At 55.7% G+C, this 56,479-nt stretch carries 56 protein-coding genes, 1 tRNA gene, 1 other RNA gene and 1 pseudogene (2 of these 59 running past the window's edge); 27 read left to right on the forward strand and 32 right to left on the reverse strand.

The annotated features are described in order from the left end of the window. The 4 genes and pseudogenes from UR504_RS08595 to UR504_RS08610 all read left to right on the forward strand — a co-directional run. Positions 1-148, forward strand: a pseudogene (locus UR504_RS08595) (tyrosine-type recombinase/integrase) (its annotated part extends 176 nt beyond the left edge of the window); the annotation flags it as partial. Further along, positions 142-318, forward strand: a complete 177-nt coding sequence (locus UR504_RS08600) for a hypothetical protein (protein WP_274240722.1) — start codon at positions 142-144, stop codon at positions 316-318. The pseudogene UR504_RS08595 and the gene UR504_RS08600, both read left to right, overlap by 7 nt. Positions 319-468: 150 nt before the next feature. After that, positions 469-930, forward strand: coding sequence for a hypothetical protein (locus UR504_RS08605; protein ID WP_181899770.1), 462 nt, complete (start codon positions 469-471; stop codon positions 928-930). 10 nt (positions 931-940) lie between these two features. Further along, entirely contained in the window at positions 941-2,068 is a 1,128-nt protein-coding gene (locus UR504_RS08610; protein WP_115876223.1) for a PAAR domain-containing protein, read from the forward strand. Positions 2,069-2,880: 812 nt separating this feature from the next. Here the strand turns inward: UR504_RS08610 and UR504_RS08615 are convergent. Together UR504_RS08615 and actS are read right to left on the reverse strand one after the other, a co-directional pair. Then, positions 2,881-2,954: transfer RNA gene (locus UR504_RS08615), tRNA-Gly, on the reverse strand. 80 nt (positions 2,955-3,034) lie between these two features. After that, positions 3,035-3,778: an amidase activator ActS gene (gene actS / locus UR504_RS08620; protein WP_115876225.1), complete on the reverse strand. Its 744-nt coding sequence runs from the start codon at positions 3,776-3,778 to the stop codon at positions 3,035-3,037. 163 nt (positions 3,779-3,941) lie between these two features. Between actS and idi the strand changes: the two genes are divergently transcribed. Then, the gene (gene idi / locus UR504_RS08625; protein ID WP_133295107.1) at positions 3,942-4,484 is read left to right on the forward strand and encodes an isopentenyl-diphosphate Delta-isomerase; all 543 of its coding nucleotides are present in this window, start codon (positions 3,942-3,944) and stop codon (positions 4,482-4,484) included. A 38-nt stretch (positions 4,485-4,522) separates the two neighbouring features. Here idi and lysS read toward each other — a convergent pair whose 3' ends face one another. The 5 genes from lysS to xerD all read right to left on the reverse strand — a co-directional run bounded on the left by lysS (position 4,523) and on the right by xerD (position 10,616). Then, positions 4,523-6,040, reverse strand: coding sequence for a lysine--tRNA ligase (gene lysS, locus UR504_RS08630; RefSeq protein WP_021242046.1), 1,518 nt, complete (start codon positions 6,038-6,040; stop codon positions 4,523-4,525). A gap of 9 nt (positions 6,041-6,049) precedes the next feature. Further along, positions 6,050-7,148 (reverse strand): peptide chain release factor 2 gene (gene prfB, locus UR504_RS08635; protein ID WP_096151315.1). Its coding sequence is split into 2 segments (ribosomal slippage): positions 6,050-7,072 and positions 7,074-7,148, totalling 1,098 coding nucleotides; the frame shifts between segments, so codons are not numbered across the junction. 90 nt (positions 7,149-7,238) lie between these two features. Continuing rightward, complete coding sequence (recJ, locus tag UR504_RS08640) at positions 7,239-8,972, reverse strand: single-stranded-DNA-specific exonuclease RecJ (protein ID WP_248175088.1); 1,734 nt, start codon at positions 8,970-8,972, stop codon at positions 7,239-7,241. 5 nt (positions 8,973-8,977) lie between these two features. Then, on the reverse strand, positions 8,978-9,691 hold the full coding sequence (gene dsbC / locus UR504_RS08645) for a bifunctional protein-disulfide isomerase/oxidoreductase DsbC (RefSeq protein WP_111963201.1): 714 nt from the start codon (positions 9,689-9,691) through the stop codon (positions 8,978-8,980). 28 nt (positions 9,692-9,719) lie between these two features. Next, complete coding sequence (gene xerD / locus UR504_RS08650) at positions 9,720-10,616, reverse strand: site-specific tyrosine recombinase XerD (RefSeq protein ID WP_111963202.1); 897 nt, start codon at positions 10,614-10,616, stop codon at positions 9,720-9,722. A 101-nt stretch (positions 10,617-10,717) separates the two neighbouring features. On the opposite strand from xerD, the gene fldB reads away from it, so the two are divergent. Further along, positions 10,718-11,239, forward strand: a complete 522-nt coding sequence (gene fldB, locus UR504_RS08655) for a flavodoxin FldB (RefSeq protein ID WP_302237328.1) — start codon at positions 10,718-10,720, stop codon at positions 11,237-11,239. Between the two features lie 6 nt (positions 11,240-11,245). Here fldB and UR504_RS08660 read toward each other — a convergent pair whose 3' ends face one another. Both UR504_RS08660 and sdhE read right to left on the reverse strand, forming a co-directional pair. Continuing rightward, positions 11,246-11,656: a protein YgfX gene (locus tag UR504_RS08660; RefSeq protein ID WP_021242050.1), complete on the reverse strand. Its 411-nt coding sequence runs from the start codon at positions 11,654-11,656 to the stop codon at positions 11,246-11,248. Further along, the gene (sdhE, locus tag UR504_RS08665) at positions 11,637-11,903 is read right to left on the reverse strand and encodes an FAD assembly factor SdhE (protein WP_006178375.1); all 267 of its coding nucleotides are present in this window, start codon (positions 11,901-11,903) and stop codon (positions 11,637-11,639) included. The genes UR504_RS08660 and sdhE overlap by 20 nt, the downstream gene beginning before the upstream one ends. Before the next feature lie 294 nt (positions 11,904-12,197). On the opposite strand from sdhE, the gene ygfZ reads away from it, so the two are divergent. Beyond that, a complete protein-coding gene (ygfZ, locus tag UR504_RS08670) occupies positions 12,198-13,178 on the forward strand; it encodes a tRNA-modifying protein YgfZ (RefSeq protein WP_302237331.1) in 981 nt (326 codons plus the stop codon). A gap of 84 nt (positions 13,179-13,262) precedes the next feature. Here the strand turns inward: ygfZ and trhA are convergent, their stop codons facing one another. After that, positions 13,263-13,922: a PAQR family membrane homeostasis protein TrhA gene (gene trhA, locus UR504_RS08675; protein ID WP_127732244.1), complete on the reverse strand. Its 660-nt coding sequence runs from the start codon at positions 13,920-13,922 to the stop codon at positions 13,263-13,265. A gap of 165 nt (positions 13,923-14,087) precedes the next feature. Further along, the gene (gene yqfB / locus UR504_RS08680) at positions 14,088-14,399 is read right to left on the reverse strand and encodes a N(4)-acetylcytidine aminohydrolase (protein ID WP_302237337.1); all 312 of its coding nucleotides are present in this window, start codon (positions 14,397-14,399) and stop codon (positions 14,088-14,090) included. Positions 14,400-14,450: 51 nt separating this feature from the next. Here yqfB and UR504_RS08685 point away from each other — a divergent pair, with 51 nt between their 5' ends. Together UR504_RS08685 and bglA are read left to right on the forward strand one after the other, a co-directional pair. Next, positions 14,451-15,182 carry a MurR/RpiR family transcriptional regulator gene (locus tag UR504_RS08685; protein WP_032660101.1) on the forward strand — a complete coding sequence of 244 codons (732 nt, stop codon included), beginning with the start codon at positions 14,451-14,453 and terminating at the stop codon, positions 15,180-15,182. A 116-nt stretch (positions 15,183-15,298) separates the two neighbouring features. Beyond that, positions 15,299-16,732 carry a 6-phospho-beta-glucosidase BglA gene (bglA, locus tag UR504_RS08690; protein ID WP_115876233.1) on the forward strand — a complete coding sequence of 478 codons (1,434 nt, stop codon included), beginning with the start codon at positions 15,299-15,301 and terminating at the stop codon, positions 16,730-16,732. 60 nt (positions 16,733-16,792) lie between these two features. On the opposite strand, the gene UR504_RS08695 is transcribed toward bglA, so the two are convergent. From UR504_RS08695 to UR504_RS08730, 8 genes are all read right to left on the reverse strand, one after another. Then, positions 16,793-17,536 (reverse strand): SDR family oxidoreductase, encoded by a 744-nt coding sequence (locus tag UR504_RS08695; RefSeq protein WP_302237343.1) that lies wholly within the window; start codon positions 17,534-17,536, stop codon positions 16,793-16,795. 70 nt (positions 17,537-17,606) lie between these two features. Further along, positions 17,607-20,480: an aminomethyl-transferring glycine dehydrogenase gene (gene gcvP, locus UR504_RS08700; protein WP_302237346.1), complete on the reverse strand. Its 2,874-nt coding sequence runs from the start codon at positions 20,478-20,480 to the stop codon at positions 17,607-17,609. Between the two features lie 126 nt (positions 20,481-20,606). Then, a complete protein-coding gene (gene gcvH, locus UR504_RS08705) occupies positions 20,607-20,996 on the reverse strand; it encodes a glycine cleavage system protein GcvH (protein ID WP_008499718.1) in 390 nt (129 codons plus the stop codon). 23 nt (positions 20,997-21,019) lie between these two features. Then, positions 21,020-22,114: a glycine cleavage system aminomethyltransferase GcvT gene (gene gcvT / locus UR504_RS08710; protein WP_302237351.1), complete on the reverse strand. Its 1,095-nt coding sequence runs from the start codon at positions 22,112-22,114 to the stop codon at positions 21,020-21,022. A 397-nt stretch (positions 22,115-22,511) separates the two neighbouring features. Then, positions 22,512-23,714 carry an FAD-dependent 2-octaprenylphenol hydroxylase gene (gene ubiI, locus UR504_RS08715; protein ID WP_302237354.1) on the reverse strand — a complete coding sequence of 401 codons (1,203 nt, stop codon included), beginning with the start codon at positions 23,712-23,714 and terminating at the stop codon, positions 22,512-22,514. A 12-nt stretch (positions 23,715-23,726) separates the two neighbouring features. Next, complete coding sequence (ubiH, locus tag UR504_RS08720; RefSeq protein ID WP_320739614.1) at positions 23,727-24,905, reverse strand: 2-octaprenyl-6-methoxyphenyl hydroxylase; 1,179 nt, start codon at positions 24,903-24,905, stop codon at positions 23,727-23,729. Next, positions 24,902-26,215, reverse strand: a complete 1,314-nt coding sequence (gene pepP / locus UR504_RS08725) for a Xaa-Pro aminopeptidase (RefSeq protein WP_302237569.1) — start codon at positions 26,213-26,215, stop codon at positions 24,902-24,904. Before pepP ends, ubiH begins: the two co-directional genes overlap by 4 nt. Before the next feature lie 31 nt (positions 26,216-26,246). Then, positions 26,247-26,825, reverse strand: coding sequence for a YecA family protein (locus UR504_RS08730; RefSeq protein WP_029739212.1), 579 nt, complete (start codon positions 26,823-26,825; stop codon positions 26,247-26,249). Positions 26,826-26,993: 168 nt separating this feature from the next. Here UR504_RS08730 and zapA point away from each other — a divergent pair, with 168 nt between their 5' ends. From zapA to UR504_RS08745, 3 genes are all read left to right on the forward strand, one after another. Then, the gene (gene zapA / locus UR504_RS08735; protein ID WP_006811891.1) at positions 26,994-27,323 is read left to right on the forward strand and encodes a cell division protein ZapA; all 330 of its coding nucleotides are present in this window, start codon (positions 26,994-26,996) and stop codon (positions 27,321-27,323) included. A 41-nt stretch (positions 27,324-27,364) separates the two neighbouring features. Then, a non-coding RNA gene (gene ssrS, locus UR504_RS08740) (6S RNA) lies at positions 27,365-27,548 on the forward strand. A 24-nt stretch (positions 27,549-27,572) separates the two neighbouring features. Further along, positions 27,573-28,169 carry a 5-formyltetrahydrofolate cyclo-ligase gene (locus UR504_RS08745; protein ID WP_127732256.1) on the forward strand — a complete coding sequence of 199 codons (597 nt, stop codon included), beginning with the start codon at positions 27,573-27,575 and terminating at the stop codon, positions 28,167-28,169. 96 nt (positions 28,170-28,265) lie between these two features. Here the strand turns inward: UR504_RS08745 and serA are convergent, their stop codons facing one another. Together serA and rpiA are read right to left on the reverse strand one after the other, a co-directional pair. Continuing rightward, on the reverse strand, positions 28,266-29,498 hold the full coding sequence (gene serA, locus UR504_RS08750) for a phosphoglycerate dehydrogenase (protein ID WP_111963213.1): 1,233 nt from the start codon (positions 29,496-29,498) through the stop codon (positions 28,266-28,268). Between the two features lie 266 nt (positions 29,499-29,764). Then, positions 29,765-30,424, reverse strand: coding sequence for a ribose-5-phosphate isomerase RpiA (gene rpiA / locus UR504_RS08755; RefSeq protein WP_302237365.1), 660 nt, complete (start codon positions 30,422-30,424; stop codon positions 29,765-29,767). A 127-nt stretch (positions 30,425-30,551) separates the two neighbouring features. On the opposite strand from rpiA, the gene argP reads away from it, so the two are divergent. Continuing rightward, positions 30,552-31,445 (forward strand): DNA-binding transcriptional regulator ArgP, encoded by an 894-nt coding sequence (argP, locus tag UR504_RS08760; protein ID WP_008499727.1) that lies wholly within the window; start codon positions 30,552-30,554, stop codon positions 31,443-31,445. A gap of 48 nt (positions 31,446-31,493) precedes the next feature. Here the strand turns inward: argP and UR504_RS08765 are convergent, their stop codons facing one another. From UR504_RS08765 to tkt, 7 genes are all read right to left on the reverse strand, one after another. Beyond that, positions 31,494-32,234 carry an oxidative stress defense protein gene (locus UR504_RS08765; RefSeq protein ID WP_029739214.1) on the reverse strand — a complete coding sequence of 247 codons (741 nt, stop codon included), beginning with the start codon at positions 32,232-32,234 and terminating at the stop codon, positions 31,494-31,496. 91 nt (positions 32,235-32,325) lie between these two features. After that, the gene (gene argO, locus UR504_RS08770; protein WP_127732260.1) at positions 32,326-32,961 is read right to left on the reverse strand and encodes an arginine exporter ArgO; all 636 of its coding nucleotides are present in this window, start codon (positions 32,959-32,961) and stop codon (positions 32,326-32,328) included. A 145-nt stretch (positions 32,962-33,106) separates the two neighbouring features. Next, on the reverse strand, positions 33,107-33,961 hold the full coding sequence (locus UR504_RS08775) for a small-conductance mechanosensitive channel MscS (protein WP_111963216.1): 855 nt from the start codon (positions 33,959-33,961) through the stop codon (positions 33,107-33,109). A gap of 186 nt (positions 33,962-34,147) precedes the next feature. Then, positions 34,148-35,227 carry a class II fructose-bisphosphate aldolase gene (gene fbaA, locus UR504_RS08780; protein ID WP_008499731.1) on the reverse strand — a complete coding sequence of 360 codons (1,080 nt, stop codon included), beginning with the start codon at positions 35,225-35,227 and terminating at the stop codon, positions 34,148-34,150. A 92-nt stretch (positions 35,228-35,319) separates the two neighbouring features. Next, complete coding sequence (gene pgk / locus UR504_RS08785; RefSeq protein WP_023309116.1) at positions 35,320-36,483, reverse strand: phosphoglycerate kinase; 1,164 nt, start codon at positions 36,481-36,483, stop codon at positions 35,320-35,322. 49 nt (positions 36,484-36,532) lie between these two features. Then, the gene (gene epd / locus UR504_RS08790) at positions 36,533-37,552 is read right to left on the reverse strand and encodes an erythrose-4-phosphate dehydrogenase (protein ID WP_115876238.1); all 1,020 of its coding nucleotides are present in this window, start codon (positions 37,550-37,552) and stop codon (positions 36,533-36,535) included. 325 nt (positions 37,553-37,877) lie between these two features. Next, positions 37,878-39,869, reverse strand: a complete 1,992-nt coding sequence (tkt, locus tag UR504_RS08795) for a transketolase (protein WP_045355615.1) — start codon at positions 39,867-39,869, stop codon at positions 37,878-37,880. 272 nt (positions 39,870-40,141) lie between these two features. On the opposite strand from tkt, the gene UR504_RS08800 reads away from it, so the two are divergent. Next, positions 40,142-40,900 (forward strand): M48 family metallopeptidase, encoded by a 759-nt coding sequence (locus UR504_RS08800; RefSeq protein ID WP_021242066.1) that lies wholly within the window; start codon positions 40,142-40,144, stop codon positions 40,898-40,900. 210 nt (positions 40,901-41,110) lie between these two features. Further along, positions 41,111-42,379: an OprD family outer membrane porin gene (locus UR504_RS08805; RefSeq protein WP_302237374.1), complete on the forward strand. Its 1,269-nt coding sequence runs from the start codon at positions 41,111-41,113 to the stop codon at positions 42,377-42,379. A gap of 52 nt (positions 42,380-42,431) precedes the next feature. Here the strand turns inward: UR504_RS08805 and speB are convergent, their stop codons facing one another. From speB to yqgB, 3 genes are all read right to left on the reverse strand, one after another. Further along, entirely contained in the window at positions 42,432-43,352 is a 921-nt protein-coding gene (speB, locus tag UR504_RS08810) for an agmatinase (RefSeq protein ID WP_008499737.1), read from the reverse strand. 230 nt (positions 43,353-43,582) lie between these two features. Then, positions 43,583-45,559: a biosynthetic arginine decarboxylase gene (gene speA, locus UR504_RS08815; protein WP_008499744.1), complete on the reverse strand. Its 1,977-nt coding sequence runs from the start codon at positions 45,557-45,559 to the stop codon at positions 43,583-43,585. Between the two features lie 8 nt (positions 45,560-45,567). Then, on the reverse strand, positions 45,568-45,699 hold the full coding sequence (yqgB, locus tag UR504_RS08820; RefSeq protein ID WP_127312443.1) for an acid stress response protein YqgB: 132 nt from the start codon (positions 45,697-45,699) through the stop codon (positions 45,568-45,570). Positions 45,700-46,362: 663 nt separating this feature from the next. Between yqgB and metK the strand changes: the two genes are divergently transcribed. The 8 genes from metK to ruvX all read left to right on the forward strand — a co-directional run bounded on the left by metK (position 46,363) and on the right by ruvX (position 53,433). After that, a complete protein-coding gene (metK, locus tag UR504_RS08830) occupies positions 46,363-47,517 on the forward strand; it encodes a methionine adenosyltransferase (protein ID WP_014885184.1) in 1,155 nt (384 codons plus the stop codon). 346 nt (positions 47,518-47,863) lie between these two features. Next, a complete protein-coding gene (gene galP / locus UR504_RS08835) occupies positions 47,864-49,261 on the forward strand; it encodes a galactose/proton symporter (RefSeq protein WP_111963220.1) in 1,398 nt (465 codons plus the stop codon). Between the two features lie 58 nt (positions 49,262-49,319). Next, positions 49,320-49,817: a SprT family zinc-dependent metalloprotease gene (locus UR504_RS08840; RefSeq protein WP_115876241.1), complete on the forward strand. Its 498-nt coding sequence runs from the start codon at positions 49,320-49,322 to the stop codon at positions 49,815-49,817. A gap of 94 nt (positions 49,818-49,911) precedes the next feature. Beyond that, positions 49,912-50,619: a deoxyribonuclease I gene (gene endA / locus UR504_RS08845; RefSeq protein ID WP_115876242.1), complete on the forward strand. Its 708-nt coding sequence runs from the start codon at positions 49,912-49,914 to the stop codon at positions 50,617-50,619. A gap of 51 nt (positions 50,620-50,670) precedes the next feature. After that, positions 50,671-51,402 carry a 16S rRNA (uracil(1498)-N(3))-methyltransferase gene (rsmE, locus tag UR504_RS08850; protein ID WP_127732265.1) on the forward strand — a complete coding sequence of 244 codons (732 nt, stop codon included), beginning with the start codon at positions 50,671-50,673 and terminating at the stop codon, positions 51,400-51,402. Positions 51,403-51,421: 19 nt separating this feature from the next. Then, entirely contained in the window at positions 51,422-52,369 is a 948-nt protein-coding gene (gshB, locus tag UR504_RS08855; protein ID WP_047173570.1) for a glutathione synthase, read from the forward strand. An 87-nt stretch (positions 52,370-52,456) separates the two neighbouring features. After that, entirely contained in the window at positions 52,457-53,017 is a 561-nt protein-coding gene (locus tag UR504_RS08860) for a YqgE/AlgH family protein (RefSeq protein ID WP_020883695.1), read from the forward strand. Beyond that, entirely contained in the window at positions 53,017-53,433 is a 417-nt protein-coding gene (gene ruvX, locus UR504_RS08865) for a Holliday junction resolvase RuvX (protein WP_127732267.1), read from the forward strand. The genes UR504_RS08860 and ruvX overlap by 1 nt, the downstream gene beginning before the upstream one ends. A gap of 9 nt (positions 53,434-53,442) precedes the next feature. Here the strand turns inward: ruvX and UR504_RS08870 are convergent, their stop codons facing one another. Continuing rightward, on the reverse strand, positions 53,443-54,423 hold the full coding sequence (locus tag UR504_RS08870) for a type IV pilus twitching motility protein PilT (protein WP_302237389.1): 981 nt from the start codon (positions 54,421-54,423) through the stop codon (positions 53,443-53,445). Between the two features lie 17 nt (positions 54,424-54,440). On the opposite strand from UR504_RS08870, the gene UR504_RS08875 reads away from it, so the two are divergent. The 4 genes in view from UR504_RS08875 to UR504_RS08890 are tightly spaced (at most 21 nt apart) and all read left to right on the forward strand, a layout consistent with a single transcriptional unit that may run on beyond the window. Further along, positions 54,441-55,142, forward strand: a complete 702-nt coding sequence (locus UR504_RS08875) for a YggS family pyridoxal phosphate-dependent enzyme (RefSeq protein WP_302237391.1) — start codon at positions 54,441-54,443, stop codon at positions 55,140-55,142. A gap of 21 nt (positions 55,143-55,163) precedes the next feature. Continuing rightward, positions 55,164-55,730, forward strand: coding sequence for a YggT family protein (locus UR504_RS08880; RefSeq protein ID WP_111963226.1), 567 nt, complete (start codon positions 55,164-55,166; stop codon positions 55,728-55,730). After that, positions 55,727-56,023, forward strand: a complete 297-nt coding sequence (yggU, locus tag UR504_RS08885; protein ID WP_023309131.1) for a DUF167 family protein YggU — start codon at positions 55,727-55,729, stop codon at positions 56,021-56,023. The genes UR504_RS08880 and yggU overlap by 4 nt, the downstream gene beginning before the upstream one ends. 3 nt (positions 56,024-56,026) lie before the next feature. Further along, positions 56,027-56,479: the 5' portion of an XTP/dITP diphosphatase gene (locus UR504_RS08890; protein ID WP_136195092.1), read on the forward strand. 141 nt of this gene lie beyond the right edge of the window; 453 of the gene's 594 nt are visible here — the first part of the coding sequence; its start codon is at positions 56,027-56,029; its stop codon lies off the right edge, out of view.

Below are 56,479 nucleotides of genomic sequence, written 5' to 3' on the forward strand. Positions count from 1 at the left end.
GGGGCGAATCCTATTCGAAAATGGAGTGGCTATTGAAACTATCGCCCATTTCCTGGGACAGACAGATCCGCGCTCAACCATGTATTACATCGGGTACGGTCAGGACGTGCAGGACGATTTAACAGAGGAGTTTTCTTTAGAATGGTGATCGATATGAAACACTTGATTGTGCTGATAGTGGCGCTATTACCAGCCCTGGCGAATGCCGGACAGATAACCCTGATTCTCAGTGATGAAGAGGAGACAGGCAACGCGAAGATTTGCGTATACAGTAACGCCAATTATACGGAGATAGTGACGATCAGACCGTCGCAGTAATGCCGCTACACAATGACCTTTGAGGAGGAGTAACCCCCTTTACTGGTTGCTACGAAACATAATTTCGCTTAAGTCTAACACTTGTTGCTCATGTGGTCATTGCTTGTAAAATAGCCACTGAAATTATTTCCATAGCAAGTAGAGGGACTTATGAAGCAATACACCAATGAACTCACCGCCGAAATGCTGGCAGCATTTGACCAGTCACCATTCACAGCTGAACAGCTCGCGGAAATGAACGAAGAAGCCCGTAATCTGATCGCTGAAAGAAACGCCTACAACCTCGCTCACCCAGTTACAGCCGCTTATCTGATTGCTACAGAGGGTAGCTTAACCCGCAACGGGGGAGCGGTTATTAGTGAATACAACGGGCAGCAGATCGAAATTGAAGACGGAACACGCCTAAATGTATCTCTTGTGGGTGATGAAGTTCGTTATCCAGATGGAACCACCGCGAAAATCAGCACTGAAGTAGGCTATACCTCTGGTAACTCCGCCGCTCTTGTCGGTAGCTTACTCGACAACGGCGACGAAATTATCAGTAGCCCACAGAATGCCGGAAGAAGAGTAGTCCGAGCAGGGGAATCGTTGCCAGAAAACTTTCTGAAATAAGGTGGTCACTATGGCATCGGTTAACAGGGGTTGCACGGTTCACGGTAAGAACGTTGGTCTGCACGGAGATAAAACCTCTACAGGCGCACAATGTATTGCCGCCCGCCCCGGTATGTCTGTTATGGGCTTGTGGAAACTCTACATCGGCGATAAGACCACTCCTTGCCCGAAATGCGGGAAAGTGGGGGTAATTGTGAGCGGAGATCCTCGCTGCTCCAATAGCGCCGCAGTCGCCGTGGATGGTGCGGAAATCCTCTGCGGTTGTCCACAGGGTACTAATTTTCTTATCGCGCCTGGCACAGTTGAGGTTAATATCCCTTCCTGGGCTATAGCGCCTGGAGAGCCAGTGCAGCACGCACAGGTAGCGAAGAAGCAAAACAGCTTTGCTGGCACCTGCAAGCCAGAAGATAACCAGCTATTGAACGGCGTTTACATCTGGACAGAAATCACCGATGCAGGACACGCTTTCGTTTCGGTGCATGAAAATAACTCGATCTACGTTTACACCTACGGGCGCTTTGGTCGAAGAGGACCAGCTAACTTTACAGGCGATGGAATACTTAACTTCTTTACCGGTGACGATGCTCGTAGCTACTACCGTGAAGAACTTTACAAAGTTAATGCTCGGGTATTCAAAATTGATGATGCATCCATAGTGGAGACACGTTCATTGTTTGAAAACCTTTGGAACTCAGGAGCAAAGCCAATCCCTACTGAGAAAATGGGTGAAAGAACCAAACGCAGGGGAAGAGTAATTGACGTCTATGATCTTACTGGTAGCAACTGTACAACTCACACTGTTCAGGTAATTCGTAAATCTGGCTCAAACATTTTCGAAACAAGCTACACATCGACTACAACGCAATTACCGATTGAAGGCGTGGAAGATTTTGCAGTGCCTTTATCTCTGCAAAATTATCTTATGCGCAAGAGCAGCAGCCTAAACTCAATGCAAGTAACTGAAGTTACCAATGAATTTAAAGAGCAGTATCCAAACATAGATAATTACACTCTTGGTGAAGAAAATGCTATGGAGAAAAACCTTGCTGCGGGAGCCTCTACATTAGGTTCGGCTTCTGGTTATTCTGGCGGTACGGTTGGTGGATTCTTGGGTGGTTCATATGACCTTGACGAGTAGAACAAAATGTTTCATCCGATGGGGGAGCATAATCACGATCTCTTTCCTCTACATAGCATCCATTTTGGTCAATGTATTAGATTATGGGATAACGAGAAAATACACTGACATACTCAATGAAAAAACGATCACTATTGAAGCCTGTAATGCTGTGGTGGCTGATTTTGAACAGTATTACGACAGACTAATTGATGTTTCTCTCTTCGGTTACATCATTTCTACCGTGTTGATCCTGATCATCTTCAAGAAAGTGAGATGACCGTCAAAGGCTGGAGAAATCCAGCCTTTCCCCTTCTCCCTGATTTTAGACAATACAAGCCTAATGCCCGTTGGTGGTAAGACAACGCGCGGAGCCGTCAGGCGACAACATCAGGGTATGTCAGACAGTGAAGTTTATCAGGATGACCATGTACCCGAAGGAGCGAGGCCGAACCGCTGGCAGAGCTTGCATGTGGTGTGCAAGTACCGTGACCACCATAAAACCTGTTTATTCCCTGCAACGTCATCGCGACGTGTAGCATGTGGGAGCATCGGCAAAAAATGCGCTTCACTGTAAGGTTATGAGAATCAATGCCCGGATCAGGCTTTGCCTTCACGTTGTGCTATCGCGGTGTGAGGTTGGAACTGCCGCCGCCGAATAGTTATACTCTCATTTCCATAGTAACTATCCGTGACAACTAACAGTGTAATCCCCGTTGGTACTTCGTCGTTCAATGGTAGAACGATCACAGACAACTTATGTTATGTAAGTTGTTGATAGCGAAACACATTAAGCCAGTAGCTGGCGGTGTTTTGCAACAAGGGGAGAGATCTGGAGCGGGCGAAGGGAATCGAACCCTCGTATAGAGCTTGGGAAGCTCTCGTTCTACCATTGAACTACGCCCGCTTTGAGGTGCGTATGGCATTATAGACCTTACGCACCTTCATACAAGCCTCTTCACAACTAAACGGCGATTAAATAATCACTTAGCACTTCGGCTTACTGCCGGGCGCAGGCAGATAGCGCTGCGGATCGATGGCCGTCGCCTTATAGCGGATCTGGAAATGCAGCTTCACTGAATCCGTACCGGTGCTGCCCATGGTGGCAATCTTCTGCCCTGCTTTGACGTTCTGCCCGTTGTTGACCAGCATCGTGTCGTTGTGCGCATAGGCCGTGATGTAGTCTTCGCCATGCTTAATCATGATCAGGTTACCGTAGCCGCGCAGCTGGTTACCGACGTAAACCACCTTCCCGGCCCCGGAGGCATAAACCGGCGTACCGCGCGCAGCGGCAATATCAATACCCTTGTTGCCACCTTCCGAGAGTGAGTAAGGGGCGACCACTTTACCGCTGGCAGGCCAAATCCAGCAGCGCTGTCCAACCGGCGGCCATGATGATTGCGGCACCTGATAGGACGGCGTCACTTTGGCGGTTTTGCCTTTCGAAGAGGATTTTTTGCCCGAGGACGATCCGCCGCTAACCTTCAGCTGCTGCCCCACCTCGATGGTGTAAGGTGGCGAGAGGTTATTCAGCCGCGCCAGATCCTTCACGCTGGTCCCCGTTGCGCGCGAAATCCGGTACAGGGTGTCCCCGCGCTTAACGGTGTAGACCGAACCGGAATAGCTTCCCGTATCCGAAGATTTGCTCCCTGAACAGCCCGCCAGTAATAGCGTCAGCGTCAGGCAAAAAATTGCGGTAATGGGGTTTCTCGTCAGGCTTCCTGCAAACAAAACAGATCCTCGGTCAGCGTGAATGGCGCACTATGATAACAGCCAAAACGAATAAGGGTCATGCCCTTTTCCGCTCTACGAGCCAAACCGTTCGTATAAGAATGCAGTATAATGCTTCGGCTGATGGTGCTGAACCACTCGGCATTTTGGCACTGGAGCATCAATGAGTATTCAAGAACACGTTATTTTGGTAAACGACCAGGGAATGGTGATTGGCACTCAGGAAAAATATGCCGCGCACACGTTACATACCCCGCTGCATCTGGCGTTCTCTTCCTGGCTTTTTAACGCAAAAGGGGAATGTCTGATCACCCGACGCGCCTTAAGCAAAAAAGCCTGGCCCGGCGTCTGGACCAACTCCGTTTGCGGCCACCCGCAGTCGGGCGAAGAGACAGTCCAGGCGATAATCCGCCGCTGCCGCTTTGAAGTGGGCGCTGAACTGACCGATATCACCGCCGTCGCCCCTGAATTTCGCTATCGGGAAACCGACCCGTCCGGGATCGTGGAAAATGAAATTTGCCCGGTATTCGCCGCCCGCATCACCAATGACGTGACGATAAACGAAGATGAAGTGATGGACTATCAGTGGGTTGAGCTGGAGGCGTTATTCCGCGCGCTGGACGCGACGCCCTGGGCCTTTAGCCCGTGGATGGTCATGGAAGCGACGACCGCCCGCGAAGAACTTAAAGCCTTCGCGGCGCAATAAAAAAGCCCCTTTCGGGGCTTTTTTTACATCTTAACGTCTTACTTCACCGGGCGCATCGCCGGGAACAGGATCACGTCGCGGATGGTGTGGCTGTTGGTGAACAGCATAACCATACGGTCGATACCAATGCCCAGACCCGCCGTTGGTGGCAGACCGTGTTCCAGCGCGGTCACGTAGTCTTCGTCGAAGAACATCGCTTCGTCGTCGCCTGCCGCTTTCGCGTCAACCTGGTCCTGGAAACGCTGAGCCTGGTCTTCCGCATCGTTCAGCTCGCTGAAGCCGTTACCGATTTCACGGCCGCCGATGAAGAATTCAAAGCGGTCAGTGATTTCCGGGTTCTGGTCATTACGACGCGCCAGCGGAGAGACTTCCGCCGGGTATTCGGTGATGAAGGTCGGCTGAATCAGGTGCGCTTCGGCCACCTCTTCGAAGATCTCGGTCACGATACGGCCCAGACCCCAGCTCTTCTCAACCTTGATACCGATGCTTTCGGCGATCGCTTTCGCAGAGTCGAAGTTATCCAGATCCGCCATGTTGGTTTCCGGACGGTATTTCTTGATCGCTTCGCGCATGGTCAGTTTTTCGAACGGCTTGCCGAAGTCGAAGACTTCTTCACCGTAAGGGACCTGCGTGGTGCCCAGAATATCCTGCGCCAGGGTACGGAACAGGGATTCGGTCAGCTCGATCAGATCTTTGTAATCCGCATACGCCATATAGAGTTCCATCATGGTGAACTCTGGGTTATGACGAACGGAGATACCTTCGTTACGGAAGTTACGGTTGATCTCGAACACGCGGTCAAAACCACCAACCACCAGACGCTTCAGGTACAGTTCCGGCGCGATACGCAGGTACATGTCCAGGTCCAGGGCGTTGTGATGGGTGATGAACGGACGCGCAGACGCGCCGCCAGGGATCACCTGCATCATCGGGGTTTCCACTTCCATAAAGTCGCGGTTGACCATGAACTGGCGGATACCGGCCATGATCTGGGAGCGAATTTTAAAGGTCTTGCGGGATTCATCGTTAGAGATGAGATCCAGGTAGCGCTGACGATAGCGCGCTTCCTGATCCTGCAGGCCGTGGAATTTGTCCGGCAGCGGGCGCAGGGCTTTGGTCAGCAGACGCAGCTCGGTGCAGTGGATAGAAAGTTCACCGGTCTTGGTTTTGAACAGTTTACCTTTCGCGCCCAGGATATCGCCCAGGTCCCACTTCTTGAACTGCTCGTTGTAGATGCCTTCCGGAAGATCGTCACGGGAAACGTACAGCTGAATGCGGCCGCCAACGTCCTGCAGGGTCACGAAGGAGGCTTTACCCATGATACGACGGGTCATCATGCGGCCTGCAACGGCCACTTCAACGTTCAGCGCTTCCAGCTCTTCGTTCTCTTTCGCGTCGAAGTCAGCGTGCAGTTGGTCTGAGGTGTGGTCACGACGAAAATCGTTCGGGAACGGCACGCCCTGCTCGCGCAGCGCTGCCAGCTTCTCGCGGCGGGTTTTCAGTTCGTTGTTAAGATCGACTACCGCGTCAGCGCCCTGTGCTTGTTGTTCAGACATGTTGGTTCCTCATAACCCTGCTTTCAAACTTGCTTCGATAAATTGGTCCAGGCTGCCGTCCAGCACCGCCTGCGTGTTACGGGTTTCAACCCCGGTACGCAGGTCTTTGATGCGGGAGTCATCAAGGACGTAAGAACGGATCTGGCTGCCCCAGCCGATGTCAGACTTGTTGTCTTCCATCGCCTGTTTCTCAGCATTTTTCTTCTGCATCTCCAGCTCATAAAGCTTCGCTTTCATCTGCTTCATGGCCTGGTCTTTGTTCTTATGCTGGGAACGGTCGTTCTGGCATTGCGTGACCAGCCCGGTTGGAATGTGGGTAATACGCACCGCCGATTCCGTACGGTTAACGTGCTGACCGCCCGCGCCGGATGCGCGGTAAACGTCGATACGCAGGTCCGCCGGGTTAATTTCGATATCAATATCTTCGTCAACTTCCGGGTAAACGAACGCGGAGCTGAAGGAGGTATGACGGCGGCCGCCGGAGTCGAACGGGCTCTTACGTACCAGGCGGTGAACGCCGGTTTCGGTACGCAGCCAGCCGTAGGCGTAATCGCCAATGATCTTGATGGTGACGGATTTCAGACCCGCTACTTCACCTTCAGACTCTTCGATAATTTCGGTTTTGAAGCCGCGCGCTTCTGCCCAACGCAGGTACATACGCGTCAGCATGCTGGCCCAGTCCTGCGCTTCGGTACCGCCGGAACCTGCCTGAATATCGAGATAGCAGTCAGCGCTGTCGTATTCGCCGGAGAACATGCGACGGAATTCAAGCTGCGCCAGCTTCTCTTCCAGCACGTCGAGTTCTGCCACGGCTTCGTTAAAGGTTTCTTCGTCGTCAGCTTCGACGGCCAGCTCCAGCAAACCGGAAACATCTTCCAGCCCCTGGGCCATTTGATCCAGCGTATCTACGATAGCTTCGAGAGAGGAACGCTCTTTACCCAGCGCTTGGGCGCGCTCAGGTTCGTTCCAGACGTCCGGCTGTTCCAGCTCGGCGTTTACTTCTTCAAGACGCTCTTTCTTGGCATCGTAGTCAAAGATACCCCCTAAGAACGTCAGAGCGCTCCGTGAGGTCCTGAATACGGTTTTTTACCGGATTAATTTCAAACATGGTCTGTTTTCTTTTATGGACTTGTCAAAATGCGGTGATAAGAGCGGGATTGTACCGAATCCACGCCCTTTTTTATAGAGATTACTGCCGCTAAATTGGCCAGATATTGTCGATGATGATCTGAAGGGTGCGGTTACCGCGAAACTCGTTGATGTCCAGTTTGTACGCCAGCTCGACCTCGCGCACGCCGTTGTCCGGCCAGATGGAGGTATCGACGTTAAAAGCAATGCCGTCCAGAAGCGGTCCACCGCCCACGGGCTCGACCATCACTTTCAGATGACGTTCGCCGACAATGCGCTGCTGCAGCAGGCGGAATCGCCCGTCAAACAGCGGTTCCGGGAACATCTGCCCCCACGGGCCGGCATCGCGCAGCATTTGCGCCACGTCCATCGTCATCTCAAGCGGTGAAAGCTCGCCATCGGACACCACTTCCCCCTGCAGCAGGGCCGGGTCAATCCAGTCGGTGACCAGCTCGCCGAACAGGCGCTGGAACTCGTCGAATTTCGCCTCTTCCAGCGACAGTCCAGCCGCCATCGCATGGCCGCCGAACTTGATCATCAGACCCGGGTACAGTGTATCGAGACGCTCCAGAGCATCACGCATGTGCAACCCCTGAATTGAGCGGCCAGAGCCTTTCAGCGTGCCGTCGCCCGCGGGTGCGAACGCGATCACCGGGCGGTGGAAGCGCTCTTTGATGCGCGACGCCAGAATGCCGACCACGCCCTGATGCCACTCGGGATGGTACATCGCCAGGCCGCCCGGCAGCGTATCGCCGCTGCGCTCCAGTTTTTCACACAGGGTCAGCGCTTCGGCCTGCATCCCCTGCTCAATCTCTTTACGTGTCTGGTTCAGGGCGTCCAGCTCGTTGGCCAGCACGCGCGCTTCACCGATGTTGTCGCACAGCAGCAGCGCCACGCCGACGGACATATCGTCCAGCCTCCCGGCCGCGTTCAGGCGCGGCCCAAGGGCAAAGCCCAAATCGCTTGCCGCCAGCTTGAGCGGGTCGCGGTTGGCAATTTCCAGCAGCGCCTTGATCCCCGGACGGCACTTGCCCGCCCGGATGCGGCTTAGGCCCTGCCAGGTCAGGATACGGTTATTGGTATCGAGCGGGACCACGTCGGCGACGGTACCCAGCGCCACCAGATCGAGATATTCGGCCAGGTTTGGCACGGCAATACCGCGGGATTCGAACCAGCCCTTATCGCGCAGCAGGGTCCGTAACGCCAGCATCAGATAAAACGCCACGCCCACGCCTGCGAGGGATTTCGATGGGAAATCGCAGTCGCGCAGATTGGGGTTAATAATCGCTTCCGCTGCGGGCAGCGTTTCTCCCGGCAGGTGGTGATCGGTGACCAGCACCGGGATCCCCAACGCGTGGGCATGATCGACTCCCGCATGGGAAGAGATCCCGTTATCGACGGTCATGATCATCTGCGCACCCCGGGCGTGGGCCTGATCGACCACTTCCGGGCTGAGTCCGTAGCCGTCTTCAAAACGGTTCGGCACCAGATACGTGACGTTATCGCAGCCCAGCGCGCGCAGGCTGAGCACGCTCAGCGCGGTGCTGGTTGCGCCGTCGGCGTCGAAGTCCCCTACCACCACAATCCGCGTTCCTTCACGAAGGGCGTTGTAGAGCATCTCAGTGGCTTTTTCGATACCGCTCAGCTGCTGCCAGGGCAGCATCCCTTTCACGCTGCGTTCAAGATCCTCAGCGCTACGCACGCCGCGACTGGCGTAGAGGCGCTTAAGCAGCGCCGGGAGATCGTCCGGCAAATCAACCGGTTCAACCGCCTCGCGGCGGCGCAATTTTATCGGGGCTTTCACGCGGATTATTTACCACCAAACTGTTTCTGGTGCGCGTCGAGGAACTCTTTCATCTCTTTCGGTCCCTGATAGCCCGGAACGACATAGCCATTACTCAGGACAATCGCTGGCGTCCCGCTCACGCCAAACTGCACGCCCAGCGCGTAGTGGTTAGCAATGTCGATATCGCAGGAGGCTGGCTTAACCTCTTTTCCGCTCATCGCATCATCAAAGGCTTTGTTGCGGTCTTTCGCACACCAGATGGCCTTCATATCCTGCTCTGGCTGGCTCTGCACACCCGCGCGCGGGAAAGCAAGATAGCGCACGGTAATGCCCAGCGCGTTGTAGTCTTTCATCTCTTCATGCAGCTTGTGGCAGTAGCCGCAGGTGATGTCGGTGAAGACGGTAATGACGTGTTTTTCCTGCGCCGCCTTATAGACGATCATCTCTTTTTCGAGCGCGTTCAGGTTTTTCATCAGCAGCTGGTTGGTCACGTTGACCGGCTGCGCGCCGCTCACGTCGTACATTGGCCCCTGAATAATGTGTTTGCCGTCTTCAGTGACGTACAGCACGCCGCTGTTGGTCAGTACTGTTTTCATGCCAGCGACCGGCGCAGGCTGAATATCGCTTCCGGTGACGCCGAGCTTAGCCAGCGACTGCTTGATGGCGGCGTCGTCCGCATGGGCGAAACCGGTAAAGGAGGCTGCCAGCAGGGTGAACAGCGCGAAAGTCTTTTTCATATGTGATCCTGTTACAATTCGTCGGCACTCACGCTCGAGGGTGGTGCTGTTGGTGTAGCTGCCGCAGGCGTTCCGTCGCGACATGGGTGTAAATTTGCGTCGTGGAAAGATCGCTGTGTCCCAGCAGCATCTGCACCACGCGTAAATCAGCGCCGTGGTTGAGCAGATGCGTCGCGAAGGCGTGACGCAATACGTGCGGCGAAAGCTTTTCACTGTCAATACCCGCCAGTGTGGCGTAATGCTTGATGCGATGCCAGAACGTTTGTCGCGTCATCTGCTGTGCGCGCTGGCTCGGAAACAGGACATCGATAGACACGCCGTTGAGCAACCACGGACGGCCATGCTCCAGATACGTTTCCAGCCAGTAAACCGCCTCTTCGCCCAGCGGAACCAGCCTTTCCTTATTGCCTTTACCGATGACGCGCACCACGCCCTGACGCAGGCTGATGTCGCTCATCGTCAGGCCAACCAGCTCCGAAACGCGCAGGCCGGTAGCATACAATAGCTCAAGCATGGCTTTATCGCGTAACTCCAGCGGCAGGTCAACTGCCGGTGACTGTAATAATCTCTCAACTTGTGCTTCGCTGAGATCTTTCGGCAGCCGCTGCGGGAGCTTAGGGGATGCCAGCAGCGCGCTGGGATCGTCCTGGCGAATCTTCTCACGGTAGAGATGCTGGAAAAGCCGACGCATGGCGCTGAGCAAACGCGCGGAGCTGGTGGCTTTGTACCCCCCTTCTACACGTTCACCGAGCAGCGCCTGCAGGTCGTCGCTTTGCGCGCTCGCCAGCGAGAGCTGCCGACGGGCCAGCCACTCCACCAGCATGGTAAGATCGCGCCGGTAGGCGCTGAGCGTATTCTCGGCCAGGTTTTTTTCCAGCCACAGTGCGTCGAGAAACTGTTCAACGAGTGCGAGATCCTTTTCCACATCAGCCCCTTTGATTCTGCAGTCAGGCCATTATGCCTGATTGTGACCGGTTTCTGGTACACTACGCGCAAAGTCAACGCAAGAATTGAGATAGTTACGCGATGAATATTGGTCTGTTCTATGGTTCCAGCACCTGCTACACCGAAATGGCGGCAGAGAAAATTCGCGACATCATTGGCCCGGAACTGGTGACGTTGCATAACCTGAAAGATGACGCGGTCGCGCTGATGGAACAGTACGATGTACTGATCCTCGGCATCCCAACCTGGGATTTTGGTGAGATACAAGAAGACTGGGAAGCCATCTGGGATCAACTTGATTCAGTCAATCTCGACGGCAAAATCATTGCCATGTACGGCATGGGAGATCAGCTGGGTTACGGGGAGTGGTTCCTGGACGCGCTTGGCATGCTGCACGACAAACTGGCGCCGAAAGGGGTGTCGTTCATCGGCTACTGGCCAACCGAAGGTTACGAGTTCACCAGTAAAAAGCCGATTATTGCCGACGGCGAGCTGTTTGTTGGGCTCGCGCTGGATGAAACCAACCAGTACGATCTCAGCGATGAGCGCCTGCAAACCTGGTGCGAGCAGATTTTGGGCGAAATGGCTGATAAGTTTAGCTAACGCGTATTATCCCTGCGTCGTCTGTTGCAATAGCATCCGGCGCAGATCTCGCCACTCGGCAGCATCCATACTGTCAGCCGCCAGCCAAAGATGCTGGCAACGCCCGCCGTCCACCTTGCGTAACCGTAACATCATGCCGCAGTTGAGCATCCAGGGCATACCGAGGATATCCCACTCTTTACCCTGCCAGCGCAGGCGGGAATCCATCAGTAATTTGATCTCTCCCTGACGGGCATTAATTCGACGCTGGCTGCGTACGCTGTCAAAAACGACAAACGAGAGTAACAGCAGCCACAGCGGAGTATAGCTTAGCGGCCACGGCATCAGTAACACAAAGGCCGCAACCAGGCCGTGGAGCAATAAAGACATCCACTGCGAGCGCCACGAGACGCGAAGATCAGATTGCCACAGGACCACGTTCCCGATTCCGTGTTTGAATTAATTGCACCATCCGTTGCAACTCGGTATCGGCGGGTTTGCCGTGGTTCATCAGCCAGTTGAATAAATCCGGATCGTCAGATTCAAGCAGGCGAACAAACAGACGCTTATCATCGTCGCTTAAGGTGTCATACTCATATTCGAAGAAAGGCATGATGGAAATATCAAGTTCACGCATTCCGCGACGGCACGCCCAGTGAATACGGGCCTTGTTGTTAATATCCATGTTCAGTTTCCTGCATTACGTTTGGCACAGTCGGTGCCCCGTTCAGTGTTCTTTATTTCTCTACGGGGACACCAGCTAGTGTAACGTGTTTTTGACCGTTTCATTACTGGAATATTGCGATCGACGAGCAGGCTTCCAGAATAATCCCTACAAAGACAGCGGATTACATTATTTTGCGTAGCGTTACGCATAACCGGTTTAGGGCACAAAAGGCCTGTTGAAAGCGCTTGCATTGCCTGCAGGCTCTTTTACCATTAGGCATTATCAAAGCGTTAAGCAATTCAGGATATCGTTATGGCATTTACACCATTTTCTCCTCGCCAGCCCGCCGCCTCTGCGCGTCTGCCGCTGACGCTTATTTCTCTTGATGACTGGGCGCTGGCGACGCTCACCGGTGCCGACGCCGAAAAATATCTGCAGGGCCAGGTGACCGCCGACGTCAGTCAGATGACCGAACACCAGCACCTGCTGGCCGCCCATTGCGACCCAAAAGGCAAAATGTGGAGCAACCTGCGTCTGTTCCGCCGTCAGGACGGTTTTGCCTTTATTGAGCGCCGCAGCCTGCGTGACGCCCAGCTCAAAGAGCTGAAAAAATACGCGGTCTTCTCCAAAGTCACTATCGCCCCGGACGACGAACATGTCCTGCTGGGTGTGGCAGGCTTCCAGGCGCGTGCGGCGCTGAAAAATCTGTTCAGCGAACTGCCGGATGCCGAAAAGCAGCTCGTCAGCGAAGGTGACACCTCCATCCTGTGGTTTGAACACCCGGCAGAGCGTTTTCTGTTAGTCACGGATGCCGAAACCGCCGAGCGCATCACCGAGGCGCTGCGCGGCGAAGCGCAGCTTAACAACAGTCAGCAGTGGCTGGCGCTGAACATCGAAGCGGGTCTGCCGATCATTGACGCCGCAAACAGCGCGCAGTTTATTCCTCAGGCAACCAACCTGCAGGCACTGGGCGGCATCAGCTTTAAAAAAGGCTGCTACACCGGCCAGGAGATGGTCGCACGTGCGAAATTCCGCGGGGCAAACAAACGCGCGCTATGGACACTCGCGGGCCATGCCAGCCGCGTACCTGAAGCAGGGGAAGATTTAGAGCTGAAGATGGGTGAAAACTGGCGCCGTACCGGCACCGTATTAGCCGCCGTACAGCTGGATGATGGACGTCTTCTGGTGCAGGCCGTTATGAACAACGACATGGAAGCCGACAGCGTGTTCCGCGTGCGTGACGATGCAAATACGCTGAGTATTGAGCCGCTGCCGTATTCTCTGGAAGAGTGATGCTGTATCGCCCGGTTGCGCTACGCTTACCGGGCCTGCTTATCCCGTAGGCCGGGTAAGGCGAAGCCGCCACCCGACAAAAAACTACGCCTGCCCCACGTACAAATAGATCGCCAAAAAGTGGCATACGCTGCCGCCGAGCACAAAGCCGTGCCAGATGGCATGGTTGTAAGGAATGCGCTTGCAGACGTAGAAAATCACGCCGAGCGAGTATACCACGCCGCCTAAGGCCAGAAGCGTCACGCCCCCTATCGACAGTTTGATTGCCAGTTGATACACCACAATTAGCGACAGCCAGCCCATGGTCAGATAGGTTACCAGCGACAACACCTTAAAGCGGTGCGCGATGGTCAGCTTAAACAGGATCCCCAGCAGTGCCAGGCTCCAGATAACAATCATCAGGCCACGCGACAGCGGCGAGTTGAGCCCCACCAGCAAAAACGGCGTGTAGGTGCCTGCAATAAGAAGATAGATAGCGCAGTGGTCAAATTTCTTGAGCCATATCTTGGCCCGCTGATGCGGGATAGCGTGATAAAGCGTCGACGCCAGAAACAGCAGGATCATACTCCCGCCATACAGGCTGTAGCTGGTAATGGCCATCGCGCTGGCATTAGCATCCACCGCCTGCACCAGCAATAAGACTAAACCGACAATCCCAAACACCAGGCCAATGCCGTGGCTGATGCTGTTGGCTACTTCCTCAGCCAGCGAATATCCCTGTGCGATTAATGGTCTGCTCACCATACAAAACTCCGGGAAAACAAAAGATGATTATTCATCGCATCACTATGCTAACTGAGAATGATTCCAGTGAACACATGTTAGCTAAAATAAAGTTAAACATAACGTTTCTAAATTACAATCAGACAGTTACAGTTTAATTTCAGCGAACGTGCGTTTCGATTTAAATTATAGACGTTTAAAATCAATCACATAAAACTGGTTCTGCCTGGGGTAGATCTCTGCGATCACGCTTTTCAGCGTATCCAGGGTCATATTCTCCTGTTCAGCATGTTTTTGCGTCAATGTGTCGAACGTAACGATTGACGTCCCTGTTACTTCGATGGTGCAAAAATAACCATCATCCTCATAACGCCCCACCCGCAGGATATCGCCGGTTTTGAAATGGGATTCACTTTGATCCCGGATAGTGATGGTTTTACGCCCGGCCAGAATGTCGTCCTGAAAGCGCTGAAAAAAAGTGATGTCGTTTGGCTGCATGTTATTATTCCCTGAAGAAAAGTCTGATGAGTGAGTGTAGCCATTGTGAGCATGTTCTCCCATTCCGCCATTGCCAGTCTCAATAACCTGGAGATGATGGTCTACAACTATGTCATAAAAAATCGTGACAAAGTGATGTACATGACCATTCGCGAGCTGGCGGATGCTGCAGACGTCTCGACGACCACAATCCTGCGCTTTTGCCGCAAGCTTAACTGCGAAGGGTATTCTGAATTCCGCGTGCGCTTTAAGCTGTACCTTGAGCAGAACGAGCCCCAGCAGGCGAACTTCGGCGCCAGCGAAATAATCAGCTTTTTTAAAAGCGTGAATAATGAAGAGTTCGACGCGTTATTGGATAAGGCGGTCGATATTATTTTATCTTCCGAGCGAATTATATTTGTCGGTGCCGGGACATCAGGTTCGCTGGCAAAATATGGCGCACGTTTCTTTTCTAATATTGGGAAATTCAGTAACCATATTGATGACCCTTATTTCCCGGTCACGAATGACATGGCAAAAAATGCGCTTGCGATTGTGCTCTCCGTCTCGGGCGAGACCGAGGAGATCCTGCGCTTCGCCAGCCAGTTCAGCCTGCATCACTGTAAGGTGCTCTCCATTACCAGCCACGAGCACTCGCGCCTGGCAAAACTGGCGGACTTTAATCTCTCCTGGCACGTTCCTCAGACTCGAATTGCAGGCGTCTACGATATAACCACGCAAATTCCCGTCATCTATATTCTGGAATCTCTCGGCCGTAAGCTGGCGAAGAAACTTACAGAATAAAACACCCTGTTTTTTTGATGTGACAAATCACATTTACCGTAAATTGTTATATCGTGACATTTAATTTCGCTTTGCTAGACTCGATGCCAATAAGTCATTTATTGAGAATAGCAGCGATGAAAAAATTGACCTTACCAAAAGATTTTTTATGGGGTGGCGCGGTTGCCGCTCATCAGGTTGAAGGCGGCTGGAACAAAGGCGGCAAAGGGCCAAGCATTTGCGACGTATTGACCGGCGGCGCACACGGCGTACCGCGCGAAATCACGCAGGAGGTGGTACCGGGGAAATACTACCCCAACCATGAAGCTATCGATTTCCACGGCCACTACAAAGAAGACATCAAGCTGTTTGCCGAGATGGGCTTCAAGTGTTTCCGTACCTCCATCGCCTGGACGCGCATCTTCCCGAAAGGTGATGAAACGCAGCCAAACGAAGAGGGGCTGAAGTTTTACGACGACATGTTCGATGAGCTGCTGAAGTACAACATCGAACCGGTGATCACCCTCTCCCACTTCGAAATGCCGCTGCACCTGGTGCAGGAATACGGTAGCTGGACCAACCGTAAAGTGGTTGATTTCTTTGTGCGCTTCGCGGAAGTGGTTTTTGAGCGCTACAAAAACAAGGTCAAATACTGGATGACCTTCAACGAAATCAATAACCAGCGCAACTGGCGCGCACCGCTGTTCGGCTACTGCTGCTCCGGTGTGGTCTACACCGAACACGAAAATCCCGAAGAGACCATGTATCAGGTGCTTCACCACCAGTTTGTGGCCAGCGCCCTGGCGGTGAAAGCCGCGCGCCGCATCAATCCGGAGATGAAAGTCGGCTGCATGCTGGCCATGGTGGCGCTCTATCCATTCTCCTGCAAGCCGGAAGACGTGATGTTCGCCCAGGAATCGATGCGCGAGCGCTACGTCTTTACCGACGTCCAGCTGCGGGGTTACTACCCGTCTTACGTCCTGAACGAGTGGGAGCGCCGCGGGTTCTCCATCAAAATGGAGGCAGGCGACGAGCAGATCCTGCGTGAAGGTACCTGCGACTACCTGGGCTTCAGCTACTACATGACCAACGCGGTGAAAGCGGAAGGCGGCACCGGGGACGCGATTTCCGGTTTCGAAGGCAGCGTGCCGAACCCGCACGTTAAGGCTTCCGACTGGGGCTGGCAGATTGACCCTGTAGGGTTACGCTATTCCCTGTGCGAACTGTACGAGCGTTACCAGAAACCGCTGTTTATCGTTGAAAACGGCTTCGGCGCCTACGACAAGGTTGAAGAAGACGGCAGCATCAACGATGACTATCGTATCGACTATCTGCGTGCCCACGTGGAGGAGATGATCAAAGCCGTCACTCACGATGGCGTGGATCTGATGGGCTATACGCCATGGGGCTGTATCGACTGCGTGTCGTTCACCACCGGCCAGTACAGCAAACGCTACGGCTTTATCTACGTGAATAAACACGACGACGGTACGGGCGACATGTCGCGTTCACGCAAGAAAAGCTTCGAGTGGTATAAGGGCGTAATTGCCAGCAACGGCGAGAAACTTTAACGCCGGGCGCCGTTACGCTTGATCCCCTCTCCCCTTTGGGGAGAGGGTTAGGTTAGGGGTTTACTTCCCACCCGCCAGCTCAATAAAGCTCCCCGTCACGTAAGACGCCTTCTCGCTCAGCAGCCAGACAATCGCCTGGGCGACCTCTTCCGGCTGGCCGCCGCGCTGGATCGGCAGCAACGATTTCACGCGATCCACTCGCCCCGGCTCTCCGCCGGAAGCATGGATATCGGTATAGATCAGACCCGGACGGACGCAGTTGACGCGAATGCCCTGCGCCGCTACCTCCAGCGATAAACCCGTTGTCAGCGAATCCACCGCCCCCTTGGACGCGGCATAATCCACATATTCACCCGGCGCGCCCAGACGCGACGCTGCAGAAGAGACATTCACTATCGCCCCCCCCTTGCCGCCATGCCTGAAGGACATTCGTTTTACCGCTTCCCGGCAGCAGAGGAAGTAGCCCGTGACGTTGGTCGCCAGGACGCGGTTAATGCGCTCAGCGGAGAGATTCTCGATGGTGGATTGCTCAAACAGAATTCCCGCATTATTGACCAGCGCGGTAAGCGGCTCGCCTTCGCGATCGATGCTGTCAAACATCGCCAGCACCTGAGCTTCATCACTGATATCTGCGCGGACGGCAAAGGCTTTACCGCCAGCTTCAACGATCTGGTTTATCACGTCCGTCGCGGCTTTAATGTTGTGATGATAGTTCACCGCCACGGTGTAGTCTTCGCGTGCCAGCTGCAGCGCGGTGGCTTTCCCAATGCCCCGACTGGCGCCGGTCACAAGTGCAATGCCCATTTTCTTCTCCCAATAAAAAAGCCGGGTGGCGCCTTCGCCTTACCCGGCCTGGATTACTGCACCAGCGCGATTACTGGTATTCGCTCATCGGTACGCAGGAGCAGAACAGGTTACGGTCGCCGTAGACGTCATCGAGACGCTTCACGGTCGGCCAGTATTTGTTCGCCACACCTGCCGGGAAGACCGCCAGCTCGCGGGAGTAACCGTGGTTCCACTCAGCCACCATCTCGTGCTGGGTGTGCGGAGCGTTGACCAGCGGGTTATCTTCCAGCGTCCACTCGCCGTCCTGCACGCGGTCGATCTCCATGCGGATGGCCAGCATCGCGTCGATAAAGCGGTCCAGCTCTGCTTTGCTTTCAGACTCCGTTGGCTCAACCATCAGCGTACCCGCAACCGGGAACGACATGGTTGGCGCGTGGAAGCCGTAGTCGATCAGACGCTTGGCGATATCCAGCTCGCTAATGCCGGTCTGCTCTTTCAGCGGACGAATATCGAGGATGCACTCGTGCGCCACGCGACCGTCGCGGCCGGTATAGAGCACCGGGAAGGCAGACTTCAGGCGCGTCGCAATATAGTTAGCGTTCAGAATGGCCACCTGGCTCGCCTGCTTCAGCCCTTCCGCGCCCATCATGCGGATATACATCCAGCTGATTGGCAGGATAGAGGCGCTACCGAACGGTGCCGCAGAGACCGCGCCCTGACGGGTCAGCATGCCTTCGATCTGAACTACGCTGTGGCCTGGGACAAACGGCGCCAGGTGCGCTTTCACGCCGATAGGACCCATGCCCGGGCCGCCACCGCCGTGCGGGATGCAGAAGGTTTTGTGCAGGTTCAGGTGCGACACGTCCGCGCCGATAAAGCCCGGAGAGGTAATGCCCACCTGCGCGTTCATGTTTGCGCCATCGAGATAAACCTGACCGCCGAACTGGTGCACCACTTCGCACACTTCACGGATAGTCTCTTCGTACACGCCGTGGGTGGACGGATAGGTCACCATGATGCAGGAGAGCTTGTCGCCCGCCTGCTCGGCTTTCGCGCGCAGGTCGACCAGATCGATGTTGCCGTTCTTATCGCACGCCACCACAACCACTTCCATACCCGCCATCTGGGCAGAGGCCGGGTTGGTACCGTGGGCGGAGCTTGGGATCAGGCAGATATCGCGGTGACCTTCGTTGCGGCTTTCGTGATAGTGACGGATTGCCAGCAGGCCCGCATATTCACCCTGCGCGCCGGAGTTCGGCTGCATGCAGAGCGCGTCATAACCGGTCAGCTTCACCAGCCAGTCGGAAAGCTGGTTAATCATCACGTGATAACCATCCGCCTGCTCCGGCGGGCAGAACGGGTGCAGCTCGGAGAATTCAGGCCAGGTGATCGGGATCATCTCTGCTGCAGCATTCAGCTTCATGGTGCAGGATCCCAGCGGGATCATCGCCTGGTTCAGCGCCAGATCCTTGCGCTCCAGAGAGTGCATGTAACGCATCATCTCGGTTTCGCTGTGGTAGCGATTGAAGACCGGATGCGTCAGGATCGCATCATTACGCAGCATGCTGTCCTGAATGGAGCGGCTGTCGAGCGCGACCTCTTTGTCGAGCGCGTCAATGTCCAGACCGTGCGCGTCACCCAGCAGCACGCTGAACAGGTTCAGGATATCGTCGCGGGTGGTGCTTTCATCGAGCGTAATGCCGACGGCGTTGTGGATGTCGCTGCGCAGGTTGATCTCTGCCGCGTTCGCGCGGGCCAGCACGGCCGCTTTGTCAGCCACGTCCACGCACAGGGTGTCGAAGTAGTGGGTATGGCGCAGCTTAAGACCTTTTTGCTGCAGGCCGCAGGCCAGGATATCGGCCAGGCGGTGAATGCGGCTGGCAATGCGTTTCAGGCCAGCCGGGCCGTGGAACACGGCGTACAGGCTGGCGATGTTAGCCAGCAGCACCTGTGAGGTACAGATGTTGGAGTTCGCTTTCTCGCGGCGGATATGCTGCTCGCGGGTCTGCATCGCCATGCGCAGCGCGGTATTACCGGCAGCGTCTTTGGAGACGCCGATAATACGGCCAGGCATGGAACGTTTGAATTCATCTTTCGCGCCGAAGAACGCCGCGTGCGGGCCGCCGTAGCCCATCGGTACGCCGAAGCGTTGCGCAGAGCCGAAGACGATATCCGCGCCCTGTTTGCCCGGTGCCGTCAGCAGCACCAGCGCCATAAAATCGGCGGCAACGCTAACAACCACCTTGCGGGATTTCAGCTCGGCAATCAGCGCGCCGTAGTCGTGAACTTCACCGGTAGTGCCCACCTGCTGCAGCAGAACGCCGAAGACGTCCTGGTGATCCAGCACTTTGTCAGCGTCGTCGACGATCACGTCAAAGCCGAAGGTCTCTGCGCGAGTGCGCACCACGTCCAGCGTCTGCGGATGCACGTCCGCCGCGACGAAGAAGCGGTTGGCATTTTTCAGCTTGCTCACGCGCTTAGCCATCGCCATCGCTTCGGCGGCGGCGGTCGCTTCGTCCAGCAGAGAAGCAGAGGCGATATCCATGCCGGTAAGGTCCAGCGTCACCTGCTGGAAGTTCAGCAGTGCTTCCAGGCGGCCCTGGGAGACTTCTGGCTGATAGGGGGTGTAAGCGGTGTACCAGCCCGGGTTTTCCAGCATGTTGCGCAGGATCACCGGCGGCAACTGCACGTTGGTGTAGCCCATGCCAATGTAAGACTTATAGCGCTTGTTCAGGCCGGCGATGGCCTTCAGCTCCGCCAGCGCGGCGAATTCCGTGGTGGCTTCCCCCACCTGAGGCGGCGTGGCAAGCTGGATGTCTTTTGGCACAATCTGGCCGATCAGTGCGTTTAATGAATCCGCGCCAACCGTCTTCAGCATCTCCTGCTGTTGCTGAGCATCCGGCCCAATGTGACGTTCGATGAAGGCGCCACGGTTTTCAAGCTGGCTTAAAGTCTGTGTCATGAGCGATGGTTCCTGAAACGTGCAGTGAATGTGTTTTCTCCCTCTCCCTGAGGGAGAGGGCTGGGGTGAGGGTGTCGTCTGTTCCCCTCACCCTACTCTCTCCCCAAAGGGGAGAGGGATAATGGCTTACTCGTCTTCTAACAGTGCTTCGTACGCGGTCGCATCCAGCAGTGCGGCAACCTGGGATTCGTCGCTGGCTTTGATCTTGAAGATCCAGCCGCCTTCATAAGGCTCGCTGTTGACCAGCTCTGGCGAATCGCTCAGCGCGTCGTTGACGGCAACAATCTCACCGCTTACCGGCGCGTAGATATCGGATGCCGCTTTTACGGACTCCGCCACGGCGCAGTCGTCGCCCGCGCTAACGGTCGTGCCCACGTCAGGCAGGTCAACAAACACCATGTCGCCCAGCAGCTCTTGCGCGTGCTCGGTGATCCCTACGGTGTAAGTGCCGTCCGCCTCTTTGCGCAGCCACTCGTGTTCTTTGCTGTATTTCAGTTCTGCTGGCACATTGCTCATTGAAGTTCTCCTGATAAAAATGATTAGGCGACCGGCTTACCGGCGCGAACAAAAATCGGTTTGGTCACGTTGACCGGCATTTCGCGGTTGCGGATTTGCACCACCGCCGTTTCGCCAATGCCCGCCGGCACGCGTGCCAGTGCAATACTGTAGCCCAGCGTCGGGGAGAAGGTACCGCTGGTGATCACGCCTTCGCGAGGATTGCCGTCAGCATCGGTAAAGCGCACCGGCAGTTCACCGCGCAGCACGCCCTTCTCGGTCATCACCAGACCCACCAGCTGTTCAGTACCCTTCTCGCGCTGCATCTCCAGCGCTTCACGGCCAATAAACTCACGGTCAGCCGGTTCCCAGGCGATGGTCCAGCCCATGTTGGCGGCCAGCGGAGAGACGCCTTCATCCATCTCCTGACCGTAGAGGTTCATCCCTGCTTCCAGACGCAGCGTATCGCGCGCGCCCAGACCCGCAGGCTTCACGCCCGCTTCCACCAGCGCACGCCAGAAATCAGCGGCCTTCTCGTTCGGCATCGCAATTTCATATCCCGCTTCACCGGTGTAGCCGGTGGTGGCGATAAACAGATCGCCCGCCTGCACGCCGAAGAACGGCTTCATGCCAGCGGTGGCTTTGCGCTGCTCGTCGTTAAACAGAGAGGCGGCTTTCGCCTGCGCGTTCGGCCCCTGCACGGCGATCAGCGACAGATCGTCACGGACGGTGATGTCGATGGAATAAGGTTCGGCGTGTTGGGTGATCCAGGAGAGGTCTTTTTCGCGGGTGGCGGAGTTTACAACGAGGCGGAAGAAATCTTCAGTGAAGTAATAAACGATAAGGTCATCAATCACGCCGCCCGAGGCATTCAGCATGCCGGTATAGAGCGCTTTGCCCGGCGTCTTCAGTTTGGCGACGTCGTTTGCCAGCAGATAACGCAAAAACTCCCGGGTGCGGCTACCGCGCAGATCGACAATCGTCATATGGGACACGTCGAACATACCGGCATCGGTGCGCACCGCGTGGTGCTCATCAATCTGAGAGCCGTAGTGCAGCGGCATCATCCAGCCATGGAAGTCCACCATGCGGGCGCCGCATAACACGTGTTGTTCGTACAAAGGAGTCTGTTGAGCCATCTTGTCCTCGTTGAAAAATTCACCGTGAAACCCGGTATCGGCCCCGCGTTCGGGCACCGACGCAAACGTTCTCTTTTACCTGAACTTACCACCGAAACCGGCGGTTAACCATAAGGCAAAATGGGTCATCACATTAGCTTATGACCAAAAAACGCTAAAAAGCCTACAGAGTTATTCACTGGAAAAATGCGATTAACCCCGCACAAAATTAACAATGCTCTAACAGGATTTAGCACATGGTGATATTTCGTGCGGAAAATCGGGCCGAATTTCCGTAACGAGAAAAATGCGACATTAGATTATCTAATGCGAAAAATGACGTGAAATTAGAATATTTCAAACGAGGGAATTTCCCCGGCGCAGAGGCCGGGAAAAGAAAGTGTGACAGGGGTCTAAATTAACGCAGCCAGTCCGGCAGGTCGTTAAGACCCATCGCCTGACGGAGGAGTTGGGGCTTAACGCCCGGAAGGGTGTCAGCAAGCTTGAGGCCAATATCGCGCAGCAGTTTTTTCGCCGGATTCGCTCCGGCAAACAGCTCGCGGAAGCCCTGCATGCCCGCCAGCATCATCGCCGCGCTGTGCTTGCGGCTGCGCTCGTAGCGGCGCAGGTACAGATGCTGACCAATATCTTTCCCTTCGCGATGCAGGCGACGCAGCTCCTCAACCAGCTCCGCCGCGTCCATAAAGCCGAGGTTAACACCCTGTCCTGCCAGGGGATGAATGGTATGCGCCGCATCCCCCACCAGCGCCAGACGGTGCGCCGCAAACTGACGCGCGTAGCGGCCGGTTAACGGGAATACCTGACGTTCGCTTTCAAGCGTGCACAGGCCAAGGCGGTTATCAAAGGCCACGCACAGCGCCTGGTTAAAGGCCTCCGGCGTCGCCTCATGCATCTGCCGGGCTTTCTCCGGCACCAGAGACCAGACAATCGAGCACAGGTGCGGGTCGCTAAGCGGCAGGAACGCCAGAATGCCGTCGTTGTGGAAAATCTGGCGCGCCACGCCGCCGTGCGGCTCTTCGGTACGGATCGTCGCGACCAGCGCGTGATGACGATAGTCCCAGAAGGTCAGCGGGATGTCGGCTTTATTCCGCAGCCAGGAGTTCGCACCGTCAGCACCGACTACCAGACGCGCGGTCAGCATGTCGCCGCTCTGCAGGGTGATAAACGCCTCGTTTTCGCCCCATGCCACCTGCTGGATCTGCGCAGGCGCAATCAGCGTCACGTCGCTGCACTGCTGTGCTTTCTGCCACAGCGCGTGGTGGATCACCGCGTTTTCAACGATGTGCCCCAGATGGCTATAGCCCATGCTTTCATCATCAAAAGCAATATGACCAAAGCTGTCTTTATCCCACACTTCCATGCCGTGATAGCAGCTGGCGCGGTGCGCCACAATATCTGCCCAGACGCCAAGGTGCGTCAGCAGCTTTTCGCTGGCCGCATTGATCGCCGAGACGCGGAGTTCCGGCGGCGCATCCGGTGCAACGGGCTGGGGCTGCTTTTGCTCCAGCACCGCCACGCGCAGGCCGCTGCCCTGCAATCCACAGGCCAATGCCAGTCCAACCATTCCGCCGCCAACGATGGCGACATCAACATTTTGCACGATGATAACTCCTTAACGTGCGACCCAACCCAGGGTCCGCTGCGCCAGCACGTCACGTGCCGGAATGAATAGTTCCATCGCCATCAGCCCGAGGTTGCGGCCCGCAACCAGCGGTGCCCAGCGATTGGCAAAGAGATGGACTAAGCCGTCGGTAACGCCGATTGTCGCCTCTTTATCCGCCTGACGGCGCTTCTGGTAATGACTCAGCACCGAATACGCCCCGCAGTCTTTTTGCTCGCCCCACGCCTGCGCCAGTGATTCGGCCAGGCTCATGACGTCGCGTAAGCCCAGGTTAAAGCCTTGCCCCGCGATGGGGTGCAGCGTCTGTGCGGCATTACCGACAAGCGCCAGACGATGGGAGACAGACTGAGACGCCGTGGTCAGCGAAAGCGGGTAGACCGTCCGCTTGCCTGCGTGGGTAATACGCCCCAGCCGCCAGCCAAAGGCTTTCTGCAGCTCGGTACAAAAACGTTCGTCGGACCAGGCCTTAACCTCTTCGGCCTTATCCTGAGGATGACACCACACCAGGGAACAGCGCCCGTCCGACATCGGCAGCATCGCCAGCGGACCATGCTGCGTAAAGCGTTCAAACGCCCTGCCGTGGTGTTCAGCTGCGGTAGAGACGTTTGCAATGACTGCCACCTGGCCGTAAGGCTGCTGGCGCCACTCCACGCCACACTGGCTGCCGAGAGACGAGCGCGAACCGTCCGCGGCGACCAGAAGCTGGCCTTCAAGAACGGTGCCGTTTTCCAGCGTCACGCTAACCGACGCCTCACTACGGCTCACGCTGGCCACGCGCGCCGGACAATGCAGCGTGACGCCCGGCGCGTCCTGGAGCAGGCGGAACAGTCGCAATCCGACGTCGTGCAGCTCAACGACCTGACCCAGGGCATCAATCCGGTAGTCCTGCGCGTCCAGCGTGACAAAGCCAGCATGGCCGCGATCGCTGACGTGCACGGTACCGATCGCCGTGGCGCGGTCGGCTATCGCCTGCCAGATACCAATGCGCGAAAGCTGCTGGCAGGTGCCCTGCGCCAGCGCAATGGCGCGCGCATCAAAACCGGGGTGGTTTGACGCCTCTGGCGCAACGGCTTCCACCAGGTGCACCGGAAGCTGGCCCTGCGTCAAATGCGAAATGGCCAGCGCCAGCGTGGCCCCGGTCATGCCGCCGCCAACGATAATCACGCTCATGCGCGTGCCGCTGCCATCAGCGCCTCGATATCGTCAGCGTTTTTCACGACGCTGGCGGTCAGGTTTTCGTTACCGGTTTCGGTAATCACGATGTCATCTTCAATACGAATGCCAATCCCGCGGTACTCTTCAGGCACGTCGGCATCCGGCGCGATATACAGGCCCGGCTCCACGGTTAACACCATGCCCGGCTCCAGCACGCGCGAACGGTCGGTGCCGTACGCGCCAACGTCATGCACGTCCAGCCCCAGCCAGTGGCTCAGGCCGTGCATGAAATACGGTCGATGCGCGTTTTCAGCAATCAGGGTGTCTACATCCCCTTTCAGGATCCCAAGCCTGACCAGACCGGTAATCATGATGCGCACCACTTCGCCGGTCACTTCCTGCATGGAGGTACCGGGACGATACAGCCTGAGCGCCGCCTCAAGAGACTCGAGAACGATGTCGTAAATGGCGCGCTGTGCCGGTGAGAACTTACCGTTCACCGGGAAGGTACGGGTGATGTCCCCCGCATAGCCCTGATATTCGCAACCGGCGTCAATCAGCACCAGATCGCCGTCGCGCAGCACGCTTTCGTTCTCGGTGTAGTGCAGAATGCAGCCGTTTTCCCCGCCGCCGACAATTGTGTTGTAAGAGGGATAGCGCGCGCCGTGGCGGTTAAATTCGTGGTGAATTTCGCCTTCCAGCTGGTATTCGAACATCCCGGGACGGCATTTCTCCATCGCGCGGGTGTGCGCCAGGGCGCTGATTTCACCCGCACGGCGCATCACGTTAAGCTCCTCTTCAGACTTGAACAGGCGCATCTCATGCACCACCGGACGCCAGTCCGTCAGCGTGGCCGGTGCGGACAGGTTCTGGCGCGAGCCTTTGCGCAGCTTATCCAGCGCGGTGAAAACAATCTCATCTGCGTACGCATATTCGCCCTGCGCGTGATAGAGCACGTCGAGGCCGTTAAGCAGCTGATAGAGCTGCTGGTTGATTTCGCTAAACGCCAGCGCGCGGTCAACGCCCAGCTTCGCCGGTGCGGCCTCTTGCCCCAGGCGGCGGCCAAACCAGATTTCAGCAGTTAAGTCTCGTACGCGGTTGAAAATCACGCTGTGGTTGTGGGTGTCATTGCTCTTAATCAGCACCAGCACCGCTTCCGGCTCGTTAAAGCCGGTGAAGTACCAGAAATCGCTGCTCTGGCGATAGGGATATTCGCTGTCGGCGCTGCGCGTCACTTCGGGCGCAGCAAAAATTAGCGCGGCGCTCCCCGGCTGCATTTTCGCCAGCAGCGCCTGACGGCGGCGCGAATACTCTTGACTCGAGATAACCATGACACCCTCCTGTGCGTTATTTTTCTTAATGTAAGGTTGGCTTGCGGACTTCCGGCGCGGTCGGCTGTGAGCGCGTAAAGTTGTCGTGGCACAGCAGTGCCGCCACGCGCACGTACTCGATGATCTCTTCGAGAGACATTTCCAGCTCTTCCTGGTCTTCGTCTTCATCGTAGCCGAGCTGAGCGATATTACGCAGATCGTCGATCGCCTCACCCGCTTCGCCGGTCACTTTATCCAGTTTAGGCTGCGTCACGCCCAGCCCCAGCAGATAGTGGTTTACCCAGCCGGCCAGCGCATCGGCGCGATCGAACACGCTAACGTCGTCGCCTTCAGGCAGATAAAGCTGAAAAAGGAAGCCATCGTCTTCCAGAGAATCGCTGGTGGCGGCGTGCATTTTACGCAGCGCTTCCGCCAGCTCGTGACCAAACGCCAGCCCTTCATTCGTGAGGTCGTGGATCAGCGGCTGCCATGAGCTGTCGCTGTTTCCGCCGCACAGCATGCCACTGATCAGACCGTGCATTTCGGCAGGGGTTAAACCGACTCCCTGCTGGTTCAGTAACTGGTTTAAATCCTTGTAACCAGGCATTTCGTTCTGTATAGACATGAGCATTCGTCGTCAAAGGGGGTAAGTTTCATGATATGCTACCACTTTGGACCCTGGTGATACCAGAAAAGGGCTTGTATCTTCACATCAGGGTAGCTATAGTGTCGCCCCTTCGCAGCCCCCGGGGCCGTAAGCGAAGGCAGCGCAGTCAATCAGCAGGAAGGTGGCATGTCTGCACAACCCGTCGATCTCCAGATTTTTGGCCGTTCACTGCGAGTGAATTGTCCGCCTGAACAAAGGGATGCTTTGAATCAGGCTGCGGACGATTTGAATCAGCGGTTGCAAGATCTAAAAGAACGCACTAGAGTCACAAATACTGAGCAGCTGGTTTTCATCGCCGCGTTGAACATCAGCTATGAACTGACTCAGGAAAAAGCGAAGACCCGCGACTACGCGGCAAGCATGGAGCAGCGCATTAAAATGCTCCAGCAGACCATAGAACAGGCATTGCTTGATCAAGGTCGCAATCCCGAAAGACCGGGACCCAAGTTTGAATAACACTTCTCAGTTGACTATGGTAGAGTAACTGTGAAGACAAAATTTCTCTGAGATGTTCGCAAGCGGGCCAGTCCCCTGAGCCGATATTTCATACCACAAGAATGTGGCGCTCCATGGTTGGTGAGCATGCTCGGTCCGTCCGAGAAGCCTTAAAACTATGACGACACATTCACCTTGAACCAAGGGTTCAAGGGTTACAGCCTGCGGCGGCATCTCGGAGATTCCCTCTCTTTTCTTCTACCGACTACCATGACTCAATTCCCTGAAGTTTCTGCTTCACGCCTGGACATCCGTCAGCTAATTCGTCAGCGCCGCCGTGCGTTAACCTCCGATCAGCAAGCGCATTTTGCCCAGCAGGCCGCCGCCCGTATGATGGCGTATCCCCCTGTCTTGATGGCGCATACCGTTGCGCTGTTTCTGTCGTTTGACGGCGAGCTGGACACCCAACCGTTGATAGAGCAACTCTGGCGCGCCGGGAAGAAGGTCTATCTGCCGGTGCTGCACCCGTTTAGCGAGGGGAATCTGCTGTTTCTGCACTACCATCCGCACAGCGAGCTGGTGGTGAATCGCCTGAAAATCACCGAACCGAAACTCGACGTGCGCGACGTGCTGCCGCTGTCACAGCTGGATGTACTGATCACGCCGCTGGTGGCGTTTGATGAACAGGGCCAGCGTTTAGGGATGGGCGGCGGTTTTTATGACCGGACGCTGCAAAACTGGCAGCAGTACGGGTTGCAGCCGGTGGGCTATGCGCATGATTGTCAGGGCGTGGAGGCGTTACCGGTGGAGAAATGGGATGTGCCGTTGCCGGCGGTGGTGACGCCCAGCAAAATCTGGGTCTGGTAGAATAAAGCCGGGTGGCGCTTACGCTTACCCGGCCTACAAATGCTCAGAGTAGGTCGGGTAAGGCGCAGCCGCCACCCGACACCACAAACCGCACTATCAGTACAGCAGACGCGCGCGAATCGTCCCCGCAATAGACTTCATGCTCAGCAGCGCTTTCTCGGCCACATCATCATCCGCTTCGATATCAATAACCACGTAGCCCATCTGCGAGTTCGTCTGCAGATACTGCGCGGCAATGTTGACGCCCTGCTCGGCAAAGATCTGGTTGATCGCGGTCAGCACGCCTGGACGGTTTTCGTGGATGTGCAGCAGACGACGACCACCGTGCAGCGGCAGAGACACTTCCGGGAAGTTCACGGCAGAGAGCGTAGAACCGTTGTCGGAGTATTTGCTCAGTTTACCCGCCACTTCCAGACCGATGTTCTCCTGCGCTTCCTGGGTAGAACCGCCAATGTGAGGCGTCAGGATCACGTTGTCGAACTCGCACAGCGGAGAGGTAAACGGATCGCTGTTGGTCGCAGGCTCCGTCGGGAACACGTCGATGGCTGCGCCCGCCAGGTGCTTACGCTTCAGCGCATCGCACAGCGCAGGGATATCGACAACCGTGCCGCGCGCGGCGTTAATCAGCAGTGAGCCCGGCTTCATCAGCGCCAGCTCTTCCGCGCCCATCATGTTTTTGGTGGACGCATTTTCCGGCACGTGCAGGCTCACCACGTCACTCATGTTCAGCAGGTCAGACAGGTGTTGAACCTGGGTGGCATTGCCCAGCGGCAGCTTGCTTTCAATATCGTAAAAATAGACATGCATACCGAGAGATTCCGCCAGAATCCCCAGTTGGGTACCGATGTGGCCGTAGCCGATAATCCCCAGCTTTTTACCACGCGCTTCATATGAGCCAGACGCCAGTTTGTTCCACACGCCGCGGTGCGCCTTGGCGTTAGCTTCAGGAATGCCGCGCAGCAGAAGCAGCAGTTCGCCGATCACCAGCTCCGCCACGGAACGGGTGTTAGAGAACGGGGCATTGAAGACGGGAATACCGCGTTTCGCGGCAGCATTCAGGTCAACCTGGTTGGTACCAATGCAGAAGCAGCCGATAGCCACCAGCTTTTCCGCCGCGGCAATAACCTCTTCAGTCAGGTGAGTACGGGATCGCAGGCCAATGAAGTGGGCATCACGGATGGACGCTTTCAGCTCTTCGGTATCGAGCGCGCCTTTGTGAAATTCGATGTTGGTGTAACCTGCCGCACGAAGGCTATCGATTGCTTTTTGATGTACGCCCTCAACCAGCAGGAATTTAATCTTGTCTTTCTCCAGTGATACCTTTGCCATTTACCCGACCCTGTTTTTGTCTGAACTGATGTTGTGCTGGATATGAATCCGCCGTAGCCAACATATCAAAAAAAACTATTGCAGCAATATGAACGTTTGCGTCGGCACTCTGAAGAAAAGTCATACAGAGCAAAATGTCAGAGGAAAATGCTATGGAAATTTACAAACGCGGCAGGATCGGCAAAAGAGGCGTAAAAACGTGACACAAGTCACCAAATTTAGCTTTTCAAAAATTTTTTAGCGGGGGGAGGACTCCCCCCATCAGATCATTTTACGATGGTTTTCACGCCGTCAGCGGTGCCGATCAGCGCCACATCCGCGCCACGGTTGGCGAATAGCCCTACGGTCACTACGCCCGGAATGCCGTTGATGGCATTTTCCAGCGCAATCGCGTCAAGAATTTCCAGACCGTGAACGTCGAGGATCACGTTACCGTTGTCGGTGACTACACCCTGACGGTATTCCGGACGACCGCCAAGCTTCACCAGTTGACGGGCAACCGCGCTACGGGCCATAGGGATCACTTCGACCGGCAGCGGGAAATTACCCAGAATGTCGACCTGCTTGGAGGCGTCCGCGATGCAGATAAACTTGTCCGCAACGGAGGCGATGATTTTTTCGCGCGTCAGCGCCGCGCCGCCGCCTTTGATCATCTGCATGTGGCCGTTGATTTCATCCGCGCCGTCAACGTAAACCCCCAGACGATCCACTTCGTTGAGATCGAAAACGGTAATGCCGAGGCTTTTCAGCTTTTCCGTGGAAGCATCAGAGCTGGAAACCGCGCCCTCGATTTGCCCCTTCATCGTGCCCAGCGCATCGATAAAGTGTGCCGCGGTTGATCCCGTACCGACACCGACAATGGTACCCGGCTGTACGTACTGGAGAGCGGCCCATCCTACTGCTTTTTTCAGTTCATCCTGCGTCATGATCGTTTTGCCTGTGGTGTGAAAACTCAGGGCGCATTATAGAACACGTCGAATGGAATTCGTCTGCCACAAAGGGAAAATTGTGTCATAGTGCAGAATAAGCAAAATTAAGGAGCCAGCCAGAGCAATGAAACGTCCGGACTACAGAACACTACAGGCACTTGATGCAGTTATTCGTGAACGCGGTTTTGAGCGCGCGGCGCAAAAGCTTTGCATCACCCAGTCCGCCGTATCACAGCGTATAAAACAGCTTGAAAACATGTTCGGCCAGCCGCTGCTGGTGCGTACCGTGCCGCCACGTCCAACCGAGCAGGGGCAAAAACTCCTCGCCCTGCTGCGCCAGGTTGAATTGCTGGAAGACGAGTGGCTGGGTGACGAACAAACGGGCTCTACGCCGCTGCTGCTCTCTCTGGCGGTCAACGCCGACAGTCTGGCAACCTGGCTGCTGCCGGCTCTTGCGCCGGTATTAGCAGATTCCCCTATCCGCCTGAACTTACAGGTTGAAGATGAAACCCGAACCCAGGAGCGCCTGCGTCGCGGTGAAGTGGTTGGAGCCGTCAGTATTCAGCCTCAGGCGCTGCCAAGCTGTCTTGTCGATCAGCTGGGCGCACTGGACTACCTGTTTGTGGGGTCAAAAGCCTTTGCCGAGCGCTACTTCCCCAACGGCGTAACCCGAGCCGCGCTGCTGAAAGCCCCTGCCGTGGCGTTCGACCATCTGGACGATATGCATCAGGCGTTCCTGCAACAAAACTTCGATCTGCCGCCTGGCAGCGTGCCGTGCCATATCGTCAACTCGTCTGAAGCCTTCGTGCAGCTTGCGCGCCAGGGCACCACCTGCTGCATGATCCCGCACCTGCAGATTGAGAAAGAGTTGAAAAGCGGTGAGCTGATTGACCTGACGCCGGGGCTGTATCAGCGCCGGATGCTCTACTGGCACCGTTTTGCGCCGGAAAGCCGTATGATGCGCAACGTCACCGACGCGCTGCTGGCATACGGGCATAAGGTGTTGAGACAGGATTAATCGCCTGGATTCCCTCTCCCTGTGGGAGAGGGTTAGGGTGAGGGTAAATTACTGCGCTTTAGCTGCCTCAGTTTGCTGAGTTTGGGTTGGCTCCAGCTGGAACACCACATCCACCTGATCGTCGAACTGGATTGTCGGCTGCTCGTAAGTTTCCTGAGCGGATACCGGGGCGGCATCAGCCTTCATCATACGAACCATCGGGCTTGGCTGGTAGTTAGAGACGTGGTAACGCACGCTGTAAACCGGGCCAAGCTTGCTCTTAAAGCCAGAAGCCAGCTGTTCCGCCTGGTGAATGGCATCATCAATCGCCGCTTTACGCGCTTCGTCTTTATATTTTTCCGGTTGCGCAACGCCCAGCGACACGGAACGAATTTCGTTGAGACCCGCCTTCAGCGCACCGTCCAGCAGCGAGTTAAGTTTATCCAACTGACGCACGGTCACTTCGACGGTACGCACGGCGCGGTAGCCCTTCAGGATGCTTTTGCCATTCTGGTAGTCGTAATCGGGTTGAGTACGCAGGTTCGCAGAGTTGATATCTTTTTTACCGACACCGTTCTGCTCGAGGAAAGAGAGGTATTGCGCAACGCGATCGTCAGCCTGCTTCTTGGCCGTCGCCGCATCTTTCGCCGCCACATTCACCTCAATTGCCAGGGTTGCAACATCGGGTACCGCGTCCACGCTTGCGGTGCCTGACGTGACGATGTGCGGACCATCCGGCAGTTCACTTGCCTGCACCGACACCGCACCGAAACTTACTAATGCCGCCAGGGCCATCACCTTAAACTTCACTGTTATTCCTCCATGTTGCGAAGAGTGCCCATTAACAGGGCGCATGCCAGCAAGCTTAGCGGGTCTTGTTCAGTTGTCCATAAGACAAGGATTAGTTGAACAATTCCTGGACATGATGAATCCCCTCTTTCGCCAGCTGGAAAGCGATAAACCACATCACCAGCCCCACAAGGGTATTAATGATGCGCTGGGCTTTGGCCGTACGCAGGCGAGGTGCCAGCCATGCCGCCAGAATGGCGAGACCGAAGAACCAGAGGAACGAGGCGCTGACCGTACCGAGCGCAAACCACCGTTTCGGCTCAACGTCCAGCTGTCCGCCTAGGCTGCCCAGCACCACAAAGGTGTCGAGATAAACATGCGGATTAAGCCAGGTGACCGCCAGCATGGTGACGATAATCTTCCAGCGGCCCTGCTTCATGACCTCCGCGCTCGCCAGCTCGAGGTTGCTGCTCATCGCCGTTTTCAGGGCACCAAAACCATACCAGAGCAGAAACGCCACGCCGCCCCAGGTAACCAGCGCCAGCAGCCACGGAGACTGCATCAGCAGCGCGCTGCCGCCAAAAATCCCGGCGCAGATCAGCAATAAATCACTTACCGCGCACAGCAGGGCAATCATCAGATGGTACTGGCGGCGGATGCCCTGAGTCATCACGAACGCATTTTGCGGTCCGAGCGGAAGGATCATGGCCGCGCCTAAGGCAAGCCCTTGAAAATAATAAGATAGCATGACGATTTTCTCGCAGTGTTGTTCTGGAGGCTGACTATACTGCGCGAATCACATTAGAGGAAATGGATAATATTAATTGGGTATTAGCGGAGCTTATGAAAGCAAAGCCCGGTGGCGCGAGCGCTTACCGGGCCTATGGGTGACGTTATTCTGCTTCTTTGACTTTTTTGACGTTTACGTCCATCTGCGGGTACGGGAAGCTGATGCCGTTGGCATCGAAGTCGCGCTTAATGCGTTCCAGCACGTCCCAGTACACGTTTTGCAGATCGCTGCTTTTGCTCCAGATACGCACCACAAAGTTAATGGAGGAAGCACCGAGTTCGTTCAGGCGAACCGTCTGCTCTTTGTCTTTCAGAATGCGATCGTCTGAAGCAATGATATTGGTAATCAGCGACTTCACCTGATCGATGTCGGAGTCGTATGCCACGCTGATAATCAGTTCGTTACGACGCACCGGTTCACGGGAGAAGTTAATAATGTTGCCCGCAATGATTTTCCCGTTCGGCACGACCACGATGCGGCCATCAACGGTACGCATAGTGGTTGAGAAAATCTGCACCTGCAGCACGGTTCCGGCAATGCCGCCCAGGTCAACGTATTCGCCGGAGCGGAACGGACGGAAGGTGACCAGCAGCACGCCTGCCGCCAGGTTTGAAAGCGAGCCCTGCAGCGCCAGACCAATGGCCAGACCGGCGGCACCGAGAACGGCGATGACGGAGGCGGTCTGCACGCCCACACGGCCCAGCGCCGCAATCAGCGTAAAGGCGATAACGCCGTAGCGCACCAGTGCGGAGAGGAAGTCAGCCACCGTGGCGTCAATGTGACGGGCCAGCATCACGCGGTTAACCGCGTTCGATACGATACGCGCAACGATCATCCCGACGATGATGATGGCAATCGCCGCGACGATGTTCACTGCATAGCTCAGCAATAGCGCCTGGTTGCGTACCAGCCAGTTACCGGCGTTATTGATGCTGTCTACAACATCGAGTTGTTCCATTTATTCTTCCTTTTGTTAAACCAAAACACAAAATCCATCCCCCATGGAGACAGGCAGGTTCGTAAAGGGTAAACAAAAAGCGCCGGGTTTGCCAAACAGATCACAAAAACAGGTCTGGCAGGGTATTGAAAAAGCATAAAAAAAGGCCCGCATTTGCGGGCCTTCTGATGCTGTTAGCAGCTCAAATTACAGAACGTCGATCGCGTTCAGTTCTTTGAAAGCCTGCTCCAGACGGGTCACCATGGACGTCTGAGCAGCGCGCAGCCATACGCGTGGATCGTAGTATTTCTTGTTCGGCTGGTCTTCGCCTTTCGGGTTGCCCAGCTGGCCCTGCAGGTAAGCTTCGTTCGCTTTGTAGTACTGCAGGATACCGTCCCAGGTTGCCCACTGGGTATCGGTATCGATGTTCATTTTCACAACGCCGTAGCTTACGGAGTCTTTGATTTCCTGAGCAGAAGAACCGGAACCGCCGTGGAAGACGAAGTTCAGGCTGTTGTGCGGCAGGTTGTGTTTCTTAGACACGTATTCCTGAGAATCACGCAGGATGGTCGGGGTCAGAACCACGTTACCTGGTTTGTAAACGCCGTGTACGTTACCGAAGGACGCTGCAATGGTGAAGCGTGGGCTGATCTTGCTCAGCTCGGTGTAAGCGTAATCAACGTCTTCTGGCTGGGTGTACAGGGCAGAAGCGTCCATGTGGCTGTTGTCCACGCCGTCTTCTTCACCACCGGTGCAGCCCAGTTCGATTTCCAGAGTCATGTCCATTTTGGCCATGCGCGCCAGGTACTTAGAGCAGATTTCGATGTTTTCGTGCAGTGACTCTTCAGACAGGTCGATCATGTGAGAAGAGAACAGTGGCTTACCTGTTGCCGCGAAGTGTTTTTCACCCGCGTCCAGCAGACCGTCGATCCACGGCAGCAGTTTCTTCGCGCAGTGGTCAGTGTGCAGGATAACTGGAACACCGTAGTGTTCAGCCATCTGGTGAACGTGGTGCGCACCAGAGATAGCGCCCAGGATTGCAGCACCCTGAGGAATGTCAGTTTTCACGCCTTTACCTGCGATGAACGCAGCGCCGCCGTTAGAGAACTGAACGATAACTGGAGCTTTAACTTTAGCAGCAGTTTCCAGTACGGCGTTGATGGAGTCGGTACCCACGCAGTTAACTGCTGGCAGAGCGAAGTTGTTTTCTTTAGCTACCTGGAACACTTTCTGTACGTCATCACCAGTGATAACGCCAGGTTTTACGAAATCAAAAATTTTAGACATGTTGCTTAGTCCTGTATCTTCGGCCGTTAGAAAAGGTGCGAGCTCTTAAAAGCGCGCTGAAAATTGGGCAGGTTTCCCTGCCCTTGAATGGCTTACTTCTTAGCGCGCTCTTCGAGCATTGCTACTGCTGGCAGTACTTTGCCTTCCACGAATTCGAGGAATGCACCGCCACCAGTGGAGATGTAGGAGATCTTGTCAGCGATACCGAACAGGTCGATTGCTGCCAGGGTGTCACCACCGCCTGCGATAGAGAACGCTTCGCTGTCTGCGATAGCGTTAGCAACGATTTCAGTACCTTTGCGGAAGTTCGGGAATTCGAACACGCCAACAGGACCGTTCCACAGGATAGTTTTTGCGTTTTTGAGGATTTCAGCCAGTTTCTGTGCAGAAACGTCGCCCAGGTCCAGAATCTGCTCTTCGTCTTTGATGTCGTTTACAGATTTCAGGGTCGCGGTTGCGGTTTCGGAGAACTCGGTCGCGACGCGAACGTCAGTTGGAACCGGGATATCACAGGTACCCAGCAGGCGTTTGGCTTCGTCAACCAGGTCTGCTTCGTACAGGGATTTACCGACGTTGTGGCCCTGAGCGGCAACGAAGGTATTCGCGATACCACCGCCAACGATCAGCTGGTCAGCGATTTTAGACAGGGAATCCAGAACGGTCAGTTTGGTAGAAACTTTAGAACCACCAACGATAGCCACCATCGGACGAGCTGGTTCTTTCAGTGCTTTACCCAGCGCTTCCAGTTCGTCAGCCAGCAGAGGACCGGCACACGCTACGTCTGCGAATTTACCGATACCGTGGGTTGACGCCTGTGCACGGTGAGCAGTACCGAAGGCATCCATCACGAATACGTCGCACAGTGCAGCGTATTTTTTGGACAGGGTTTCGTCGTCTTTCTTCTCGCCTTTGTTGAAGCGAACGTTTTCCAGAACAACCAGTTCACCGGCAGCCACTTCAACGCCGTCCAGGTAATCTTTCACCAGGCGAACCGGGTTGGACAGTTTGTCTTTCAGGTAATTAACCACTGGCAGCAGAGAGAACTCTTCGTTGTACTCGCCTTCAGTTGGACGACCCAGGTGGGAGGTGACCATCACTTTCGCGCCCTGCTTCAGAGCCAGTTCGATGGTTGGCAGAGATGCGCGGATACGCGCGTCGCTGGTCACTTTGCCATCTTTAACCGGTACGTTCAGATCGGCACGGATGAAAACGCGTTTACCAGCCAGATCCAGATCGGTCATCTTAATTACAGACATGGTGAATCCTCTCGTTGATTCTTAAAGTTTTGCAGACGCACGATGCGTCTTACCTGAAACCTTGAGCGGCCATTGCTAACGTGGTGTCGAGCATTCGGTTAGCAAAGCCCCATTCGTTATCACACCAGACCAGCGTCTTGATAAGGTGTGCCCCACTGACTCTCGTTTGCGTACCATCGACGATGGCGCTGTGCGGGTCGTGGTTAAAATCTACTGAGACCAACGGTAATTCCGTATAGTCAACTATACCATGAAATGCCCCCTGTGCCGCTTTTTGCAGCAACAGGTTGACTTCACAGGCTTTTACAGGTTTTTTTACCGTCACGCTAAGGTCGATTGCGGTAACGTTAATCGTCGGAACACGCACGGCAATCGCTTCAAACCGGTCATTAAACTGCGGAAAAATTCGGGTGATCCCTGCCGCCAGTTTCGTATCTACCGGAATAATTGACTGGCTCGCCGCGCGAGTGCGTCGTAAATCCGGATGGTAGGCGTCGATAACCTGCTGATCGTGCATTGCGGAATGAATCGTGGTCACGGTGCCGGATTCAATGCCATACGCATCGTCTAAAAGTTTGATGACCGGAATAATGCAGTTGGTGGTACAGGAGGCGTTGGAAACAATGCGGTGTTCGGCCTGCAGCTCATGCTGGTTGACGCCAAACACGACTGTCGCGTCGAGGTCATTACTGCCGGGATGAGAAAACAGGACTTTTTTCGCGCCTGCAGCCAGATGCGCTTCGCCGTGTTCGCGGTTGCCATAAACACCGGTACAGTCAAGCACGACATCCACACCCAGTTCACGCCAGGGTAGCCCGGAAATGCTGTTCTCATGCAGAACACGAATAGCGTCATCACCCACAAAAAGCAGATCTCTTTCCTGGCGCACATCCCAGGCGAAACGTCCGTGGCTGGTGTCATACTTCAATAAATGCGCCATGCCCGCAGCATCCGCCAGTTCATTGATTGCCACCACGGTTATTTCCGCCCGACGTCCGGATTCATACAAAGCACGAACCACGTTACGCCCGATGCGACCGAAGCCATTAATCGCTACGCGTACGGTCATAGATCTCCTGCAAAGCAATCCCTGAGTTTGAGGTGGCTGAAAGAGTAATCCAGCTACGCCCGAAGGGGAATCCTTGCTGTCACAAACTGCGATTGATTGGTCAATTGTCGAACATTTAATCGACTGAAACGCTTCAGCAAGAATAAGCGAATCGGGGAATAAAAGGAATGTCTGTCCAGATGAATAAGCGAGCTATATGACTTGCGTCACATTTTAGGTGGAATAATGACGCAAAAAAAGCCGGGTGGCGCGCTAGCGCTTACCCGGCCTACTTTCGAGCCATTTGTAGACCCGGTAAGCGTAGCGCCACCGGGCAAAACGGCGATTACAGCAGTTCTTTCGCTTTCGCGACAACGTTCTCAACGGTGAAGCCGAACTCTTCGAACAGCTGCTCTGCCGGAGCAGACTCACCGAAGGTGGTCATACCGACGATGGCACCGTTCAGGCCCACGTATTTGAACCAGTAGTCAGCGATACCCGCTTCCACTGCCACACGCGCGGAAACCGCTTTAGGCAGAACGGATTCACGGTAAGCGGCATCCTGCTTGTCAAACGCATCGGTCGACGGCATGGAGACCACGCGCGCCTTCACGCCTTCGGCAGTCAGTTTTTCCCATGCGGCAACAGCCAGCTCAACTTCAGAACCGGTAGCGATGAAGATCAGCTCAGGCTGGCCCGCGCAATCTTTCAGCACGTAACCACCGCGAGCGATGTTCGCCAGCTGCTCAGGGGTACGCTCCTGCTGCGCCAGGTTCTGACGGGAGAGGATCAGCGCGGTTGGACCGTCCTGACGCTCAACGCCGTATTTCCACGCCACCGCGGATTCAACCTGGTCACATGGACGCCATGTGCTCATGTTCGGGGTCACGCGCAGGGAAGCCACCTGCTCTACCGGCTGGTGAGTTGGGCCGTCTTCGCCCAGACCGATGGAGTCGTGGGTGTAGACCATCACCTGACGCTGTTTCATCAGCGCCGCCATACGCACGGCGTTACGGGCATATTCAACGAACATCAGGAAGGTAGAGGTGTACGGCAGGAAACCACCGTGCAGGGAGATACCGTTGGCAATCGCGGTCATACCGAATTCACGTACACCGTAATGGATATAGTTACCGGCAGTATCTTCGTTGATTGGCTTAGAACCAGACCACAGGGTCAGGTTAGATGGCGCCAGGTCAGCGGAGCCGCCCAGGAATTCTGGCAGCCATGGGCCGAACGCTTCAATCGCATTCTGAGACGCTTTACGGCTCGCGATTTTAGACGGGTTCGCCTGCAGCTTAGCGATAAACTCGTTCGCTTTCGCGTCGAAGTCAGACGGCATGTCACCTTTCATACGACGGGTGAATTCAGCCGCTTCCTGTGGGAAGGCTTTCGCGTAAGCAGCGAACTTCTCGTTCCAGGCCGCTTCTTTCGCCTGGCCTACTTCTTTTGCATCCCACTGAGCGTAAATCTCTGATGGGATTTCGAATGCAGGGTGTTTCCAGCCCAGCGCTTCGCGGGTCAGTGCGATTTCTGCATCACCCAGCGGCGCGCCGTGGGAGTCGTGCGTACCCGCTTTGTTCGGTGAACCGAAGCCGATGATGGTTTTGCACATCAGCAGGGACGGTTTGTCCGTCACCGCGCGCGCTTCTTCCACTGCACGTTTAATCGAGTCAGCATCGTGACCATCAACGCCACGCACAACGTGCCAGCCGTAGGCTTCGAAACGTGCTGCGGTGTCGTCGGTGAACCAGCCTTCAACGTGACCGTCGATGGAGATACCGTTGTCGTCATAGAACGCAACCAGTTTACCCAGCTTCAGGGTACCTGCCAGGGAGCACACTTCGTGAGAAATGCCTTCCATCATGCAGCCGTCGCCCATGAACGCGTAGGTGAAGTGGTCAACGATGTCGTGACCAGGACGGTTGAACTGCGCCGCCAGGGTCTTCTCTGCAATCGCCATACCCACGGCGTTAGCAATACCCTGACCCAGCGGGCCGGTGGTGGTTTCTACGCCAGCGGTGTAGCCCACTTCCGGGTGACCTGGAGTTTTGGAGTGCAGCTGACGGAAGTTTTTCAGCTCTTCGATAGGCAGATCGTAGCCGGTGAGGTGCAGCAGGCTATAGATCAGCATAGAGCCGTGGCCGTTGGACAGCACGAAGCGGTCGCGGTCAGCCCATGACGGGTTCTGCGGGTTGTGGTTCAGGAAATCACGCCACAGGACTTCGGCGATATCAGCCATACCCATAGGAGCCCCTGGGTGGCCGGATTTGGCTTTCTGAACTGCGTCCATGCTCAGCGCACGAATAGCATTAGCAAGCTCTTTACGTGAGGACATTTTAACTCCAGATCGGACTGTTAAAGGCCATGCCCTTGACGACAGCGCGTTTTGGGCTACGCCGGAAAAAAGTGCCAACAATGTAACCCAAGCGGCATGCCATGTACATGGACCATTCTTTTGCAGCTTAAGAAATCTCTGGATCATGCTCGCATGTTGCGCAATCTACTCGCCCGGCCCTGTAGATATTCCTTATACTTAGCCCGACACCGGCTTCGCTGACGGTGACCTTTTCGGATTTTATTCAGATTAACGAGTACGGAAGCAACCTCATGAAAATGCGTGCAATAGTGCTGGCCCTGGGTACAACGCTCCTGCTGAGCGGCTGTCAGAATATGGATTCTAACGGTCTGATGACGTCAGGGGCAGAGGCCTTTCAGGCCTATTCCCTGAGCGATGCGCAGGTGAAAGCGCTGAGCGACCAGGCCTGTAAAGATATGGACGGAAAAGCCACGCTTGCGCCGGCCAACAGTACCTACACGCAGCGTCTGAATAAGATTGCTTCCGCGCTGGGCGACAACATCAACGGCCAGCCGGTGAACTACAAGGTGTACATGGCGAAAGACGTCAACGCCTTCGCGATGGCGAACGGCTGTATCCGCGTCTATAGCGGACTGATGGATATGATGACCGACAACGAAGTGGAAGCGGTCATCGGCCATGAAATGGGCCACGTTGCCCTGGGACACGTGAAGAAAGGGATGCAGGTTGCCCTGGGCACCAATGCCATCCGCGCAGCGGCGGCCTCTGCGGGCGGGATCGTTGGCAGCCTGTCACAGTCACAGCTTGGCGACGTGGGTGAAAAGCTGGTTAACTCTCAGTTCTCACAGCGTCAGGAGTCCGAGGCGGATGACTACTCCTACGATCTGTTGCGCAAACGCGGCATTAATCCATCAGGTTTAGCCACCAGCTTTGAAAAACTGGCCAAGCTGGAAGCGGGACGCCAAAGCTCAATGTTTGACGATCACCCGGCCTCAGAAGAACGCGCGCAGCATATTCGCGACCGTATGGCCGCAGACGGAATTAAATAATTTCAGGAGGAGGCAGTTTTGCCTCCTTTTTATTTCGCATGAATTGTTAACTTAACAGCACGTATCGATAACACCCCTGAAAGCCCCGCCAAATCTGCCCTATGGCATTGAAATGTCTGGTCACATAATTATTGCAAAGGTCACTTTTTCCGGTAATTATCACCTCCGCAGTTATTCAAATTAATATATCCAGACAGAGACGTTCCCTCCGTGAAAAAAGAATTATCATTAGTTGCTTTAAGCTTATTTGCCGCATTACCTGCCGCTGCAAGCCAGCAATCCGACAGCCAGGGTTTTATTGACGACAGCCGTCTGGACCTGTTTTTCCGCAATGCGTATATCAGCCGCGACTACCATCAGGGCCAGCAGGACAAAGCCGAATGGGGTCAGGGGATCATCGCCACGTTTGCATCCGGCTATACCGAAGGGCTGGTGGGCTTTGGAGTGGACGGTATTGCTCAATACGGCGTGCGCCTGGACGGCGGTCGCGGCAAGAGCGGCGCAGGCGGCATCGACTTCTTTAAGCAGGAAGACGACGGCCGGGCAAAATCCGATCTGGCAAAGTTTGGCGCAACCGCCAAAATGCGCATCTCGAATACCGTACTGAGCTACGGGAATCAGCGTCCTGAATTGCCTATCGTCAATGCCGACAGCTCTCGCCTGCTGTTTGAAAGCTACACCGGCGCCATGCTGACCTCGAAAGAGATCGACGGCCTGGAAGTTAACGCCGGCTACTTCACCGACGAGCAGCGCAAAAGCGATGACCGCCACGACAGCGGGCTGAAGAGCCTCTCCTTCGGCGGCGCGAGCTACCAGTTTAACGACCAGTTCAGCGGCGCGCTTTACGCCTCTCATAATGAAGAGGTGATGAACAAGCAGTACCTGGGCCTGAACTTCAAGCAGCCGTTCAGCACCGGGCAGCAGCTGGTGCTCGACTTCAACGGCTATAACTCCCGTCTCGATCAGAGTTACGCGGACAGCCTCGACACGGGCCGCAGCAACGCTATCTGGAGCCTGGCGGCGAGCTACATCTGGGATATTCACACGTTCAAAGTGGCGTACCAGCAGAGCAGCGGCAGTACCGGCTACAACTACGGCGGCTATCGCGACAAGGGCGGCGTGGGTGATGGCGGTAACACCATCTGGCTGGCAAACTCTTACTGGTCAGATTTCAACGGCGAAGATGAACGTTCCTGGCAGGCATCCTACGGTCTGGACTTTGGCGGCCTTGGCTTACCGGGCCTGAGCTGGACCACTGCCTACGTACGTGGGGATAATATTAAAACCTCTGAAACCAGCAACGGCAAAGAGCACGAGTGGTTTAACCAGATCCAGTACCAGGTGCAGGATGGCCCGGCGAAGGATCTGAAACTGAAACTGCGCTATTCCGTGCTGCGCGTCTCCAGCAACGCCAGCGATTACAACGTGGGCGGGGACGAGATCCGCGCTTACGTGGAATACCCGTTTAACGTGTTCTAAAGGCAATAAAAAACCTCTCAATAGAGAGGTTTTTTTTCACGCCAGGCGAGGCTTATTCGCCTTTTTTAGCTGCCTGAATGTAGAGCATTTCCAGCGCCAGGGTCGCTGCGGCCAGCGCAGTGATCTCGGACTGGTCATAGGCAGGCGCCACTTCCACCACGTCCATCCCGACAATGTTCAGATCCTTCAGGCCGCGCACCAGCTTGATGGCGCGGTCTGAGGTCAGGCCGCCGATCACCGGCGTACCGGTACCCGGAGCAAAAGCCGGATCCAGGCAGTCGATGTCGAAGGTCAGATAGACAGGCATATCACCCACAATCTGCTTCACCTGAGCGAGGATGTCATCCACGCCGCGGTCGTTAACCTGGCCCGCATCCAGCACGGTGAAGCCGTTATCTTTGTCGAACTCGGTGCGAATACCGATCTGCACGGAGTGGTTCGGGTCGATCAGACCTTCGTTCGGCGCGGTAAAGAACATGGTGCCGTGGTCAAACTCACAGCCGTTCGCATAGGTGTCGGTATGCGCATCAAAGTGTACCAGCGCCATTTTACCGAAGTGCTTCGCGTGGGCGCGCAGCAGCGGCAGGGTCACGAAGTGGTCGCCGCCGAAGGAGAGCATGCGCTTACCGGCAGCCAGCAGCTTCTCGGCGTGCGCCTGCAGCTTTTCGCTCATCTCACGCGCGTCGCCGAAGGCATACACCAGGTCACCGCAGTCCACCACGTTCAGGCGCTCGCGCATGTCGAAGTTCCACGGGAAGCGGTTGTGCTCCCAGGCCAGGTTAGTGGAAACCTGACGGATCGCCGCCGGGCCGTGACGACCACCCGCGCGGCCAGATGTCGCCATATCGAACGGCACACCGGTGATCACCCAGTCAGCGTCGCTGTCGTACGGCTGGAAGTTCATCGGAAGGCGTAAAAAACCAAACGCGTTAGATACCAGAGAGTTATCGTACTGATGACCTAAAGTGCTCATGTCCTGACCTCTTTTAAAGTCGATACATTAAAAACAGATGAAAAAAAATCCCCTCCGCGTCGTTAAACCCGACGAGGAAGGGATTGATTCGTAAATCGCTTATTAGGGCGAATTATCGCCGGTAATGCATACGGGTTCAAGTGAGTATAGCATTCTGCCGGATGGCGGCTTCGCCTTATCCGGCCTACATTCGTAGGCCCGGTAAGCGCAGCGCCAACGGGCATCAACGACTATTCGTCTTCCAGATACGTATATCCGTACAGACCCGCTTCAAACTCTTCCAGGAACTGCTGCTGGAGCGCGTCGTCCAGACCGGTGTTTTTCACCTGATCGCGGAACTGTGTCAGCAGGGTTTTCGGATCGAGCTGAACGTATTCCAGCATGTCCGCCACGGTGTCCCCTTCATCGGACAGCTCAACTTCCACGCTGCCGTCAGGGAACACGAACACGTCCACCGCTTCGGTATCACCGAACAGGTTATGCATGTTGCCGAGGATCTCCTGATACGCGCCGACCATAAAGAAGCCCAGCATCGGCGGGTTCTCCGGGTCGTATTCCGGCATTGGCATTGTCGTTGCGATACCGTCGCCGTCAACGTAGTGGTCGATAGCACCGTCGGAATCGCAGGTAATGTCCAGCAGCACCGCGCGACGTTCCGGGGCGTGGTTCAGCCCTTCCAGCGGCAGAACCGGGAACAGCTGATCGATACCCCAGGCATCCGGCATCGACTGGAACAGCGAGAAGTTGACGTAAATCTTATCCGCCATACGCTCCTGCAGCTCGTCGATAATCGGACGGTGCGCGCGGTTGCTCGGGTCGAGCTGTTTCTGCACTTCATGGCACATGTTCAGATAGAGCTGCTCCGCCCACGCGCGCTCCTGCAGGCTGAAGGTGCCTGAAGAATAGCCCACGTGAATATCGTGCAGGTCCATCTGGCTGTCGTGCAGCCATTCGCGCAGGGAACGACGCGTGCCCGGCTCGTGCATCTCCTGCCAGGTTTCCCACATGCTCTGCAGGGAACGCGGCGCATCGTCTGCCGGCGGCGTCGCTTCGGTGGTTTCGCTGCGCTCAACGCCGATGATGTTCGAGACCAGCACCGTATGGTGCGCGGTGACCGCGCGACCGGATTCGGTAATCACCGTCGGGTGCGGCAGGCCGTTCTCTTCACAGGCATCGCCGATCGCCCAGATGATGTTATTCGCGTATTCGTTCAGGCCGTAGTTCACGGAGCAGTCAGACTGCGAGCGGGTCCCTTCGTAGTCCACGCCCAGGCCGCCGCCCACGTCGAAGCACTGAATATTTACGCCAAGCTTATGCAGCTCCACGTAGAAACGCGCTGACTCACGCACGCCGGTCGCAATATCGCGAATGTTGGCCATCTGCGAGCCGAGGTGGAAGTGCAGCAGCTGAATGCTGTCCAGACGACCGCGCTCGCGCAGGATTTCCACCAGCTGCAGTACCTGGTTTGCCGCCAGGCCGAACTTGGATTTTTCGCCGCCGGAGGACTGCCATTTGCCGGAACCCTGCGACGCCAGACGCGCACGCACGCCAAGGCGTGGCACCACGTTCAAACGCTCGGCTTCTTCCAGCACGATGGCGATTTCGGTCATCTTTTCGATAACCAGATAGACCTTGTGGCCCATCTTCTCGCCAATCAGCGCCAGACGAATGTATTCACGGTCTTTATAGCCGTTACAGACGATCACTGAACGGGTCATGCCCGCATGCGCCAGAACTGCCATCAGTTCAGCTTTGGAACCCGCTTCCAGACCCAGCGGCTCGCCGGAGTGGATCAGAGATTCAATTACGCGGCGGTGCTGGTTCACCTTGATCGGGTAAACCAGGAAGTAGTCACCTTTATAACCGTAGGATTCACGCGCGCGCTTAAACGCGGCGTTAATCGAACGCAGGCGATGTTGCAGGATCTGCGGGAAGCAGAACAGTGCAGGCAAACGCTGGCCCTGAGCTTCACGGGCTTTAACCAGCTTCGCGAGATCCACGCGCGCTTCAGGGACGTCCGGATCCGGGCAGACGCTGATGTGGCCCAGTTCGTTGACGTCGTAATAGTTATTGCCCCACCAGGCAATATTGTAAGTGCGCAGCATCTTGCTGGCTTCCTCGGAGCTCATCGCAACCTCCTGCATAGAACGTAGTACACCCTGTTCGCCCGCTGACGAAGGCGAAAAAGAAGACATGTCGTCAGACATAGCGAACCTCAACTCTTTGTATTAAGTGTAAAACAGTTGACTACTATCGCAGCGTTATACGGCGATAACAACCCATAAACGGCTCCGTTTCCCAGCAGAGTATGCTGAAATCCAGACCGTGCGACCGGTTTCTTATTCATATCATTGTAAAACACGTATCCGAACTCTGTATGACAAGGTTCGGCGAAACCACGAGAAAACTCTTGTATTAACAAGAGCGCCCTTGTTCAGTTTTCACAAAGCGCGACCGGCCCTGGAATCCTGAGAAGCGCCGAGATGGGTATAACATCGGCAGGTTTGCAGACTAAAAATGCGGGTTGCGGGAATCAAATGCGCGCCAGAACGGCTGCGCTGAATTAGCAGAAAACGATGGTTCATTATCTCGTATCACCTCCACGGCCGCTTCTGCTGAAACGGACCCCAAGCCAAAGCTAAAAGTTCACTGCTTAACCCGGCTGGAAGTGGCGACACGATGAGTTCATCGAGCGCTTATTTTATATGAGCCGCGCGCCGCGTTTTATACCGAGAAGGGGGCTAAAAAGCAAAACAAAAATGCGCGTGTTGCCGGGGCCGTCAGGAATTATTGCCAGCAGCAATTTCAACTGAGTGAGAGGTTAGTCAAAAAAAACTGGAAATCGGGCGAAGAAGTGACCTAAAATAGCCATCCAGATGTTAATCCATCTATACTGATTAACACTCATACTGCCAGTGTCAAAAACCTGCAGGCCTTGGTAGAATTATCTCCTTTGGCTATTCCACACAGCAGCTTGAGCTAACCAAATTCCTCTTAGGTGAAATAAAACATGGCAAAACACCTGTTTACGTCCGAGTCCGTATCAGAAGGACATCCTGATAAAATTGCTGACCAAATCTCCGATGCGGTGCTGGATGCGATCCTGGCGCAGGATCCTAAAGCGCGCGTAGCATGCGAAACCTATGTCAAAACCGGCATGGTTCTGGTTGGCGGTGAGATTACCACCAGCGCATGGGTTGATATCGAAGAGATCACCCGTAACACGGTGCGTGAGATCGGCTATGTGCATTCTGATATGGGTTTTGATGCCAACTCCTGCGCGGTACTGAGCGCAATTGGCAAACAGTCTCCGGATATCAACCAGGGCGTTGACCGTGCCGATCCGCTGGAACAGGGCGCGGGCGACCAGGGTCTGATGTTCGGCTATGCCACCAACGAAACCGACGTGCTGATGCCAGCACCGGTCACCTACGCACACCGTCTGGTGCAGCGTCAGGCTGAAGTGCGTAAAAACGGCACCCTGCCGTGGCTGCGCCCAGATGCGAAAAGCCAGGTCACCTTCCAGTATGACGACGGCAAAATCGTCGGTATTGACGCGGTGGTTCTGTCTACCCAGCATTCCGAAGAAATCGATCAGAAATCCCTGCAGGAAGCAGTGATGGAAGAGATCATCAAGCCGGTTCTGCCTACCGAATGGCTGAGCTCTGCGACCAAATTCTTCATCAACCCAACCGGACGCTTTGTTATCGGCGGCCCAATGGGTGACTGCGGTCTGACAGGTCGTAAAATCATCGTTGATACCTACGGCGGCATGGCGCGTCACGGTGGCGGTGCGTTCTCCGGTAAAGATCCGTCTAAAGTTGACCGTTCTGCGGCGTACGCGGCACGTTATGTGGCGAAAAACATCGTTGCTGCCGGCCTGGCTGACCGCTGTGAGATTCAGGTCTCCTACGCAATCGGCGTGGCTGAACCCACCTCCATCATGGTTGAAACCTTTGGTACCGAGAAAGTGCCTTCAGAACAGCTGACGCTGCTGGTACGCGAGTTCTTCGACCTGCGTCCATACGGCCTGATTCAGATGCTGGATCTGCTGCACCCTATTTACAAAGAAACCGCTGCATACGGTCACTTTGGTCGTGAACATTTCCCATGGGAAAAAACCGACAAAGCCGCTCTGCTGCGTGAAGCTGCCGGTCTGAAGTAATCGACTGATATCGCTTTTAAAAGGCCAGCCTTCGGGCTGGCCTTTTTTTGTCGGGTGGCGATATTTGGAACCGATTACACCGCACCGGACATCCCCCGCTTTCAGAATATTCTCTTTGCACGATCGACTTTCTTCTGCTGTTACATTCCCTTTCAGTTAAGTCTGAAATGTGTCCTTTCGCGATGCATATCACCTCATTTACCTCTATATTTTCAAAGCTTTAATTTTATTTACGGTTGCAAAGCTGTGTAACCGATTACACCTATGTGATTAATCTCACATATTTTTGTGGGTCGCTCACCTACCCTTAACATCAATAAAACTGATAACCCAACTGGAGGGCATAATGCCTGACAATAAAAAACAGGGGCGTACGTCCAACAAGGCGATGACATTCTTCGTCTGTTTCCTCGCCGCCCTGGCAGGATTACTTTTTGGCCTGGATATCGGCGTGATTGCCGGTGCATTACCTTTCATTACAGAAGAGTTCCAGATCAGCGCTCACACCCAGGAGTGGGTGGTTAGCTCAATGATGTTTGGCGCGGCCGTCGGGGCCGTCGGCAGCGGCTGGCTCTCCTTTAAGCTCGGACGTAAAAAGAGCCTGATGATCGGCGCGATCCTGTTCGTTGCCGGCTCACTCTTCTCTGCCGCAGCGCCTAACGTTGAGGTCCTGCTGGTTTCCCGCGTGCTGCTTGGTCTGGCCGTGGGCGTGGCGTCCTATACCGCCCCGCTTTACCTGTCTGAAATTGCGCCGGAGAAAATCCGCGGCAGTATGATTTCGATGTACCAGCTGATGATCACCATTGGGATCCTGGGCGCGTACCTTTCCGATACGGCGTTTAGCTACAGCGGCGCATGGCGCTGGATGCTCGGCGTGATCATCATCCCTGCGGTTCTGCTGCTGATTGGCGTCTTCTTCCTGCCGGACAGCCCTCGCTGGTTTGCTGCAAAACGTCGATTCCACGATGCAGAACGCGTGCTGATGCGCCTGCGCGATACCAGCGCGGAAGCGAAAAACGAGCTGGAAGAGATCCGCGAAAGCCTGAAGGTCAAACAGTCCGGCTGGGCGCTGTTTAAAGAGAACAGCAACTTCCGTCGCGCCGTTTTCCTCGGCGTACTGCTGCAGGTGATGCAGCAGTTCACGGGGATGAACGTCATCATGTACTACGCGCCCAAAATCTTTGAGCTGGCGGGTTATACCAACACCACCGAGCAGATGTGGGGGACCGTCATCGTGGGTCTGACCAACGTGCTGGCGACCTTTATCGCCATCGGTCTGGTGGACCGCTGGGGACGTAAGCCAACCCTGACGCTGGGCTTCCTGGTGATGGCGGCCGGTATGGGCGTCCTCGGTACCATGATGCATGTGGGCATTCACTCCCCAACCGCCCAGTACTTTGCGGTAGGCATGCTGCTGATGTTTATCGTCGGGTTTGCGATGAGCGCCGGTCCGCTGATCTGGGTGCTGTGCTCTGAGATCCAGCCGCTGAAAGGACGTGATTTTGGCATCACCTGCTCTACCGCAACCAACTGGATTGCCAACATGATCGTCGGCGCAACGTTCCTGACCATGCTCAATACCCTGGGCAACGCGAACACCTTCTGGGTCTACGCCGGTCTGAACATCTTCTTTATTGTGCTGACCATCTGGCTGGTTCCAGAAACCAAACATGTGTCCCTGGAACATATTGAACGTAATCTGATGAAAGGTCGTCCTCTGCGCGAAATCGGCGCCCACGACTAATCCTCACTCGGGAGGTGCCTCTTGCACCTCCCCGCTTCGCGCTTTATGCTCTGCCCCTATGAAAGCTCCCCGTCTCCCCATCGCACTTCAGCAGGCCGTTATGCGCAGCCTGCGGGAAAAGCTCGCCCAGGCGAACCTGAAGCTTGGGCGCAACTACCCTGAACCCAAACTCGTTTACCAGCAGCGTGGCACCTCGGCCGGTACCGCCTGGCTCGAGTCGTATGAAATCCGCCTTAACCCGGTGCTGATGATGGAAAACCAGCAGGCGTTTATCGATGAAGTGGTGCCGCACGAGCTGGCGCATCTGCTGGTGTGGAAGCACTTCGGGCGCGTCGCCCCCCACGGAAAAGAGTGGAAGTGGATGATGGAGGCGGTGCTCGGCGTTCCGGCGCGCCGTACCCACCAGTTCGAGCTGGAGTCGGTGCGCCGCAATACCTTCCCCTACCGCTGTCAGTGTCAGCAGCACCAGCTTACCGTCCGTCGCCATAATCGCGTGGTGCGCGGCGAGGCGACCTACCGCTGCGTCAAATGCGGCGAGCCGCTGGTTGCGGAATAATCATCTGAACTTTCAGGAACTTTCCTGATCTGACTGATTGCATACAGGAACAACATTCGTTACGTTGCGGGCTCGTTTTGACACGGAGTGTAAGATGTCCCGTAATTTTTCTCTCGCGGTCGCCTTTCTGACGACGGCGCTCTCAGGCCATGCTCTGGCCGACGGTATCAACAGTTTTTCCCAGGCCAAGGCCGCAGGCGTGAAGGTGAACGCCGACGTGCCGGGCGATTTCTACTGCGGCTGTAAAATTAACTGGCAGGGTAAAAAAGGGGTCGTTGACCTTGAGTCTTGCGGCTACAAGGTGCGTAAAAACGAAAACCGCGCCAGCCGTATTGAATGGGAGCATGTCGTTCCGGCCTGGCAGTTTGGCCACCAGCGCCAGTGCTGGCAGGATGGCGGACGTAAAAACTGCGCCAAAGACCCGGTTTATCGCCAGATGGAAAGCGACATGCATAACCTGCAGCCCGCGGTGGGCGAAGTGAACGGCGACCGGGGTAACTTCATGTACAGCCAGTGGAACGGTGGCGAAGGTCAGTACGGCCAGTGCGGTATGAAGATTGATTTTAAAGAGAAAGTCGCCGAGCCCCCTGCCCGCGCGCGCGGCAGCATTGCCCGTACCTACTTCTATATGCGCGACCGTTACGATCTCAACCTCTCCCGCCAGCAGACGCAGCTGTTCAACGCCTGGGACAAGCAGTATCCGGTGACGGAGTGGGAATGCCAGCGCGACGACCGTATCGCCAGAGTCCAGGGGAATCACAACCCTTACGTCCAGCGGGCTTGCCAGGCGCAAAAGAGCTAACCTACACTACGGCAATTCGCTTATATCGCATGACACATGGAATTTCTGACTATGCGCATTCCCCGCATTTACCACCCTGAACTGATTACCGCAGGCCGCGAAATCGCCCTGTCTGATGACGCCGCCAACCACGTTGGCCGCGTGCTGCGCATGGGCGCCGGTCAGGCAATCCAGCTGTTCGACGGCTCGAACCAGGTGTTCGACGCCGAAATTACGCGGGCAGATAAAAAAAGCGTACACGTGAACGTCCTGCGCGGTGAAGTGGATGACCGGGAATCACCGCTGCACATTCATCTGGGCCAGGTCATGTCGCGCGGTGAGAAAATGGAGTTCACCATTCAGAAATCCATTGAACTGGGTGTAAGCCTCATTACGCCACTTTTTTCTGAGCGCTGTGGCGTTAAACTGGACGCGGAACGTCTGAACAAAAAGATCCAGCAGTGGCAGAAAATTGCCATTGCGGCTTGCGAACAGAGTGGCCGGAACCGTATTCCGGAGATCCGCCCGGCGATGGGTCTGGAGGAATGGTGTGCAGAAGAGGACAGTGGGCTGAAGCTCAATCTTCATCCGCGCGCCAGCGCCAGCATCAATACGCTACCGCTGCCCGTTGAGCGCGTTCGCCTGCTGATTGGCCCCGAAGGCGGCCTGTCGGCGGACGAAATTGCGATGACGGCACGTTACCAGTTTACTGATATTCTGTTGGGACCTCGCGTTCTGCGCACTGAGACAACGGCACTCACGGCCATTACCGCGCTACAGGTACGGTTTGGCGATCTGGGTTGAAGCATTAACGGAGAAGAACATGATCAAGCTCGGCATCGTGATGGACCCCATCGCAAACATTAACATCAAGAAAGATTCCAGCTTCGCCATGCTGCTGGAAGCGCAGCGTCGCGGCTATGAACTCCACTATATGGAGATGAACGATCTTTACCTGATCAACGGTGAAGCCCGCGCCCGCACCCGCATCGTTAACGTCGAGCAGAACTACGACAAATGGTACGAATTCGGCACCGAACAGGACATTGCGCTTGCCGATCTCAACGTCATCCTGATGCGTAAAGATCCGCCATTCGACACTGAATACATCTACTGCACCTATATTCTCGAACGCGCAGAAGAGAAAGGAACGCTGATCGTCAACAAGCCGCAGAGCCTGCGCGACTGCAACGAGAAGCTCTACACCGCCTGGTTCTCTGACCTGACGCCGGAAACGCTGGTGACCCGCAGCAAAGCTCAGCTGAAGGAATTCTGGCAGAAGCACGGCGACATCATCATGAAGCCGCTGGACGGCATGGGCGGTGCGTCGATTTTCCGCGTGAAAGAGAGCGACCCGAACATTGGCGTGATTGCCGAGACCCTGACCGAGCTGGGCACGCGTTACTGCATGGCGCAGAACTATATTCCGGCGATCAAAGACGGCGACAAACGCGTTCTGGTCGTGGATGGCGAACCGGTTCCTTACTGCCTGGCGCGTATCCCGCAGGGTGGTGAAACCCGCGGTAATCTGGCCGCCGGTGGCCGCGGCGAACCGCGTCCGCTGACCGAAAGCGACTGGGAAATTGCCCGCCGCGTTGGCCCGACGCTGAAAGCCAAAGGCCTGATCTTCGTTGGCCTGGATATCATCGGCGATCGTCTGACCGAAGTGAACGTCACCAGCCCGACCTGCATTCGTGAAATTGAGGCTGAATTCCCGATTTCGATCACCGGAATGCTGATGGACGCTATCGAAAAACGTTTACAGAAATAACCTAACAATACTATTAGTGACAGCGCCTGTGTTTGTCCCCATACTGGGCGCTGTCGCTTTTTAAACCAGGAAACAGTACCTCTGACAATGAATTTACAGCATCACTTTCTTATTGCCATGCCTGCTCTCCAGGACCCGATTTTTCGCCGCGCCGTGGTTTATATTTGTGAATACAATGAAGACGGCGCGATGGGTATTATCATTAATAAACCGCTGGAAAATCTTCAGGTTGAAGGAATTCTGGACAAGCTGAAAATCTCGGCTGAAGAGCGCCTGCCGGAAATACGGCTTGATAAACCTGTGATGCTGGGCGGACCTCTTGCAGAAGATCGCGGTTTTATCCTGCATACGCCGCCGGTGTTCTCTTCCAGTATTCGAATTTCGGATAACACCGTCATCACCACCTCGCGTGACGTGCTCGAAACGCTGGGTACCGCAGAGCAGCCTTCTGAAGTGCTGGTGGCGTTGGGCTATTCGTCCTGGGAGAAAGGCCAGCTTGAGCAGGAGATCCTCGATAACGCATGGCTTACCGCGCCTGCGGACATGAATATCCTGTTTAAAACCCCCATCGCCGATCGCTGGCGTGACGCGGCGAAGCTGATTGGTATTGATATCCTGACCATGCCTGGCGTAGCGGGGCACGCCTGATGAGCGGAACGCTTCTGGCCTTCGATTTTGGCACCAAAAGCATTGGCGTCGCCGTGGGGCAGCGCATCACCGGTACCGCGCGTCCGCTTACAGCCCTGAAGGCCAACGACGGTACGCCGGACTGGAATCTTATTGAGCGTCTGCTCAAAGAGTGGCAGCCGGATGACATTATTGTTGGGCTGCCGCTGAACATGGACGGTACCGAACAGCCGCTTACCGCCCGGGCGCGAAAGTTCGCCAATAAAATCCATGGCCGCTTTGGCGTCTCCGTGAAGCTTCACGACGAGCGTCTTAGCACCGTCGAAGCGCGTGCGGGTCTGTTTGAGCACGGCGGCTTCCGGGCGCTCAACAAAGGCAGCGTGGACTCCGCTTCTGCCGTGATTATCCTCGAAAGCTATTTCGAACAGGGCTTTTAAGCACGGGGCCTACAGCCGCCCCTGCGCCCGTCTCTCCGCCAGGCTCTGGTCAAAGTTCTGCATTCCTGCCTGCAGACCGGTTTGGATGATGCCGGGCAGTTGCCACGTTTTCCCTTCACGAATAAGATTTGCCGCCGCAGCGGTGTTCACCAGCAGTTCATACAGCGCGACGCGGCCGTCCTGCAGATCGGGAAGCAGCTTCTGCGCCAGCACTGCCCGGAGGCTGCCGGCCAGCTGGTTACGCACCGGATCTTTCTCCTGCGCCGGGAACGTATCGACCAGCCGTTCAATCGCCTGCGATGCCCCGCGCGTATGCAGCGTCGCCAGCACCAGATGTCCGGTTTCCGCCGCCGTTAGCGCCAGGCGGATCGTTTCGCTGTCGCGCAGCTCCCCCAGCAAAATAACGTCCGGATCCTGGCGTAAGGCGCTGCGCAGCGCGTCGGCAAATGACGGACTGTGCTGGCCAATCTCCCGCTGCTGGATCAGGCAACGCTCGCTCTGATAGATAAACTCCACCGGATCTTCCAGCGTGAGGATATGGCCGTCAGTATGGTGGTTGAGAAAATCGACCATCGCCGCCAGCGTAGTGGATTTGCCGCTGCCGGTCGCCCCCGTGACCAGAATCAGCCCGGCGTCATTGGATAACAGTTCCGGGATTGCCCGCGGCGCGCCCAGCGTAGCGAGCTGCGGACAGGTACGCGGCAACAGCCGCAGCGTCACAGAGACACCGCGCATCTGCTTAAAGGCACTCCCGCGCAGACGCTGGCCTCCCGTTACCGTCGCGGCAAAATCCACCTGTCCATTTGCCCACCATGTTCCCTGCTGCTCATCGTTGAGCCACGCTTTTAACAACGCCCCGACGTCAGGAGGAGGAAACGGTGCCGGGACAAGGCGGCCCGTTCTGCGCCAGCGGGGTGGCGAATCACTGCACAGGTGTAGATCGGAGACGTTATGCTTTACACTAAGGGCCACAATTTCTTCCACATCCATAGACTACTCCTCGGAAAATGAACGACATTGCGCATAACCTGGCACAGGTCCGGGACAAAATCTCAGCCGCCGCAGCGCGTTGCGGCCGGGCTTCAGAAGAAATTACGCTGCTTGCAGTCAGCAAAACCAAGCCTGCGAGCGCCATCGCAGAAGCTATTGACGCAGGCCAACGCGCGTTTGGTGAAAACTACGTCCAGGAAGGCGTGGATAAAATTCGTTCCTTCCAGGAACAGGGGAATACGGATCTGCAGTGGCACTTTATTGGTCCACTGCAGTCGAACAAAAGCCGTCTGGTGGCGGAGCACTTTGACTGGTGCCATACCGTTGACCGTCTGCGCATTGCGACACGCCTGAACGACCAGCGTCCGTCAGAGATGCAAGCGCTTAACGTGCTGATTCAAATCAACATCAGCGATGAAAACAGCAAGTCCGGCATTGCGCTGAGCGAGCTGGATGCGCTGGCAGCCGAAGTGGCCGCCCTGCCGCGCCTAACCCTGCGCGGGCTGATGGCAATTCCGGCGCCTGAGTCAAGTTATGAAAGGCAGTTTGCCGTGGCACAGCAAATGACTGTAGCATTTGAGGCGCTTAAAGCGCGCTATAACACGGTAGACACGCTTTCTCTGGGCATGTCGGACGATATGGAAGCCGCCATCGCGGCAGGCAGCACTATGGTGCGCATCGGCACGGCAATTTTCGGTGCGCGCGACTACTCAAAATAATAAGGAAACCTGAGGAACGCCATGAAGACGTTGACTTTCCTGCTCTCAACTGTGCTTGAGCTGTATACGATGGCGCTTTTGCTGCGCGTCTGGATGCAGTGGGCCCGCTGTGATTTTTACAATCCGTTCTCGCAGTTTGTCGTGAAAATCACGCAGCCTGTTGTCGGACCGCTGCGTCGTATTATCCCGGCGATGGGTCCCATCGACAGTTCGTCTCTGCTGGTAGCGTTTATTCTTAGCGTGATCAAAGCGATCGTGCTGTTTATGGTCATCACCTTCCAGCCGATTATCTGGATTGCTGCGGTCCTGATTTTAATCAAAACCGTCGGTCTGCTGATTTTTTGGGTGCTGCTGGTCATGGCCATCATGAGTTGGGTAAGCCAGGGCCGTAGTCCGGTAGAATATGCGCTGATCCAACTGGCCGAACCGCTGCTGCGCCCGATTCGCAACCTGCTGCCTTCGATGGGCGGTATTGATTTCTCGCCGATGATCCTGGTACTGCTGCTCTATGTGGTCAACATGGGGATCGCTGAGCTGCTGCAGTCCACGGGCAATATGCTGCTGCCGGGGCTGTGGATGGCGCTATGAGTGCAGTAAGCACCTGCGCTGACGGGCTGGTTTTGCGGCTGTATATTCAGCCCAAAGCCAGCCGTGACGGTATTGTTGGGCTGCATGGCGACGAGTTAAAAGTCGCCATCACCGCCCCGCCGGTTGACGGCCAGGCGAACGCGCATCTGACCAAATATCTGGCAAAACAGTTTCGCGTCGCCAAAAGCCAGGTCATCATTGAAAAAGGTGAACTTGGGCGACATAAACAGGTAAAAATCCTTAATCCGCAATCTATCCCGACGGAAGTCGCGGCTCTGAAAGAACAGGACTAAACCATGCAGAAAGTTGTTCTCGCGACCGGCAACGCCGGTAAAGTGCGCGAGCTGGCCTCGCTATTAAATGATTTTGGTCTGGACGTGGTCGCCCAGACCGATCTTGGCGTGGATTCCGCCGAAGAGACGGGGCTGACGTTTATCGAAAACGCGATCCTGAAAGCGCGTCACGCCGCGCAGATTACCGGCCTGCCCGCGATTGCTGACGACTCCGGCCTGGCCGTGGATTTTCTCGGCGGCGCACCGGGGATTTACTCCGCGCGCTATTCCGGCGTTGACGCCACCGACCAGCAGAATCTGGAAAAGCTGCTTGTCGCCCTTAAAGACGTACCGGACGAACAGCGCTCCGCGCAGTTCCACTGCGTACTGGTCTATATGCGTCACGCGGAAGACCCTACTCCGATCGTCTGCCACGGCAGCTGGCCGGGCGTGATTACTCGTGAAGCGGCTGGCAAC

The organism is Enterobacter sp. 241F3 (genome assembly GCF_034106785.1).
Lineage (GTDB): Bacteria > Pseudomonadota > Gammaproteobacteria > Enterobacterales > Enterobacteriaceae > Enterobacter > Enterobacter vonholyi.

What these genes read in the sequence shown, in the direction of transcription:
- UR504_RS08600 (WP_274240722.1), top strand. Translation starts at nt 142, where the DNA reads ATGGTGATCGATATGAAACACTTGATTGTGCTGATAGTGGCGCTATTA.
- UR504_RS08605 (WP_181899770.1), top strand. Translation starts at nt 469, where the DNA reads ATGAAGCAATACACCAATGAACTCACCGCCGAAATGCTGGCAGCATTT.
- UR504_RS08610 (WP_115876223.1), top strand. Translation starts at nt 941, where the DNA reads ATGGCATCGGTTAACAGGGGTTGCACGGTTCACGGTAAGAACGTTGGT.
- idi (WP_133295107.1), top strand. Translation starts at nt 3,942, where the DNA reads ATGAGTATTCAAGAACACGTTATTTTGGTAAACGACCAGGGAATGGTG.
- lysS (WP_021242046.1), bottom strand. Translation starts at nt 6,040, where the DNA reads ATGTCTGAACAACAAGCACAGGGCGCTGACGCGGTAGTCGATCTTAAC.
- dsbC (WP_111963201.1), bottom strand. Translation starts at nt 9,691, where the DNA reads ATGAAAAAGACTTTCGCGCTGTTCACCCTGCTGGCAGCCTCCTTTACC.
- fldB (WP_302237328.1), top strand. Translation starts at nt 10,718, where the DNA reads ATGAATATTGGTCTGTTCTATGGTTCCAGCACCTGCTACACCGAAATG.
- sdhE (WP_006178375.1), bottom strand. Translation starts at nt 11,903, where the DNA reads ATGGATATTAACAACAAGGCCCGTATTCACTGGGCGTGCCGTCGCGGA.
- ygfZ (WP_302237331.1), top strand. Translation starts at nt 12,198, where the DNA reads ATGGCATTTACACCATTTTCTCCTCGCCAGCCCGCCGCCTCTGCGCGT.
- trhA (WP_127732244.1), bottom strand. Translation starts at nt 13,922, where the DNA reads ATGGTGAGCAGACCATTAATCGCACAGGGATATTCGCTGGCTGAGGAA.
- yqfB (WP_302237337.1), bottom strand. Translation starts at nt 14,399, where the DNA reads ATGCAGCCAAACGACATCACTTTTTTTCAGCGCTTTCAGGACGACATT.
- UR504_RS08685 (WP_032660101.1), top strand. Translation starts at nt 14,451, where the DNA reads ATGTTCTCCCATTCCGCCATTGCCAGTCTCAATAACCTGGAGATGATG.
- bglA (WP_115876233.1), top strand. Translation starts at nt 15,299, where the DNA reads ATGAAAAAATTGACCTTACCAAAAGATTTTTTATGGGGTGGCGCGGTT.
- UR504_RS08695 (WP_302237343.1), bottom strand. Translation starts at nt 17,536, where the DNA reads ATGGGCATTGCACTTGTGACCGGCGCCAGTCGGGGCATTGGGAAAGCC.
- gcvP (WP_302237346.1), bottom strand. Translation starts at nt 20,480, where the DNA reads ATGACACAGACTTTAAGCCAGCTTGAAAACCGTGGCGCCTTCATCGAA.
- gcvH (WP_008499718.1), bottom strand. Translation starts at nt 20,996, where the DNA reads ATGAGCAATGTGCCAGCAGAACTGAAATACAGCAAAGAACACGAGTGG.
- gcvT (WP_302237351.1), bottom strand. Translation starts at nt 22,114, where the DNA reads ATGGCTCAACAGACTCCTTTGTACGAACAACACGTGTTATGCGGCGCC.
- ubiH (WP_320739614.1), bottom strand. Translation starts at nt 24,905, where the DNA reads ATGAGCGTGATTATCGTTGGCGGCGGCATGACCGGGGCCACGCTGGCG.
- UR504_RS08730 (WP_029739212.1), bottom strand. Translation starts at nt 26,825, where the DNA reads ATGTCTATACAGAACGAAATGCCTGGTTACAAGGATTTAAACCAGTTA.
- zapA (WP_006811891.1), top strand. Translation starts at nt 26,994, where the DNA reads ATGTCTGCACAACCCGTCGATCTCCAGATTTTTGGCCGTTCACTGCGA.
- UR504_RS08745 (WP_127732256.1), top strand. Translation starts at nt 27,573, where the DNA reads ATGACTCAATTCCCTGAAGTTTCTGCTTCACGCCTGGACATCCGTCAG.
- serA (WP_111963213.1), bottom strand. Translation starts at nt 29,498, where the DNA reads ATGGCAAAGGTATCACTGGAGAAAGACAAGATTAAATTCCTGCTGGTT.
- rpiA (WP_302237365.1), bottom strand. Translation starts at nt 30,424, where the DNA reads ATGACGCAGGATGAACTGAAAAAAGCAGTAGGATGGGCCGCTCTCCAG.
- argP (WP_008499727.1), top strand. Translation starts at nt 30,552, where the DNA reads ATGAAACGTCCGGACTACAGAACACTACAGGCACTTGATGCAGTTATT.
- argO (WP_127732260.1), bottom strand. Translation starts at nt 32,961, where the DNA reads ATGCTATCTTATTATTTTCAAGGGCTTGCCTTAGGCGCGGCCATGATC.
- UR504_RS08775 (WP_111963216.1), bottom strand. Translation starts at nt 33,961, where the DNA reads ATGGAACAACTCGATGTTGTAGACAGCATCAATAACGCCGGTAACTGG.
- fbaA (WP_008499731.1), bottom strand. Translation starts at nt 35,227, where the DNA reads ATGTCTAAAATTTTTGATTTCGTAAAACCTGGCGTTATCACTGGTGAT.
- pgk (WP_023309116.1), bottom strand. Translation starts at nt 36,483, where the DNA reads ATGTCTGTAATTAAGATGACCGATCTGGATCTGGCTGGTAAACGCGTT.
- epd (WP_115876238.1), bottom strand. Translation starts at nt 37,552, where the DNA reads ATGACCGTACGCGTAGCGATTAATGGCTTCGGTCGCATCGGGCGTAAC.
- tkt (WP_045355615.1), bottom strand. Translation starts at nt 39,869, where the DNA reads ATGTCCTCACGTAAAGAGCTTGCTAATGCTATTCGTGCGCTGAGCATG.
- UR504_RS08800 (WP_021242066.1), top strand. Translation starts at nt 40,142, where the DNA reads ATGAAAATGCGTGCAATAGTGCTGGCCCTGGGTACAACGCTCCTGCTG.
- speB (WP_008499737.1), bottom strand. Translation starts at nt 43,352, where the DNA reads ATGAGCACTTTAGGTCATCAGTACGATAACTCTCTGGTATCTAACGCG.
- speA (WP_008499744.1), bottom strand. Translation starts at nt 45,559, where the DNA reads ATGTCTGACGACATGTCTTCTTTTTCGCCTTCGTCAGCGGGCGAACAG.
- yqgB (WP_127312443.1), bottom strand. Translation starts at nt 45,699, where the DNA reads ATGAATAAGAAACCGGTCGCACGGTCTGGATTTCAGCATACTCTGCTG.
- metK (WP_014885184.1), top strand. Translation starts at nt 46,363, where the DNA reads ATGGCAAAACACCTGTTTACGTCCGAGTCCGTATCAGAAGGACATCCT.
- galP (WP_111963220.1), top strand. Translation starts at nt 47,864, where the DNA reads ATGCCTGACAATAAAAAACAGGGGCGTACGTCCAACAAGGCGATGACA.
- UR504_RS08840 (WP_115876241.1), top strand. Translation starts at nt 49,320, where the DNA reads ATGAAAGCTCCCCGTCTCCCCATCGCACTTCAGCAGGCCGTTATGCGC.
- endA (WP_115876242.1), top strand. Translation starts at nt 49,912, where the DNA reads ATGTCCCGTAATTTTTCTCTCGCGGTCGCCTTTCTGACGACGGCGCTC.
- rsmE (WP_127732265.1), top strand. Translation starts at nt 50,671, where the DNA reads ATGCGCATTCCCCGCATTTACCACCCTGAACTGATTACCGCAGGCCGC.
- gshB (WP_047173570.1), top strand. Translation starts at nt 51,422, where the DNA reads ATGATCAAGCTCGGCATCGTGATGGACCCCATCGCAAACATTAACATC.
- UR504_RS08860 (WP_020883695.1), top strand. Translation starts at nt 52,457, where the DNA reads ATGAATTTACAGCATCACTTTCTTATTGCCATGCCTGCTCTCCAGGAC.
- ruvX (WP_127732267.1), top strand. Translation starts at nt 53,017, where the DNA reads ATGAGCGGAACGCTTCTGGCCTTCGATTTTGGCACCAAAAGCATTGGC.
- UR504_RS08870 (WP_302237389.1), bottom strand. Translation starts at nt 54,423, where the DNA reads ATGGATGTGGAAGAAATTGTGGCCCTTAGTGTAAAGCATAACGTCTCC.
- UR504_RS08875 (WP_302237391.1), top strand. Translation starts at nt 54,441, where the DNA reads ATGAACGACATTGCGCATAACCTGGCACAGGTCCGGGACAAAATCTCA.
- UR504_RS08880 (WP_111963226.1), top strand. Translation starts at nt 55,164, where the DNA reads ATGAAGACGTTGACTTTCCTGCTCTCAACTGTGCTTGAGCTGTATACG.
- yggU (WP_023309131.1), top strand. Translation starts at nt 55,727, where the DNA reads ATGAGTGCAGTAAGCACCTGCGCTGACGGGCTGGTTTTGCGGCTGTAT.